The organism is Streptomyces sp. NPDC041135 (assembly GCF_055592085.1).
This window is the reverse complement of record NZ_JBVIYZ010000007.1, coordinates 284,626-340,676: the sequence shown is the minus strand read 5'-3', so window position 1 is coordinate 340,676 and position 56,051 is coordinate 284,626. Positions and strand designations below refer to the sequence as shown.

Here is a 56,051-nt window from a genome sequence, read left to right as displayed (position 1 = left end):
GCACGCTGCGCCTGCTGGGCCGCCCCGCACCGCACGCCTGACGACCCGGGGCAGCCCCGCCCGGCCGTACCACCGCCCGACGCGTCACCCGCACGCGCACGCACGCCCGCCGGACCGCCCGGCACACCGCCGCACGCACCGGCCGCGCCACCGGCCGCGCCACCGACCGACCCACCGTTCCACCGCTCCACCGCTCCACCGACCGACCCACCGACCGACGATCAACCGACCGGAAGGACCCTTGAGTTGACCTCAGCACCGCTCGCCGCCGTCACGGGAGCCGAGGGCTTCATCGGCTCGCACCTCACCGAGGCGCTCGTCGCCCGCGGGCACCGGGTGAGAGCCATGGCCCAGTACAACTCCTTCTCCTCCTACGGCTGGCTGGAGACCCTGCACCCCGACGTCCTGGAGCACGTGGAGATCGTCCTCGGCGACGTCCGCGACCCCGGCTCCGTCCGCGGCCTGCTCGAAGGCGCCGACTGCGCCTACCACCTGGCCGCCCTCATCGCCATCCCCTACTCCTACCGGGCGCCGCACAGCTACGTGGACACCAACGTCACCGGCACCCTCAACGTGCTGGAGGCCGTGCGCGCCCTGGGCACCCCGCGGCTGGTGCACACCTCCACCAGCGAGACCTACGGCACCGCGCGGACCGTGCCCATCACGGAGGAGCACCCGATCAACACCCAGTCCCCGTACGCCGCCTCGAAGGCGGGCGGGGACCGGCTGGCCGACAGCTACCACGCCAGCTTCGGCACACCGGTGGTGACGCTGCGGCCGTTCAACACCTTCGGGCCGCGCCAGTCGATGCGCGCGGTCATCCCTACCGTCATCGGCCAGGTCGCCGCCGGGGAGCGCACCATCACGCTCGGCGACCTGCGCCCCACGAGGGACTTCACCTTCGTCAAGGACACCGCGCAGGCGTTCCTCGCGGTGGGCGGAGCCCCCGCCGAGCAGGTGGTGGGCCGCACCTTCAACGCCGGGACCGGCGGCGAGATCTCGGTCGGTGACCTGGTCGCGCTGATCGGCAAGGTGATGGACACCCCGCTCGACGTGCGCGAGGACGCCGAGCGCATCCGGCCGGCCAACTCCGAGGTCATGCGGCTGGTCGCCGACGCCACCCGGCTGACCGCGGCCACCGGCTGGCAGCCCGGCCACTCCCTGGAGGAAGGCCTGCGGCACACCGTGGAGTTCTTCCGCGACCCGGCCAACCTGGCCCGCTACAAGACCGGCATCTACAACATCTGAACCCCTGCCCGGCACACCCCGCACATCCACCAAGGAGGAGCCCCCATGCACGCTGTGATCCTGGCGGGAGGCAAGGGCGTCCGGCTGCGGCCCTACACCACCGCCCTGCCCAAGCCCCTCGTCCCCATCGGCGACCAGCACGCCATCCTGGAGATCGTGCTGCGCCAGCTGTCGGCGGCCGGCTTCACCCACTGCACCATCGCCATAGGCCACCTCGGCGAGATCATCCGCGCCTACGTCGGGGACGGCTCCCAGTGGGGCCTGAGCGTCGACTACGCCACCGAGGACAGCCCCCTGGGCACCATCGGCCCGCTGCTGAACCTGCGGGACCGGCTGCCGGAGACCTTCCTGGTCATGAACGGCGACGTGCTCACCGACCTCGACTACGCCGACGTCCTGACCCGGCACCGTGCCTCGGACGCACCGCTGACCATCGCCACGTACGCCCGCAAGGTGCACATCGACTTCGGCGTGCTGACCACCGACGCCAGCCGCGTCGTCGGCTTCACCGAGAAGCCCAGCATGGACTACCGGGTGTCCATGGGCATCTACGGCCTGACCCGCTCGACCCTCGACGGCTACACCGCGGGCCTGCCGCTGGGCTTCGACGAACTGATCCTGGACCTGCTCGCGGCCCAGAATCCGCCGTACGCCTACGACTTCGAAGGATACTGGCTCGACATCGGCCGCCCGGACGATTACGACCGGGCCAACGCGGAGTTCACCACCCGCAAGTCGCTGCTTCTCAAGGGAGCCTGAGTTCCACATGCGCATCCTCGTCCTGGGCGGCACCGGGTACCTGGGCGGTCATGTCGTCGAGCGGCTGCGTGCCCTGCCGGGCGCGCGGCTGTTCGGCGGCGGCCGCTCGCCGGACGCCGAGTTCACCGTCGACCTCGCCGCCGACCGCCCCGAGCGGCTCGCCAAGACCCTGGCCTCCGCCGCGCCCGACGCCGTGGTCAACTGCGCGGGCGCGACCGGCGGTGACGCCGTCACCCTGGCCGAGGTCAACGCCCGCGGGCCGGCCGTGCTGTGCGCCGCGCTGCGCGAGGCGGCCCCCGCGGCGCGGCTGGTCCACCTCGGGTCGGCCGCCGAGTACGGGCCCGGCGTCCCGCACACCCGGGTGGCGGAGTCGGCGGCCACCCGGCCCGTCACCCCCTACGGCGCGACCAAGCTCGCGGGCACGGTCGCGGTGACCGCCTCCGCACTGGACGCGGTGGTGCTGCGGGTGGGCAACCCGGTGGGGCCGGGCGCGCCGGTCACCGGGCTGCCCGGCCGCATCGCGGCCTCGCTGCGCACGGCCGGCGCGGACGCGGAGGCGGTACTGCGGCTCGGCGACCTGTCCGCGTACCGGGACTTCGTCGACGTGCGGGACGTCGCCCGGGCGGTCGCGCTCGCGGTGACCGTCCCCGGTCCGCTGCCGCCCGTGCTCAACATCGGCGGCGGCGCGGCCGTGCCGGTGCGCGACGTGGTGCACGGGCTGGTCCGCCGGGCGGGCTTCCCCGGCCGGATCGAGGAGGACGCGGGCGGCTCGGCGCGCTCCGCCGAGGTCTCCTGGCAGTGCTCCGACATCACCGCGGCGGCCGCCGCCCTGGACTGGCGTCCCCGGCACACCCTCGACGACGCCCTGGCGGCGCTGTGGGCGGCGGCCGCGGGCGGTGACCCGCGGCCCGGGGGCGCCGCCCCGGCCGGGGCGGCGGGCGGCGGGCGGCCGCGGTGAGCCTTCTCGTGCCGCTCTACGTGCACCCGGCGGAGGATCCGGGTGCCTGGCACCGGCTGATCGGCGCCGCCGACCGCACCTACGGGGTCGTCCTCAACCCCGCCGACGGGCCGGGCACGCGACCCGACCCGGCGTTCGCGGCGGCGGCCGCCGCGCTGCGGGCCGCCGGGGCCCGGCTGCTCGGTTACGTCGACACCGACTACGGGGTGCGCGACCGGGACGCCGTCGCCGACGACCTGCGCCGCCACCAGGAGTGGTACGCGGCCGACGGCTGCTTCCTGGACCGCGTGACCTCGGCACCGGAGGGGCTGCCCGCCTGCCGGCGCCTGGTCAGGTCGGTGCGGCGGCTCGGTGCGGCGACCGTCGTCCTCAACCCCGGCGTCCACCCGGCGCCGGGCTACCTCCGCCTGGCCGACCTGACCGTCACCTTCGAGGGGCACTGGTCGACGTACGTCTCGTCGTTCAGCAGGCCCGCCTGGACGGCACGCCATCCACCCGAGCGGCTGTGCCACCTCGTCTACGGCGTGCCCGAGGCGTTGGTGCCGCTCGCCGTGCGCACCGCCCACGAGCGGGGCGCCGCGGTCTGCGGACCCGTGACCGGTGAACCCCCCAACCCCTGGGCCGAGCTGACCCCCGCACTCACGGAAACCCGGACATGACCCGCACGACACCTGCCCGGACGGCCCGGACGGCGGGCCCGGCCCGCACGGCGCTGACCCGCGCCGCCCTGCTGGCCGCTTCCCTGGCCGCGCTCACGGGGGCCGCGCTGACCGCCTGCTCAGCTCCCGGCCACGGCCCCGACGGGCGGCACCCCGCCGGCCCGCACACCGCCCGGGCGCGGTGGCAGCCGCGCCCGGGCCTGGCCTGGCAGTGGCAGCTGAACGGCCGGGCCGACCCGTCGGTCGACGTACCCGTCTACGACATCGACGGCTTCGAGAACTCGGCGGCCGACGTGGCCCGGCTGCACCGCGCCGGCCGCAAGGTCATCTGCTACGTCAACGTCGGCGCGTGGGAGGCCTTCCGGCCGGACCACACGGCGTTTCCGCGGGCGCTGCTGGGCAGGACCGACGGCTGGAAGGGCGAACGGTGGCTCGACATCCGCCGGCGCTCCGTCCTGCGGCCGATCATGGAGCGCCGCTTCGACATGTGCCGGGACAAGGGCTTCGACGCGGTCGAGCCCGATCTGCTGGAGGGCTACGGCAACGCCACCGGGTTCCCGCTGACCGCCCGCGACCAGCTCGCCTACAACCGCATGATCGCGGACATCGCGCACGAGCGCGGTCTGTCGGTGGGCCTGAAGAACGACCTCCCGCAGATCCCGGAGCTGGTGCGCGACTTCGACTTCGCCGTCAACGAGGAGTGCGCCGAGTACGACGAGTGCGGCCGGCTCACTCCCTTCATCGAGGCCGGCAAGGCGGTCTTCCACGTGGAGTACGCCGAGCCCGCCGCGTCGTTCTGCCCCGAGTCCCGGCGGCTGCGGCTGTCGTCGATGGTGAAGAAGCCGGAACTCGGGGTGTGGCGCAGGCCCTGCTGACCGGACGGCGCGCGGGGGGCGGGGTCAGCGCAGGCGGCGGATCTCCCCGCGCACCCGGTAGAAGCCGCCGGCCGCCGGATGCACGGCGTCGACCACGTACCGGGCCCCCGCCTGCCGTATCTCGCGCGGGAACTGCACGTGCCAGCCGGGCTCGAAGCCGTCCGACACGACGTGGACCCGCAGCCGGCCGGCCTGCTGCACGCACTCCACGAGGACCCCGCCGGCCGGCGGCGCGTCCACGGTCGCCAGTGCCGCGAACGAGGTCGCGGGATCGTAGGTGGGCAGCGCGGCCGCGGACTTCACGTCGACGGCCACGGGCACCGAGCCCTGCCGGGCGGCCGTGATCGCCGCCTCCGAGGTGTCCACGCAGACCAGCGAGCCGTCGGTGGTCACCAGGTACAGCCGCTCGTCGAAGTACTGCATGGACAGCGCCGAGCCGTTGCCCGTGCGCAGCTTCCACAGCCGGGTGCCGGAGGCGTCGAAGCAGTAGACGGAGGAGGAGTTGTCCCCGGCGAAGACGTAACGGCCGTCCGGCGCGGCGGCGCACGAGTACACCACCGCGTCGCACGCGTAGGTGGCCTCGACCCGCCCGGAGGCCTTCGACAGGCGCTGCACCGCGTGGCCGGCCGTCCCGGCGTACACCGACGCCGCCTCCTGCCAGCCGAACAGCACCGCGCCGCGGGTGTCGGCGTGCCACAACTCGCCGGTGCCGTCGGGGGCGTAGGCCGTCACCCCGCCGCGGTGCCCGTGGTAGACGGCCCGCTCGTCGGCCCGCACCATCCAGCCCGCGGTACCGGACGAGCGCCTGGACCACTGGTGTTCGTCCTCGTGGTCGATCACGGTGAGGCCGCCCGAGGCGTCCGAGACGTTCAGTACGCCCTCGTGGATGTCCAGCCAGAAGATGTCGACGTCGGCGGCGATCTCGTAGGCGGCGAAGGGGAGCTTGGACGACAGGTCGTACACCCTGCCGTCGTCGCACCCGGCGTAGATCCAGAAGTCGTCGGCGACCAGGCACTTGACGCCCTCGGGCAGCCGGTAGCGGGCGAGGACCTCGCCGCCGTGGTCCAGGGTGTAGACGTCACCGGCCTGGTTGCCGGCCCAGACCCGGTCCTCGTCGACGTGGATGCCGAAGGCCGCCGAGCCGGTGCGCAGGCGCCACAGCACGGGAGCGGTGACCCGTGCCGTGGAGGGTGCGGAGCCGACCTGACGCCGGATCACGGGGCGCGGTGCGCGGCCGCCGGGCACGGCCGCCGCGTAGCCCTTGCGGACCTTCTGCTCGACCTTCCTCGCCGCGGCCGCCCGCGCCTTGGCGGGGGTGGGGAACGCCGAGGTCTGCACCTGGCCGGGCGCGCCGATGCGGCCGTAGCGCACGGTGACGGCGAGCCCGTCGACCGTCACCTCGTAGAACTTGTGCGCTCCGCCGCTGTTCTCGGACAGCTCCAGATACGTCGTCTCCGCCACGACCGTCCCTCCCCGTACGACTGTGCGGGCAACAGCCGCGCGGCGGCCTGCCCTTTCGTTGACCGCAATGTAGGACACGCCACTGACAGCGGCCCCGGGCGAAGGACGGCGGCCGAACGGCCTATGGCATGCCCTAGTCAAATCTGTCACCCTGCCAGCAGCCGCCGTCCCGCCCCCGGTGGGACGCGGCCGCGAACGGCGGTCACCGGCGACCGCACCGTGAACACGCTCACCCGCACCACGCCCACACCCGCGGCCGCCCACCGGCGCACCCCAGCCGGCCGGACGGTCACCGAGCCGGCCGGCAACCCCGGCCGCCGCAGAAGGAGTGTCGTGTGAGACCCACCCCCCACCAGGCCCTGGCCGCCTCCGCCGTGGCCGTGGCGGCGATCGCCGCCCTGTGCCTCCCGGCCGCCACCGCGGCCGCCACGCCGCCCGCCGAGCCCCTGGCCGCCGCCTGCACCCCGACGCAGGTGGTCGCCAACGGCGGCTTCGAGAGCGGGACGTCGCCCTGGAGCCAGTCCCAGACCGGCATCGTCACCAGCCGTACGGGCCAGAGCGCCCACGCCGGCACCAGCTACGCCTGGCTCGACGGCGTCGGCGGCACGCACACCGACACGCTCTCCCAGAGCGTCACCGTCCCGACCGGGTGCACCACCGCCACGCTCACGTTCTGGCTGCACATCGACACCGCCGAGACCACCTCGTCCACGGTCTACGACAAGCTGACGGCCAAGCTCGGCGGCACCACGCTGGCGACGTACTCCAACCTCGACAAGAACACCGGCTACGTGCGCAAGTCGGTCGACGTCTCCGCGTTCGCCGGCCAGACCGTCAGCCTGTCCTTCACCGGCACCGAGGACTCCAGCCTCCAGACCAGCTTCGTCCTCGACGACGTCGCCCTCGACACCTCCGGCACCACCACCCCGCCCGCCGACTCCACGCGCACCCCGGCCGCGCCCTCCTACACCGTCAGCCTCAGCAGCAACACCAGCGGCACCAACTGGACCGGTCACGAGAGCGTGAGCTTCACCAACGCCTCCGCGACCGCGCTCAGCGAGGTGTACCTGCGGCTGTGGGACAACTACCACGGCACCTGCTCCGCCATGCCGATCACCGTCGGCAACGTCACGGGCGGCACCGCGGGCGCCCTCTCCGTCGACTGCACCGCCCTGAAGGTCACCCTGCCGGCGCCGCTGGCGCAGGGGCAGAGCGCGACCGTCGGCTTCGACCTCGGCATCACCGTCCCCAGCGGCGCCGACCGCTTCGGCTACGACGGGGCCTTCAGTTTCATCGGCAACGCCCTGCCGGTGCTCGCCGTCCGGGACGCCTCCGGCTGGCACCTGGACCCGTACACCAACAACGGCGAGTCGTTCTACTCGCTGGCCGCCGACTTCAAGGTGACCCTCGACCACCCCAGCACCCTGCTGGTGCCCGCGACCGGCACCTCCACCGACACCCCCGGCACCGGCGGACGCACCGTCACCACCGCCACCGCCACCAAGGTGCGCGACTTCGCCTGGGCCGCCGGACCGTTCAGCAAGATCTCCGGCACCTCGGCCGGCGGCGTCCCGGTGAACGTCTACTCCGTGTCGGGCATCAGCTCCACCAGTGCCCAGTCGATGCTCAGCACCGCCAGGTCGGCCGTCGACGCGCACGCCGCCCGCTTCGGCGCCTACCCCTACGGCGAGCTGGACGCCGTGATCGACAACAACTACTGGTTCGGCGGCATGGAGTACCCCGGCTTCGTCCTGGACCTGGTCAGCACCACCGCGCTCACCCATGAGATCGCCCACCAGTGGTGGTACGGCATCGTCGGCGACGACGAGTACAACAGCCCCTGGCTGGACGAGGCGTTCACCGACTACTCCACCGACCTGGCGCAGAACAAGACCGGCACCGGCTGCTGGAGCAGCGTTTCCTGGGCCTCCTCCACAGAGAAGATCACCAACTCGATGGCCTACTGGGACGCCCACTCCTCGCGCTACTCCACCGTCGTCTACGGCTACGGCAAGTGCGCCCTGCACGACCTGCGGCGGCTGATCGGTGACACCGCCATGGCGACACTGCTGAAGGACTACGCCACGGCGCACTGGTACGGCGTCTCGACCACGGCGGAGTTCAAGGCCGCCGCACAGGCCGCCACCGGCACCGACCTCACGTCGTTCTGGACCCAGCACCGCATCGACGGCTGACCGGCAGCGATCGCGCCGCGGCCCACGCCCCCGGGCGCCGGCCGCGGCGCACCCGTCCCCTCATCCGTCCCGGCCGCGGTCCGCCACCCGCATGGACCACGTGGGTCACCGGGACGGGGCTCATTGAGCGCATCCCGGAGTGCGGCGGGGCGCGGGGACGGTTCAGATGGGTCTCGTGCAAAGATCGATAACTTTCCTCCGCGGCCGCCCGCGCTGTGCCGTCACCGGCGCCCTCACCGGCCTTGTCCTGTTCCTCTCCGCCTCGACGGCCGTCCCCGCGGCCGCCGAGGACACGCCCGCGCGCGGCAGTGCCTACATGGGCCTGGGCGTGCTCACCCATGAGGGCGCCGAGGAGATCCCGCCCGGCGAGTCCCCGGACCCGCGAGCGGGCCAGCTCGAAGGCGTGGACGTCTCCAGCTACCAACGCGACGTCGCCTGGCCGACCCTGTGGAGCAGCGGCGTCAAGTGGGCCTACACCAAGGCGACCGAAGGGACGTACTACCGCAACCCCTACTTCACCCAGCAGTACAACGGCGCCTACGACACCGGCATGGTCCGCGGCGCCTACCACTTCGCCACCCCCGACACGACCGGCGGCGCCACCCAGGCCGACTACTTCGTCGACCACGGCGGCGGCTGGTCCAAGGACGGCAAGACCCTGCCCGGCGCCCTGGACATCGAGTGGAACCCGTACGGCGACGACTGCTACGGCAAGTCCAAGAGCGGCATGGTCACCTGGGTCCGCGACTTCCTGAACCGGTACAAGGCCCGGACCGGCCGGGCCGCCGTCATCTACACCTCGACCAGCTGGTGGAGCCAGTGCACCGGCGGCTACACCGGCTTCGGTGCCAGCAACCCGCTGTGGGTCGCCCGGTACGCCTCGGCCGTCGGGGCGCTGCCGGCGGGCTGGTCGTCGTACGCCATGTGGCAGTACACCTCGACCGGTCCGACGGTCGGGGACCACGACAAGTTCAACGGTTCGCTGGACGCGCTGCGGGCCCTGGCCACCGGCTGACCCGGGTTCCACGGCGAGGCCGCCCGGCCTGGACGCCGCACGCCGCCGGTACCGACGCCGGCGGCGTGCGGCGTCGGCGTGCCGGTCATCCGCGGAAGGCGCCGGCGTGGTCCCGGGCCCAGGCGGCGAACGTGCGTGGCGGACGGCCGGTGAGCTCGCGCACGGTCCCGGTGAGGGCGGCCGGGGTGCCGTCGGCCGCCCGCCACCAGTCGAGGAGGGCGTCCGCGTAGGCGGGCGGCACGTACGGTGAGGCCTCCTGCCGCCACTCCCGCGGGCTGACGTGCCGCCAGGCGGCGGGCCTCCCGGTGACGCGGCCGAGGATGCCGAGCTGTTCGGCGAACGTGAGCGACTCGGGGCCGGTCAGCGTGTAGGCCCGGCCGGCGAGCGCGGGGTCGGTGAGGACGGCCAGGGCGGCCCCGGCGACGTCGTCCTCATGGATCGGGTCGCCGTGGGCGTGCGGAAAGGGCAGGCCGACCGGCCGGCCGGAGCGCAGGTTCCCGCTCCAGGCCAGCGCGTTGTTCGCGAACGCGCCGGGGCGCAGCGCCGTGGTGCGCAGGGGAGCGGCGCCGAGGGCCCGCTCCACGTCGAGGTGTGTCCTGGCCAGCGGGTTGCCGTCGGGGTCGGGGGTGAGGACGGCCGCGGACGACAGCACGACCACGTGCTCGACGCCCGCCCTGACGCATTCCCCGGCGAACTCCTCGGCGCGGGACGGCTCGGCGTAGAGGAAGACGGAGGTGACGCCCTCGAGCGCGGCCGGGAACGTGGACGGGTCGGTGAGGTCGCAGTGGACGGTGTCCGGGCCGTCGGGCCGGCTGGACGCGGCACGGCAGCCGATGCCGCGGGCGTCGAGGAGCCGGCGCAGCGCGCGGGCGACCGCACCGCGGCTTCCGGTGACGAGAACGGTCATGGGGGCACTTCCCTGAAGGAGAGGCGGAGCGGCGGTGCGCGGACGCGCACGGCGGCGGCACGGAGGTTCGTGCGCTCCACCCATCATAGCCTGTGTTGCGCATCTTCTGTGTCACGCAAATAAAATGCGGTGATCCGGTCCGCCCTCCTCCGGGCGGCTCCCGGCAACTTGCGGAAAGTTTCTGCAACTTGTTGCCAGTGGGACGGCCGGCTGTTTGACTCGGCTGCCGACGACGGTCCCGAGAGGAAACCCATGACCACGAGCACCGATGTCCTCGTCCTCGGCGGCGCGGGCGTGGACACGATCGTCCACGTCCCCGAACTGCCGGTCCCGTTCGTCGACAGCCATATGATCCGGCCGGGGATCGAGGCCCGGGCCGGACAGAGCGGCGACTTCGTCGCGGTCGGCCTGAGCGCCCTGGGGCTGCGCACCCACCACCTCGACATGCTCGGCGACGACCACGAGGGCGACCTGGTCCGCCGCCTGCACCGCGACCGCGGCATCCCCCTCACCGCGATCCCGCAGCCCGCGGGCACCAAGCGTGCGGTCAACCTGGTCGGCCCCGACGGCCGGCGGCTCTCCCTCTACGACGACACCCGCTCCCGGCAGTCCGACCGGTTCCCCGAGGCCACCGTCCGTGAACTGGCCGCCGCCGCCCGCCACGCGCACGTCGTCATCACCCACCCGTGCGCCCACGCCCTGCCCCTGCTGCGCGAGGCGGGGCTCACCCTCTCGACCAACCTGCACGACTGGGACGGCGTCAACCCGTACCACGAGCCGTTCGCCCTGGCGGCGGACCTGGTCTTCGTCTCCACCACCGCCCTGACCGACCCCGAGCGCACCATGCGGGACATCGCCGCACGCGGCCGGGCCCGGATCGTGGTCGCCACCGCCGGTGCCGAAGGGGCGTACCTGCTGGCCGGCGGTGAGCTGGCGCACGTGCCGGCCGTCACGCCGCCCGCTCCCGTGGTCGACTCCAACGGCGCCGGCGACGCCTTCGCCTCCGGCTTCCTGCTCGGCTGGCTCGGCGGCGAGGAGCCGCGGCGCTGCGCGCTGTACGGCGCGATCGCCGGGGCCCACGCCTGTACCGTCCCCTCGACCCGCACCGACGCCGTCACCCGCGACGGGCTGCTGGCCCGCGCCGCGGAACTCGACGCCGGCTTCGAGCTGTCGATGGCCGCCGCGGACCCGGCATGACGGGGACGGGCGTGATGGAGACGGGCACTGACGGAGCCGGGCGGGCGGGGCGGGTGCGGCGGGTCACGTGCCGGCGGGGACCAGTTGGTGGGCCAGCCGGTGGGCCTCGGTGAGCAGCGCGCCGTAGGTGGCGACCTCGTCGGGGTCGTCCGGCCGCGACCGGGTGAGGTGGCCGCGCAGCGCGTCCAGCGTCCCGTGCAGCTCGTCGACGGCCTCCCGCAGTTCCTCGTCGCCGCGGTGCCCGAACCGGCTGTGGTTGTACAGGCGCACGGCATGCGCGGTCTGCCGCAGGAACCGCGCGTAGCGGCGGGCCAGTTCCGGCTGCGGCCGGACCGCCGAGCGGCTCTCCGACGAGGCCTCCAGGACGGTCCGGGTCACCCCGGCCGTGTGCACGGCGGCGTACTCCAGCGTCAGCACCGCGTCGTCGTACTCCTTGCCCGGCGGCGGCATGCGCCCGGCGCGCCCGCGCAGGTTGACCCGCAGGCTCTCGTGGCTCCTGCCGACGGCGGTGCGGGCCTGCTCGACCAGCCCCCGCAGGCGCAGCGCGCGGCGGTGCCAGACGTCGGCCTCCCCGGCGTCCCACCGGTCCGCGGCCAGTCCGTCGGCCACCGCGCACAGGATGTCGTGCGTCTCGAGGGTGGCCTCCCGCAGCGTGGCCCGGGTGTCGTCGAGGTACACCGGGGGCCGGATCAGCGCGTTGACCGCGATGCCGACCAGGGCGCCGAAGAGCGACTCGGTGATCCGGGCGGTGGAGGTGGCGACACCGATGGTGCTGTTGGTCAGCACGAACAGGGCGCCGGTGGCCGCGTAGATGCCCTGGCTGCCCAGCCGCCGCCAGTGACCCAGCAGCACCACGGTCGGCAGGACGAGCGCCATGGCCGTCATCCGGTCGTGCAGGAGCAGCGCCACCGCCGTGGCCACCACCGTGCCGGTCGTGACCGCCGCCAGCTGCCGCAGCCCGTCGGTGATCGACCGGTAGACGGTCGACTCGACCAGGACGACCGCCACCCAGGGCGCGACGAACGCCATGGGTGCCTCCAGCCACCAGCCCGCCACCGCCCAGGCCAGCCAAGCGGCCAGCGCCGCCTTCAGTGCCTGCACGGCCACGTCCCGCTCACGGCCCGGCCCGGCGCACGCACGCCGCACCGCCTGCCACGCCTCCCGCAGCGCCCGTTCCGCCCGCCGTACCGGATGTCCCACCGACCGCAATGTCCCTCGCCTTCCACGCATGGCCAAACGCCCCGGGTGCCACGGCCGGGCACATCCATGCGGCCGTCCCGCCCGGGGTGGCGAGCGCCACGCCGCCCGCCGCGGCCGTCCGGCCCGCCACCGGGAAGCGGTGTGGCGCGGAGTGCGTAGTCGGGCGCACGCGGGTTACCCGGCGCACATGGCGAGACTGCATCTTCCCGGGACCAACGACCACCGCGACGCCGACGGGGCGCCGGAGCACCGGCCACCCAGCCCCGAAGAGGCCGGGCCGGGCCCGGACGTCGAACGGCGCGCGCCGGACACCCCGACGAAGCTGCCCAGAGGGGCGTGGGGCGCCGTGATGAAGGGCGCCCTGAAGGAGTTCAAGGACGACGAACTGTCCGACCGGGCCGCCGCGCTGACCTACTACGGCGTGCTGTCGCTGTTCCCGGCCCTGCTCGTACTCGTCTCCATGCTCGGCATCACCGGCAAGTCGGCCACCGACGAGGTCCTCTCCAACCTCCAGAAGCTCACCCCGGGCGCGGCCCGCGACATCATCACCCGGGCCGTCGAGCAGTTGCAGGGCAACTCCGGTACCGGCTCGGTCATGGCGGTCGTCGGTGTCGTGCTCGCCATCTGGTCGGCGTCCGGGTACGTCGGCGCCTTCATCCGCACCGCCAACGCGGTGTACGACATGCCCGAGGGCCGCCCGGTGTGGAAGGTCCTGCCGGTGCGCGTCGGGCTGACGGTCGTGCTGATGCTGCTCGCCGTGGCCAGCGCGCTGATCGTGGTGTTCACCGGCGGTATCGCCCGGCAGGCGGGCAACGCCCTCGGCATCGGCGACAGCGCCCTGACGGTGTGGTCGATCGCCAAGTGGCCGCTGCTGGTCGTGCTGGTCACGGTCATGATCGCGATGCTGTTCTGGGCCAGCCCGAACGCCAAGGTGAAGGGCTTCAAGTGGATCACCCCGGGCAGCTTCATCGCCCTGGTGATCTGGATGATCGCCTCCGCGGGGTTCGCCTTCTACGTCGCCGGATTCGCCTCGTACAACAAGACCTACGGCACCATGGCCGGCGTCATCGTCTTCCTGGTGTGGCTGTGGATCAGCAACCTCGCCATCCTGCTGGGCCTGGAGTTCGACGCGGAGACCATGCGCCAGCGCGCGATCGCCGGCGGCCTGCCGCCGACCGCCGAGCCGTACACGCAGCCGCGTGACACCCGCACCTGGACCGAGGACGACGTACGCCGGCTGAACGAGGCCAACGAGGCGCAGATCGCCAACGGGCCGCAGTCTCCCGAGAAGTCCGAGGATGCGGCCGGCCCGGCGGACGGGACCCACGAGACCCGCGAGACGCACGGCACCCCCTGAGCCCCGCCCCCTCATGAACCGCCCCGCCTGACCGGCCCCGCCACCTTCGAGGGCCGGGCCGGTCCCGTGGCGCGCCGTCAGGTGGCCCGGGTGCCGCCGCCGCGGCGGATACGGCCCAGGAGGTCGCGGTGGTAGGCGGCGAGCCCGCCCTGCGGGACGGGAGCGGGGCTGCCCGAGAGGGTGTACCACTCGTCGTCGTGCTGGACGTGGACCCTGGCGGACTGCCGGTCGGACTGGAGGGTGGTGGCGATGACGAGGTCTCCGGTGACGACACCGACTTCGTCGGTCATCGCTCCGCCCGGGCCTGCGGTGACCCGGTCGACGTACTGATCGGGGCTGGGAGGATGGCTCATGCGTCGCAAGTCTCCAGCATCGGCAGCGGCATGTCCGTCTCCGCCGCGGTGATGTCGCGGCGTGTCCCGCGCCGTCCTCGCCGGGGCGCCGCGGCCTACAGCGTCCGCGCGACCAGCAGGGCGACGTCGTCGTGGTCGTCGGGGTGGCGCAGGCCGTACAGCAGCAGGTCGCAGGTCTCCTCCAGGGGCCGTTGCGGCTCGTCGAGGAACCCCAGCAGGATGTTCAGACGGTCGTCGATGGGATGCTGCCGGGTCTCGACGAGGCCGTCGGTGTAGAGGACCAGCAGATCGCCGGGACCCAGTTCGGCCGTGGTGGTCTCGAAGCGGACGCCGCCGACGCCGAGCGGCGCTCCGGGCGGCAGGTCCAGCAGCGTCGGCGCCCGGCCGGGGTGCGACAGCGCGGGCGGCATGTGTCCGGCGTTGGCAATGCGGCACAGCCTGGTGTGCGGGTCGTACACCGCGTACAGGCAGGTCACGATGTAGTGCTCCAGATCGCAGGTGATCTTGTCGAGGTGCTGGAGCACCGCCTCGGGTTCGAGATCGAGGTCGGCGTAGGCGCAGGTGGCGGTGCGCAGCCGCCCCATGGTGGCGGCGGCGTCGATGCCGTTGCCCATGACGTCGCCGACCACCAGGGCCGTCTTGTCATCGGCCAGCGGGATGACGTCGTACCAGTCGCCGCCGACCTCGCTGGTGGCCTGGGCGGGCTGGTAGCGGGAGGCCAGTTCCAGGCCGGTGTGGTGCGGCGGGTGGTCGGGCAGCAGGCTGCGCTGGAGGGTGAGCGCGGTGTTGCGCACGCTCTGGAACCAGCGGGCGTTGTCGATGGCCACGGCGGCCCGGCCGGCGATCTCGCCGGCCAGCACGACGTCGTCCTCGTCGAACGGCACCGGGTTGCGGGTGCGTTTGAGGTCGAGGGCGCCGAGCACCTCGCCGTGCGCGATCAGCGGCACGGCGAGGTAGGAGTGCACGCCGGCCTGGGCCAGCAGCGCGCCGCCCTCGGCGTCCCGCGCGATGCGGGGCAGATCGCGTTCGCCGACGTGCGGCACCAGGACGGGTCTGCCGGTGTGCACGCACAGGGTGACCAGCCGGTCGGCCTCGTATGAGGCGAGGTCGCCGGGCGGGTCGGCGGCCCCCAGCGCCGGTGTGGGGTGGGAGGCCTTGAGGGCCAGGGCGCGGAAGAGTTCGGGCCCGTTGTCCGGTCTGCGGGAGCGGCGGCAGGCGAGGGCGGAGTCCAGGATGTCCACGGCGACCACGTCGGCGAGGACCGGGGCGGCGATCTCGGCCAGCTCGTGGGCGGTGTGCTCCACCTCCAGCGTGGTGCCGACCCTGGCGGACGCCTCGGCGATGAGCGCCAGACGCCGCCGCGCCCGGTCGGCCTCCCCGGCCGCCCGGTGCCGTTCGGTGACGTCGACGACCGAGGCGGCCGCGCCCAGCACCCGCCCCCCGGGGTCCTCCAGCCGGTAGAAGGACAGCGACCAGGCGTGCTCGTGGTCGGGATCGCCCGGGGGCCGGCCCACCTGGTACTGGTCCAGCAGCGGAGTCCCGGTGGTGAGCACCTGGCGCAGCGCGGACTCGATGGTGTCCAGGTCCGGCAGGGGCAGGGTCTCGCGCAGATGCCGCCCGATGTGCTCCTCGGCGGGGATGCCGTCGATGCGCTCCAGCGCCGGGTTGGCCAGCAGGTAGTTCAGATCGGGGTCCAGCAGCGCCAGGCCGATGGGGGACTGGTTGATCAGCCGCTCGCACAGGGCCAGGTCGGTCTCCACCCGTTGCAGCAGGGTGTGGTCGGCGGCGATGCCCAGCGCGTACACGTCCCCGAGGTCGTCCAGCAGCCGCATGGCGCGGAACTCCGTCAGGCGGCTGCTGCCGTCCTTGTGCCGGATCGGGAAGGCGCCCGCCCAGCCCTGCCCGGTCCGCAGCACCTCGGCGAACAGGCCCTCGACCGACTGCAGTTGCTGGGGGTGGACGAGTATCCGCGCCGCGTACTGGCCGAGGGCCTCCTCGGCGCTCCAGCCGAACAGCTCCTCCGCCTGCGGGGTCCAGAAGACGATCCGCCCGCGGACGTCCAGGGCCACCGCGGCCACGCTCAGCACGTCGAGCAGGCCCGTCGGCCGGGGCCTCCCGGGCCCTTGCTCGTCCGGGCCGGGCCGGAAGGAATCCACTGCCATCCGACAACCACCTCCACCCGCCGGCCGGTCGGGCCCCGGCGGCCCGCGGAACGCTGTGGAGCAGCGCGCGCGTGCCCGGTGCCCGACTTCCCGGCCCTTCCATGCTGCCCCCGCTCGGGCGTCAGCCCCAACCGGACGGCCACCGGACGGCACGATGCCCGCCCCGGCGGGGGCGCCGTGCGGAACCCGCGGACAAGCAGGACGATGGACCCAGTGAGGGATGGGAGCGATGGATTCTGCGCGAAACGGATTCGACGCCCCGCTGTCCGCTGCGGCGCCCGCGGGGGCACACGAGCCGTTGGACGCGTCGAGCGACGCGGCGGCGATCGTCACGGTGGGCGGCACGGTCCTCGGCTGGACCCGTGGCGCCGAGGCCCTGCTCGGCCACCCGGCGGCGGACGTGGTCGGCCGCTCCGTCGCCCGGCTGCCGTCGGTGCCCCACGACGCGGTGCGGGCCGCCGGCATCGTGGAGCGGTGCCGCGCCGGCATGGGCTGGAGCGGGCTCGTCCCGGTACGGCACCGGGACGGCCGCCTCCTCGAGGTCGACCTGCGGGTGTCCGCGTCCTTCGGTGTCGGCGCGCAGGAGTGCCTCCTGCTGTCGACCCGGGTGCGCCGGCCGCAGTGGACGGTGGGCCAGTCCGTCCTGGACGGCTTCCTGACCCGCTCACCCGTCGGCATGGCCGTGGTCGACACCGATCTGCGGTGCCTGTGGCTGAACGACACCCTCGAGCACTTCGCCGGCGTCCCCCGGGAACAGCGCCTCGGACGCCGGCTGAGCGAGGTGCTGCCGGGGATGCAGGCGGAGGCCCTCGAGGGATTGATGCGCAAGGTGCTGGCCACGGGGGAACCGGTCACCGACTACGAGTACGTGGGCTGGAGCTGGGCCGACCCGCACCGCAGGCACGCCTACTCCACCTCGTTCTTCCCCCTGCTCGGCCCGGCCGGCACCGGCGAAGGCGTCACCGGGGTCTGCTACATGGTCCTGGACGTCACCGAGCGGTGGACCGCCCGCCGGCTGCTGTGCCTGGTCAACGAGGCCGGCAGCAAGATCGGCAGGACCCTGGACGTGATCCGCACCGCCCAGGAACTCGCCGACTTCGCGGTGCCGCGCTTCGCGGACCTCGTCATCGTCGACCTGCTGGAATCCGTGCTCAGCCGCGAGGGCAACGGCGCCTGGCTGACCGACGCCGGACCGGTTCCCGCGGACGTGTCGATGCGCCGCGCGGGGATGACGTCCGTGCGCGAGGGCTGCCCCGAGGCCGTGGCCCGGATCGGCGACCGCGTCGACTTCCTCACCCCGCCGCACGGCGCCGACCTGCTCGACACCGGCGACCCGGTCCTCATCCCCGTCCTCGACTCCGCCGACGACCTGTGGCTCACCGAGCAGACCGCGCGAGCGGACCGCATCCGGCGGTTCGGGCTGCACTCCCTCATCGCGGTGCCGATGCGGGCGCGCAGCACCGCGCTGGGCCTCACCACCTTCGTCCGCTCCCTCAACCAGGCCCCCTTCCGCGACGACGACGTGCTGCTCGCCGAGGAACTGGTGGCGCGGGCCGCGGTGTGCGTCGACAACGCCCGCCGCTACACCCGGGAGCACACGGCGGCGGTCACCCTCCAGCGCAGCCTGCTGCCGCAGGCGCTGTCGGGCGGCACGGCGCTGGACGTGGCCTCGTACTACCTGCCGGCCGACGCCACGGACGGCGTCGGCGGCGACTGGTTCGACGTCATCCCGCTGTCCGGCGCCCGGGTGGGGCTGGTCGTCGGGGACGTCGTCGGGCACGGCATCACCGCGGCGGCGAGCATGGGCCGGCTGCGCACCGCGGTGCAGACGCTCGCCGACATGGAGATGCCCCCCGACGAGCTGCTCGCCCACCTCGACGACCTGGTGCTCAGACTGGGCGAGGAGGAGGACGACGCCGGCGGGACCGGCCGCGGCGCGGCCACCTTCGTCGGTGCCACCTGCCTGTACGCCGTCTACGACCCGGTCAGCCGGTGCTGCAGCATGGCCCGGGCGGGCCACCCGCCACCGGTGATCGTCCCGCCCGGTGAGGACGCCTACTTCCCGGAGATCCCCTCAGGCCCGCCGCTGGGGCTCGGCGGCATGGCCTTCGAGGCCACCCGGTTCGAACTCGCCGAGCACAGCCTGCTCGGCCTCTACACCAACGGCCTGATCAGCGGGGCCGACCAGGACATGGAACGCGGCATGTCCCGGCTCGCCGGGGCGCTCGGCGGGAGCGAGCCCGACCTGGACCGGCTGTGCGCCTCCGCCGCGCGGCACCTCGGACCCGCGCCGCAGCCCGACGACATCGCCCTGCTGCTGACCCGCACCCGCGCCCTGGGCGCCGACCAGGTCGTCTCCTGGGACGTACCCGACGACCCGGCCGCCGTGGGCGACCTGCGGACCCGGGTCACCCGCCAGACCGAGGCCTGGGGTCTCGGCGAGCTGTCCATGACCACGGAACTCATCGTCAGTGAACTGGTCACCAACGCCATCCGCTACGCCGAGCCGCCGCTGCGGCTACGGCTGCTCCGCGACTCCCGGCTGACCTGCGAGGTCGCCGACGCCAGCAGCACCGCGCCCCGGCTGCGGCACGCCCGCAGCACCGACGAGGGCGGCCGCGGGCTCTTCCTGGTGGCCCAGCTCGCCCATCGCTGGGGCGCCCGCTACACCGGGGACGGGAAGATCATCTGGGCCGAGCAGGAGATCCCCTGACGCGTACCGCGCGGGTGCCGGGGGCGGAGGTCAGCGCGGGGCGGTCACCGCCCGCTCCAGGGCGTCCCGGGCGGCTTCGAGCGCCGCGGCGCGGTCCCCGGCGACCAGGCCGACACGGGTGCGCCGGTCCAGCAGGTCGGACTCGTCCAGGGCGCCCTCGTGCAGCGCGGCCCACAGCAGTTCGGCGCGGGTGACCGGATGGCCGGGCAGCAGCGGCCGGGCCAGCTCCGGGTCCCGCTCCGCCAGGGCGTGGACGGCGACGGCCTCGGTGCCGTGGCGCTGCACCAGGCGGCGCGGCGCGGGCAGGGCGCGCAGGCGGTCCGGTGCGGCGGCGCCGACCAGCGGCAGGGAGGCGGTGGGGGAGGGGCCCGCCGGCAGTCCCCGGGCCACGACGGCCGCGTCCACGGCGTCCTGGGCCATCCGCCGGTAGGTGGTGAGCTTGCCGCCGACCACCGTCGTCACCCCGTCGGGCGAGGTCAGGACCGCGTGCCGGCGCGAGATGTCGGCGGTGCGGGTTCCCGCCGCGCCGCCGCCGGCCGCGTCGGAGGTGTCCAGCAGCGGGCGCAGTCCCGCGAAGGCGCCCACCACCTCGTCGCGGCGCACCGGGGCGTCCAGGACGGAGCCGAGCACGTCGAGCAGGAAGCCGATGTCCGTCTCCGGAACCTCCGGCACGTCCGGGACGGGTCCCTCGACCGGCTCGTCGGTGAGACCGACGTACACCCGGCCGTCGCCCTGCGGCAGCACCAGGACGAAGCGGTTGGTCTCGCCGGGGACCGGGATGTGCAGCCCGGCCGGCAGGGCGCCCAGCCGCTCCGAGCGCAGCACCAGGTGGGTGCCGCGGGAGGGGCGTATCCGGATGCCGTCGACCAGGCCGCCCGCCCACACGCCGGCCGCGTTCACGACCGCACGGGCCCGGATCTCGCCCTCCTCGCCGGTGAGTTCGTCGCGGACCCGGGCGCCGCTCCCGGTCAGCTCCAGCACCCGGACCCGGGTCAGCACCCGGGCGCCGCGCGCGGCGGCGGTCCTGGCCAGCGCGGTGACCAGACGGGCGTCGTCGCTCACCCGGCCGTCCCAGGACAGCAGTCCGCCGCGCAGCCCCGCCGCCCGCACCCCGGGTGCCAGGTGCCGGGCCTCGGTCGCCGACAGCCGGTGCGGCGCGGGCAGCACCTGGCGCGGGGTGCGGGCGGCCAGCCGCAGCATGTCACCGGCCCGGAACCCGGCCCACGCCAGCGAGGCCTGGCCGCGGGAGACCAGCGGGGTCAGCGGCAGCACGAACGGCTGCGCGCTCACCAGGTGCGGGGCCGTCCGGGTCATCAGCACCCCGCGTTCGACCGCGCTCTCGTGCGCCACGTCGAACTGGCCCGAGGCCAGGTAGCGCAGCCCGCCGTGGATGAGCTTGGAACTCCAGCGGGAGGTGCCGAACGCCAGGTCGTGGGCGTCGACCGCGACGACGTCCAGGCCGCGCGCGGCGGCGTCGAGCGCGGCCCCGGCCCCCGTGGCGCCGAGCCCGACGACCAGGACGTCGGCCACCGCGCCGCCCGCGGCCTCGGCGAGTTCCCGGCCGCGCCGGCCCGCCGTGAGGGACGAGCCGGGTAGGGCGGTGCTGTGGCTCATGGCGTGAGGGTCCTCTCCAGAAGGGTGCGCAGCTCGCCGAGGAAGGCGGGGGCGCCGAGGTCGGGGTCGTCCTCGTCGGTCATCGTGCGCAGCGACAGCGTGAAGGACTGCACGATCAGCAGCAGCGCCCGGGCCTGCCGCTCGGTGTGGGCGGTGCGCACCGAGCCGTCCGCGTGGCCCTCGCGCAGCGCGTCGGCGAGCAGGGCCAGCAGGGCGTCCTGGCTCGCCCCGCGCCGGTCGAGCACGTAGGGCAGCAGCAGTTCGGGATCGACGTCGACGATCTTGCGGAACAGGGGGTGGGCGCGGAACGCCGCCACGCCCGTCACCAGCCCCTGCACGATCCGCTCGCGGGTGGTGGTGCCGGGCGCGGGCTCCGGGATGGCGTGCGTGGCCACCCCGATCCACTCCCGGGTCATCAGGTCGCCCACCAGCGTCCGCAGGTCGGGCCAGCGCCGGTACAGGGTCATCCGGGAGACGCCGGCGCGGCGGGCCACGTCGGCGAGCGTGGTGCGGCGGACGCCGACGGCCAGTACGCAGTCGCGCACCGCGTCGAGCACGTGGTCACTGTCCGAGGCGTTGTGACGAATAGGCGTCATGTGTCACAGTGTAACGCCCCGGGTGCCGAGGCGGGCGCCGCCGTCGGACGGCGGGCGCCGCGGCCGCGCGGACCGAGCACACCGACCTGTGAGGACGACCGTTCAATGGACATGCTGTGGAACGGCTGGGGCGACCCGGCCAAGGCGGCGCCGCTGCCCGACACGGTGACCGGACTGCTGCGCGACCTGCTCGGCGTCCGGCCCCGCACCGCACCGGCGCTCGCCCTCGACGGCATCCGCCCGCCCGCGGTCACCACCGGCCCTGCCGCCCTGGAGGCGCTCGCCCGGGCCGTCGGCGGCGGCGAGCACGTCCGCACCGACGCCGAGAGCCGGGTGCGCCACACCCGCGGCAAGTCCACCCCCGACCTGCTGCGGCTGCGCGCCGGCGACGTCACGGACGTCCCGCAGGCGGTGGTGCTGCCCGCCTCTCACGAGGAGGTCCTCGCCGTGCTGGAGGCCTGCGCCCGGCACGGCCTGGCCGTCGTCCCGTTCGGCGGCGGCACCTCCGTCGTCGGCGGACTCGCCCCGAAGCGGAGCGCTTTCGTCGCCCTCGACCTGCGCCGCATGAACCGCCTGCTCGACCTGGACCCCGTCTCCCGCACCGCCGTGCTCCAGCCTGGCCTGCGCGCCCCCGAGGCCGAGGCCCTGCTCGCCGAACACGGCTTCACCCTCGGCCACTTCCCGCAGTCCTACGAGTGGGCCACCATCGGGGGCTTCGCCGCCGCCCGCTCCAGCGGACAGGCCTCCGCCGGGTACGGCCGCTTCGACGAGATGGTCCTCGGCCTGACCCTCGCCACCCCCGCGGGCACCGTCGAGACGGGCCGCGCCCCCCGCTCCGCCGCCGGACCCGACCTGCGCCAGCTCGTCCTCGGCTCGGAGGGCGCCTTCGGCGTCATCACCTCCGTCACCGTACGGCTGCGCCCGCTGCCGCAGACGCGTGTCTACGAGGGCTGGCGCTTCGCCTCCTTCGAGGCGGGCACCGCCGCCCTGCGCCGGCTGGCCCAGGACGGACCGCGGCCGACCGTGCTGCGCCTGTCCGACGAGACCGAGACCCTCGTCGGCCTCGCCCAGCCCGACGCCATCGGCGCGGGAGCCGCTCCCGGCGACGCCGGGTGCCTGGCGATCACCGGCTACGAGGGCACGGCCGAGGACACCGCGCTGCGCCGCGAGCAGGCGGCGGCCGTCCTGCGGTCCTGCGGCGGAACCCCGGACGGCACCGCACCCGGCGAGCGCTGGGCGCACGGCCGCTACGCGGCGCCGTACCTGCGCGACTCCCTGCTGGACGCCGGGGCCTTCGCCGAGACGCTGGAGACCGCGGCGTTCTGGTCGCGGATCCCGGAGCTGTACACCGCCGTCCGCACCGCGCTCACCGACACCCTCACCCGGGCCGGCACCCCGCCGCTGGTGATGTGCCACATCTCCCACGTGTACGAGAACGGCGCCTCCCTGTACTTCACCGTCGTCAGCGCCCAGGGCGAGGACCCCGTCGCGCACTGGACGCCGGCCAAGCACGCCGCGAACGACGCCGTGCTCGCCGCGGGCGGCACCATAAGCCACCATCACGGGGTCGGCACCGACCACCGGCACTGGTACGTCAGGGAGACGGGGCCGTTGGGTATCGACGTTCTGCGCGCCGTCAAGCGGCGCCTGGACCCCGACGGACTGCTCAACCCCGGCGTCCTGCTGCCCGCCGACTGACCCGCCCTGCCCCGCCCCGTACCCTCGCCGCCGTCACCAGCACCAGCACCGTCACCGCCCGGAGGCACACCGATGCGACAGTTCACCGCAGTCGTCAACCCGACCGCGGGCGGCTCCACCGGCGCGGCCACGCTGCTCCAGGTGGCCCGGCTGCTCCGCGAGGCGGGCGCGGACCTGCGGACGGAGTACAGCCACAGCCTCGCCCACGCCCAGGACCTGGCACGGCGGGCCGGTGAGCAGGGCCGGGTGGTGCTGGCCGTGGGCGGCGACGGGATCGTGGGCGGCATCGGCGGGGCGCTCAGCGGCAGCGGCACCGTCCTTGGACTGGTGCCCGCCGGACGGGGCAACGACTTCGCCCGGGCCCTCGGGCTGCCCGCCGATCCCGCCGCGCTCGCGGACATCCTGCTGCACGCCGAACCCCGCGCGGTCGACACCATCGAGGTGGAGTCGGCCGTCCACCGGGGCACCGTGGTCCTGGGCAGCGTCTACGCCGGGGTCGACGCGCTGGCCAACCGGCACGCCAACAACGCCCGGCTGCTGCGCGGCGCCGCCTCCTACTACGCGGGCGGCCTGCGCGCCGTGACCGGCTGGCGGCCGGCCGACTACCGCGTCACCGTCGACGGCGTGGAACACCCGCACCGCGGATACACCGTCGTCGCCGCCAACTCCCCGTACTACGGCTCCGGGCGGCTCATCGCGCCCGGGGCGCTGGTCGACGACGGGCTGCTGGACGTCGTGCTGATCCGGGAGGCGCCGCGCCGGCTGTTCTTCACCCTGATGAACGAGCTGAGCACGGGAGCCCATGTGCACCGCCCGGAGGTGCGCGTCCTGCGCGGCCGGGAACTGCGCATCGAGGCGTCACGGCCCGTCCCCTACGGCGCCGACGGCGAGGTCGAGGCCACCTTGCCGGTGACCGTCCGGGTGCGCCCCGCCGACCTGCCGGTGCTGTGCCGCCCGGCGGCCGGCGCCCCGCACCTCACCGGCGGCGGCTCCGGCTGAGCGCGGCCGGGACAGGACGTGGCTCAGCCTCCCCAGACGGACCAGGGCGCCGTCCCCTGGGTGGCCGCCAGCAGGGCCAGCACGACCAGGTCGGCGATGCCCAGCCCCAGGCCCAGCAGCGCGCGGGTCCGGCGCGGGGTGTCACGGCGCAGCGCGACGACGGCCAGCACGATCGCGATCGGGCCGAGGACGAGGTTGAGCACCAGCAGTCCGACGAGCCCGAGCACGAAGGAGGCCACGGCCATGCCTTCGGTGTCCCGCCGTCCCGTGCGGGCGGAAGGAGGAGCGGTGAGTCGCATCGGCTAGGCCCTCCTCGTCCGGTCGCTCGTGCGAGGGCCGCGGCGGCGGCGTTCCCGCACGGCGAAGACCAGCAGCCACACGGCGATGACCGCACCGAGCACCAGGGTGAGGGGCCAGGGAAGATAGGCGGCCGCTCCCACGACGATGCCGAGCAGGAGCAGGGCGACGACCAGGAAGAGCACGGTCACCTCCCGCGTCGGGTGTCGGCGGTCACGGGCAGCGGCTTCGTGCGCGGTTTCTCCAGCGGCCTGTCCGGCCGCATCCTCAACGCGTTCATGACATCGCGGGTTACCCGCGATCGCCCGCCTCACTCGGCGGCTTCCGGCCTGCCTCGCGCGGAGCGGGCGCGGACGCGCCCGGCGCGGCGGACGCGACGGCACCCATGCGGCCCGCGCCAGCGGGCATCCTGACGCACATGAACGCACAGGTCCAGGTCACCGGCCGCCGCGCGGCCGTCCGGGCGTCCACCGCCGCCTGGTGGCCCGCGCTGCGCCGTACGCCGGGGGCCCTGTGGCGCGACGACGTGACCGACTACGTCGCCGCCCTCACCTACTACGCCATCCTGACCGTGCTGCCCGCGCTGCTCGTCGCCGTCATCGCCTTCGGACTGGTCAGCCCGGTCACCGCCGAGGACTTCGTCACGCAGGTCACCGCGTACGCGCCGGCCGGGTCGGCCGCGCAGCTGCACGACGCCATGGCCCGCATGCTGCGCGTGGACTCGGCGGCCGGCTGGACCCTGCTCGTCGTCGGGGGCGCCAGCGCGCTGTGGTCCGCCTCCAGCTATCTGGCCGTCTTCCGGCGCGCGGTCCACCGTATGCACCGCGTCGCGGACCAGCGCTCGCCCTGGCGCCGGGCGCCCCGGATCGTGCTCACCGCCCTCGTGCTGCTGGGGCTGCTCATGGTCAGCGCCCTGGTACTGCTGCTGACCGGGCCGGTCGCCGAGCGCGCGGGCCATGCCCTCGGCCTGGACGTGCCCGTCGCCTGGGCCTGGAGCCTGCTGCGCTGGCCGGTGCTGCTGGCGCTGGCGGCGCTGCTCGTGGTCGTCGTCTTCCACACCGGTCCCGCCTCCGCCCGGCGGCGTGCCTACAGCCTGCCCGGCGGTGTCCTGTCGTCCGCGCTGTGGCTGACGGTCTCGGCCGGCTTCGGCCTGTACGCGGCCACCCTCGGCGACTACAGCCGGCTGTACGGCTCCCTCGCCGGAGTCGTCGTCTTCCTCATCTGGCTGTGGCTGGCCAACCTCGCCCTCCTCACCGGAGCGCAGTTCGCTGCCGAACTGGCCCTGCGGACGGCGCGCGACCCGCGGACCGGTGAGCTGCGCGAGAAGCCCGGCGAGGTGCGGGACGAAATGACCGGTGGGGTGTGCGACGAGGTGCCCGGCGCGGTGGCCGACGGAAGCCGCTGACACCGGGGCGCCCTCTTTTCCGGGAACACGCGTCGCCTGTTGCCCGACGCCTATGTCAGGTAACCTGACATATGCCGGGGGAGCCCGGCCGATCCCGACCGGAATCGGAGATTCCGTATGACCATCGAGTACGCCACCCGCCACCGCGCCCGCTCCTTCATCCCGCCTCAGCCGGGCAAGCCCTACTTCGTGGAGAAAGGCATGGGGGACCGGGCGCACCTGTTCGGCGACCTCGTCACGATCTACGCGGGCGGCGAGCAGACGGAGAACACCTTCAACTTCTTCACCGTGGAGGGCCCGAAGGGGGACATCATCCCGGCCCACTCGCACGCCGACACCCACGAGGTCTTCTACGTCACCCAGGGCGCCGTGCGGCTGTTCGTCGAGGACCTGGAGGGCCAGCAGCAGGAGAAGCTGCTCGTCCCCGGTGACTTCGGCTTCGTCCCCAAGAACTGCCCGCACGCGTACCGCATGGAGCGCCACCACACGCAGATCGTCGGCGTCGCCGCCGGACCCGGCGGGACCTTCGAGCGGTTCTTCGAGAACCTGGGCGCACCGGCCGAGGGACTCGGGCTCCCCGCCCGGCCCCACGTGCCCGCCCCGGACAAGTTCGCCACCGTCCCCGAGGAGTTCGACGTCCGCTTCCTGCCCGGCCACCAGTGGCGCACCGGGAGCTGACCACCGTGGCCCACGTCGAGGCGCTGCTGGCCGGCCTGCTGGTCGGCGCCCTGTACGCGGCGCTGCGGGTGCGGTCGCCCGCGCCACCGCCGGTCGCCCTGTTCGGCCTGCTGGGCATGGTGCTCGGCCAGCTGCTGCCGGCGGCGCTGTGAGCGCCCCGGAAACCCCGCGCCCGTCCGGCGCCGCCGGCTTCCCGCGCGCCGCCGGCTTCCTGCGTGCCGCCGGTGTCTCCTTTGCCGCCGGGCTCGTGATGGGTGCCGTGTACTGGCTGCTCGGCGTGACCTCGCCCGCCCCGCCCCTGCTGGGCCTGACCGGCCTGGCCGGGATCGTCGCGGGCGAACGCGCCGTGTCCGCCCTGCGCTCCCGCACGCGTCGGACCGCCCCGGACTCCGCAGCCCCCGCCCCCGCCCCTGACTCCGACCCCGACCCGTCGTCCAGCACCGCCCCCGCGCCCGCCCCGCCCGACGAGGAACCCTCCCCATGACCGCAGCCTCACCGACGACCGCGCCCGCTGACCGCGGCCCCGGACTCGTCGACGTCCACGCCCACTTCGTCACCGACTCCTACGTCCGCCGGGCCCGCGCCGCCGGCCACGAGCACCCCGACGGCGTGCCCGCCTGGCCGTCCTGGTCGGCCGGTGCGCACCTGGACCTGATGGACCGCAGCGGCATCGACACGGCCGTGCTGTCGGTGTCCTCGCCGGGCGTGCACTTCGGGGACCCGGCGGCCGCCCGCGCCCTGGCCCGGGAGGTCAACGAGGACGGCGCCGCCGTCGTGCGGGACCACCCCGGCCGCTTCGGGCTGTTCGCCTCACTGCCGCTGCCCGACGTCGACGCCACGCTCGCCGAGATCGGCCACGCCTTCGACGTGCTCGGCGCCGACGGCGTCGTCCTGGAGACCCACACGCACGGCGTCTACCTCGGCGACGCCCGCCTGGAGCCGGTGTTCGCCGAGCTGAACCGCCGCCGGGCCGTGGTCTTCCTCCACCCCACGTCACCGGTGTGCTGGGAGCGGTCCGCGCTGGGCCGGCCCCGGCCGATGGTGGAGTTCGTCTTCGACACCGCCCGCACCGTCACCGACCTGCTCCTCGCGGGCACGCTCGAACGCCACCCGAACCTGAAGGTCGTCGTACCGCACTGCGGCGGCGCCCTGCCGGTCCTCGCCGACCGCATCAACGGGTTCATGCGCCTGTTCATGCAGGGGCAGGGGCAGGGGCAGGGGGACGGGCAGGCGCCGGACGCCGTCGCCCAGCTGAGCCGGCTGTACTACGACCTGGCGGGCCCCGCCTTCCCCCGCCAGCTGCCCGCCCTGCTCGGCCTGGCCGCCCCGGACCGGCTGCTGTACGGCAGCGACTACTGCTGGACGCCCGCGACCGCCGCCCAGGCGCACGCCGCGTCCTTCGACGCCGCCCCGGCCCCGCTCGACGGCACCACCTGGCGGTCCCTCACCACCGCCAACGCCCACACGCTGCTCCCTCGCCTCGCCCGCTGAGACCGCCCACCGAGACACCGCCCGCCACGACACCGCCCCCGGAGACCCCATGCCCGCCCCGCAGTTCCCGCCGCACCTGCCGGCGCCGCCGGACCCGGCACGCCTGCCCCTGCCCCCCTCCGCCCGTCCCGCCCCGGGAGTACGGCTGCTGCGCGGCGCCGTCTACGCCGTGCCCGAGGGCAGCCGCCCGCTGGAGCTGGACCTGTGGCTGCCCGAGGACGCCTGCGGACCCGTGCCCGTGGTCCTCTTCGTGCACGGCGGGGCCTGGCGCACCGGGCTCCGCGACGACCTGGGTCCACGGTTCCGGGACTGGCTGCCCGGCCCGTTCGCCCGGCTGGCAGGCACCGGTGTGGCCGTGGCCTGCCCCGACTACCGGCTCAGCGGCGAAGCCGCCCACCCGGCCCAGACGGCGGACCTGGGCGCCGCCCTGGCCTGGCTGCACGGACGGGCCGGCGAACTCGGGCTGGACACCGGGCGGGTCGTCCTGTGGGGCGAGTCCGCCGGCGGCCATCTGGCGGCCCTCACCGCGCTCGCGCCGGGCGCGTCCGCAGCGCCGCCCACCGGGGTCACCGTGCGCGGCTGCGCCACCTGGTACGCGCCCACCGACCTCACCCGCCTGGCCGATGACCTGCCCCCCGGCCGCTTCGACCCCGCCGATCCGGGCACCTTCGAGGCGCTGCTGATCGGCGCCGCCGTCGCCGACGCCCCGGAACGGGCCCGCGACGCCAGCCCGGCCGCCCGGGTGACGCCGGGTGCCCCGCCCTTCCTCGTCCTGCACGGCACCCGGGACGAGATCGTTCCCTGCGCCCAGGGCGAACGGCTGGCCGCGGCGCTGCGCGACGCGGGCGTCCCCGTCGACCACGTGCCGGTGACCGGCGGTGACCACCTCTGGGTGGGCCTCACGGAAGCGGAGGTGGAACGCTGCTTCGACCGGACGGCGGCGTTCATCGCACGCTGCTGCGCCTGAGCGGCCCGGCGCGTGTACGTGGCGGTCCGGCCCCGTCCGGCCGGTCCGGCCGCGGCTGTGGCGGGCACCCGGAGGATAATCCGGCGGGTAGCCGATCTTCCGAGGAGCCATGAGTCATCGCGCCGCCAATCTGCCCCAGCTGCTCTCCGAGGCCCGACGCTGGTTCGAGGACGCCCTGTTCGCCAGCATGGAGGCGGCGGGCGAGCAGCCGGTGACCACCGCCCAGGCGTCGGTCTTCGCCCTGCTGGACGCCGAGGGCACGACCGTCTCGGAGCTGGCCCGCCGGATCGGCGTCGCCCGGCAGACCGCCCACCAGGCGGTGCACGGCCTGATCGGCATGGAGCTGCTGGAGCAGGTTCCCGACCCGGCGTCCGCGCGCCGGCGGCTGATCCGGATGACCGCCGAGGGGCAGCGGGTGCACGAGCGCGCCCAGGCCACGATCAAGGTGATCGAGGCGGCCCTGGTGGACCGGATCGGGCCCGGTCCGGTCCGCTGCCTGCGGGAGGCGCTCACGGCCGACTGGGGGCAGCCGCCCCTGGTCGCGGCCCCCTGATCACCCGGTACGGTTCCGGCCGGCCGCGCCTCGCCGGCCGCGCCTCACCGCTCGTGCTGCGGGGACGGCGCGACCGGGCTGGGCTCGCCGCCGGTCCCGGCCGGCCGCTCGTTGATGTGCTGCACGGCCCGGCTCAGCGCCACGACGCCCAGCACGATCAGCAGGGCGCCGCTCGCCTCCGGCACCAGCCACCGGCCCGAGCGGACCCGTTCGCCGAACAGGAAGATGCCGAGGGCGAGGCTGACCACTGCGTCGCCGATGGTCAGCGCGGGCTGTGAGGCGACCAGCGGGCCCGCCTGGAGGGAGTTCTCCAGCAGCAGCACCGCGAGCACGCCGGCCAGCGCGAAGCCGTACGTCTGCCAGGACCGCAGGAACGCGGCGAATCCGTGGTCGGCGAAGGTGTCGCTGGCGGACTTCAGCAGGGCGGCGGTCAGGGCGTTGCCCACCGCCGAGGCGGCCGCGAGCAGCGCGGCCCGCCGTACCGCCGGACGTCCCCGGCCGGCGAGGGCGACGGCCACGGCCATCACGCCGAGGCACAGAGCGACGGCCGGGATCCACCGTGCGAGCGGGGCCTGGCTGCCGGCGCCGTGCGGAGCGGCCGCGACGAGCAGGACGGCCAGGCCCGCCACCACCCCGCCGACCCCCCACCAGCCCCCGGGGGACAGCCTGCGGTGCATCAGCGGCGCCGCGATGAGCAGGGCGAAGGGGAGTTCGAGGATGAACAGGGGCTGGACCAGGGCGAGCGGGCCGTTGACGAGCGCCAGGCTCTGGAACACCGCGGCGCCGGCCACTCCGGCGATTCCCATCAGCCAGAACGGCCGGCGCACCAGTTCCGCCAGCAGCCGTATCCCGCCCCGGCTGCTGGCGGAGGCCGCCTTGCGCTGGAACGCGGTGCCCACGGCGTTGCTCGCCGCTCCCGCGACGGCGAACGCCGCGGCCAGTTCGATCACGACCGTCTCCCGCCTGCGGAACACCTCCCGTAGGAGTGCCGATCGTCTTCAGCCTACGAAAGCCTCCGCCGCGGCGCCGTCCGGACGAGGGACCGCCCGACGCCCGCCCGCCCGGACGGTCCGGGCGGGCAGGGGCGTCACAGCTCGCGCCAGCGGGCGCTGCACCAGGAGAAGACGCCGAACGCCGCGAGGCCCAGCGCGATCAGGGCGAGCACCCAGGGACCGGCGGGCAGGTCGCGGAACGAGCGCAGGGTGTCGTCCATGCCCTTGGCCTTGCCGGGCTCGTGCTGGACGGCCGCGACCAGGGCGAAGACCCCGGCGACGGCGAAGACGACGCCGCGGGTCGCACCGCCCGTCACCCCGAGGAAGTCGGTGACCTGCTGGGCCCGGTGCGACATCGTCGAGGTCCGCAGGTGCTTGCGGAACTTCTTCATCACCGCCCGGCCCGCGATCCACAGCCCGGCGGCCACCACGGCCACTCCGGCCGCGCCGACGATCCACTGGCCGCCCGGCCACTTCAGGGCCATCGCCGTGACGTCGTCCGTGTGCCGGTCCGAGGAACCGCTGCCGCTGCCCTTGTCCCCGGCCGCGTAGGAGAGCACCGAGTAGGAGAGGAAGGCGTAGAAGACGGCCCGGCCCGCGGCCATCGCCCGCTTGGACGCCTTGGTCCCGTCCGGTCCGGCGACGCCGAACGCCGCCTCCGACAGCCGCCACAGTGCCATGCCGGCGAGTGCGATCCCGACGATCCACAGCATCGCCGAGCCGAAGGGCTTCTCGGCCAGTTCACCGAGGGCACCGCCGCGGTCGGCCTGCTTCCCGCCGCCGTTCCCGCCGAAGGCGATCTGCAGGGCGATGATGCCCACGAGTACGTAGATGAGTCCGCGAGCGGCGAAGCCGGCCCGGGCCGCCGCGGTCATCGCTGTGCTGTCGGCCGCGCGGCGGGCCCGGCCGCGTCCGCGAAGCGCCACTGAGTGTGCGTCCATACCTTCGCCGATGCCCCGGCGCCCGGCTCCGACACCTACGAGAAGCGCGCCGGGGCGGTGGGGAGGGGTCAGTGCTCGTGCCGTGCGGCGGACCCGGCACCCGCACCCGGGCCGTCACCGTCGCCTGCCGCGGAACCGGACTCCGCCCGCGACCCGGACTCCGGGTCGGCGGCGGCCCAGGTGGGCCGGAAGCAGGCGTGCACCATCTTGCCGTCGGGGCAGGGGCGCGCCTGCCAGTCGTCGGCCAGCGCGTCGACGAGGAGCATGCCGCGGCCGCCCACCCGCTCGGCGTCGACCGGCCGGGGTGCGGGCAGCCGGGGGGAGGTGTCGTGCACGGTCACGTGCAGACATGTGCTGTCCCAGGTCAGGACGATGTCGGCGGCGCTGTGGGCGTGCACGTGGGCGTTGGTGACCAGCTCCGAGATGGTCAGCAGCACCGCGTCCACGGTGTCCGGGGCCGACTCGGTCCACCCCAGCGAACGCAGGTGCTCCCGGGCCCAGTCGCGCGCCGCCTTGACGCTGCAGTCCAGGGGGAGCGAACGCGCCCAGCCCACTGCCCGCAGTGATGATTCGCTCACGGTCTGCCTTCCTGCTGTGGCCTGTGAGCGCAGGTACCCGCCCATCGGGCGTTGACTCGGCGCGCGCCGCCCCGAGTACGCGTTCGGGCACGACCACGCACGGCGTACGCGGGCGGGGTCCGGCGGCGAGTAGCCGCCGGACCCCGGTCCGCCACGGATGCGGGCGGCTCGGTCGTGCCGCCGCCCGCCCCGGACGGAGTGCTTCAGACCGTGCCGCTCGCCGAGATCGTCACCTTCGCCTTGGGCGCGCCGCTCTGGCTGCCCAGGGTCTCGATCTTGTCGACGATGTCCTGGCCCTCGACGACCTCGCCGAAGACCACGTGCTTGCCGTCCAGCCAGCCGGTGACGACCGTGGTGATGAAGAACTGCGAACCGTTGGTGTTCCGGCCGGCGTTCGCCATGCTCAGCAGGTAGGGCCGGTCGTGCTTCAGGTCGAAGTTCTCGTCCTTGAACTTCTCGCCGTAGATGCTCTTGCCGCCGGTGCCGTCGCCGCGGGTGAAGTCGCCGCCCTGGAGCATGAACTGGGGGATGACCCGGTGGAACGAGGAACCGGCGTACCCGAAGCCGTGCTGGCCGGTGGCGAGCTCGCGGAAGTTCTTGGCGGTCTCCGGAACCACGTCGTCGAAGAGCTTGAAGACGATACGGCCGGCCGGCTCGTCGTTGATGGTGATGTCGAAGTAGACGTTGTCGCTCATGGCGGCCAACCTACCGGTGAGCGGTCCTCCGGCGATCGCAAGGTCCCGCTTCCGGGACGCCGGTGTCGCCTCCCGGGTCTCCGCGGCGCCACGCCGGGTCGCCGCGGCGGGCCTGCCGGAGCGGCGGTGAACAGCCAGGACGTCCCGGGAAGTTGAGGGCGCGGGCGCATGATCGGCGAGCTGCCGGCCGGCTGCGGTGAAGCGGCGGATCTCGGGCAACCGTACGCAAGTGATCTTCGTCGCACGCATCCGAGAGGACCGCTCCCCATGACCGTGCCCGTCCGCCGCCCGCGTCCCGTGCACCGCCGCGACGGGCGCTTCGACCTGCGCGTCACCGCCCTGTTCTTCCTCTTCCTCGCGATAGCCCTGTGCACCGCGGGCTTCCTCGCCCGCACCCTCGCGGACGCCGCCGAGCGCCGCCCGCTGTGGACCCTGTCCATCGCCTTCCTTGCCACCGCCGCCGCGCTGACGTCCCGCTCCCGGTGGCGCCGCTTCTCCGCCGCGCGCTACGCACGCCGGACCGCGCGGGCGCTCGAGGCGGCGGCCGAGGCGGCCGCCGACCTCACGGCCCCCGCTCCCGCCGGAGCCGTCGCACCTGCCGGAGCCGTCCTGGCGCCTGACGCCGGCGCGGTCACGGCGAGCGTCGCGCCGGTGGGCGCGGCGGCCTTCGGCACCGGCCCGGCGTCGGCCGTCACCGCCCCCGTCCCGGCCGACGCGGCCGAAGCCACTCTCGTCGTCGTGGAGGAGGTCGACTACAGCGAGCTGGACCCGGACGGGTTCGAGCAGGCCGTGGCCGACCTGTGCGCGCGCGACGGCTGCCTGGAGACCGAGGTCGTGGGCGGCGCGGGCGACCTGGGCGCCGACGTACGGGCCGTCACTCCCGACGGGCGGCGCCTGATCATCCAGTGCAAGCGGTACGCCGACGCCAACAAGGTCGGCTCCCAGGACATGCAGCGCTTCGGCGGGACCTGCTTCACCGTCCACGAGGCCGACGTCGCCGTGCTCGTCACCACCAGCGACTTCACTGCTCCCGCCCTGGAGTACGCCGAGCAGTGCGGGATCGTCTGCCTCAACGGCGAGGACCTGACCGCGTGGTGCGACGGCACGGGGCCCCGGCCCTGGGACCTGTGAGCGCCGGCGCCCCACGGTCCGTACGTCCCCACCGTCCCCCGTCATCCATCCGTCAGCCGGCGTGCCCGGTCCGCGGCCGCCTCGGCCCGGCGCCGGGCGTCCCGCGCGGCGCGATCGGCCTCCCGGGGGAACTGGCAGAGCGCAGGAAGCGGGCCGAGGCGGAACAGCGGCAGGCGCGGACCGCCGGCAGGCCGCTCGGCAGCGGGCGCACCTCCCGCTCCGCCTCGGTCAGCCGGTCGGCGGCCTCGTCGGCCGCGCGCCCGGCGGCCGCCGCCTCGTCCTGCGGGCCCGCAGCAGGCGCGCGGCCTCCTCGGCGTCCTTCCGGGCGGCGGCCGGCCGCCGCCGGCGGTCCTTCTCGGCCGCTGCCTCCGCCTCTGCCTCTGCCTCCGTGTCCCGGTCCCCGTGCCCGGCGCAGGGGGCTCCGGCCGGCCGGCGGGTTCCGTCACACGGGGTGGCCCTGAGCCGCCAGCCAGCGGTGCACGGCTTCCTTGTCCCCGGGCGTGATGCGGGCCGGGCCGTCGACGCCGGGGCCCTCGTCCTCGACGCCGGGGCCCTTGTCCTCGTTGAACCCCGTGTCCGTGACCCGGGCGGTGACCCAGTAGGCGAGGTTCTGCGCGGCGTTCGCCGACAGGGCCCCCGCCTGCCAGCCCTCCCGGGCCTCGCGGGCGGCGGCCGCGTCATGGCGTTCGGTCTCCGCCAGCCAGACCGGTACGAGCCGCTCGACGACGGGACGGTCGTCGTCCCCGGACCGCTGTGAGTGCTGTGACTGTGTGTCCATGTCGATCGGGTTTCCCGCAATCGGCGAGGTGATACCGGTACCGAACGGGACAAACCGTGCGCAAAGCGGTCGGCCGGGCCGGGGGCCGGATGCGAGGTCTGTGTGAAGGGCGGCCGAAGGGGGGATACGGCATGCCCTTGCGGGAACGCGGACTGGAGCTTCCGGACGGGTCCGTTCGGACGCCCGCCGTCGTCCGTCAGGGGAGACCACATGCCGGTAAGCCGATGCTCCTCGGAGCCCGGCCCGCTTCTGGGGGGTGCGCCGCTGGCCGACCGCTACCGCCTGGACTCGCTCCTGGGCCGGGGCGGTGCCGCCGATGTCTACGCGGCCTTCGACCTCCGGCTGAGCCGGCCGGTGGCGGTCAAGGTGTTCCGCGCCGACGGTGACGTGCAGACCGAGGAGCGCTTCACCGAGGAGGCCGTCCTGCTGGCCCGCCTCGGTCACCCCGGCCTCGTCACCGTGTACGACTCCGGCCGGGAGCACGGCAGGCCCTTCCTGGTCATGCAGCTCATCGACGGACCGACACTTCGCGGACGCATAGCCGCGGCGCCCCTGCCGGCGGCCGAGGTCTCCCTGATCGGCGCGGCCCTCGCGGAGGCGCTCGCGTACGTGCACGCCGCCGGGGTGGTGCACCGCGACGTCAAACCGTCCAACATCATCCTGGACGCGGCCGGCGCCCCGCACCTCACCGACTTCGGTATCTCGCTGCTCCTCGACGGCAGCGACCGCACGGCCACCGAGGCGCTGGTCGGTACCGCCGCCTATCTCGCCCCCGAGCAGGTCGAGGGCCGCGAGGTCGGTCCCGCGGCGGACGTGTACGCCCTCGGACTGACCCTGCTGGAGTGCCTCAAGGGCGAGCTGGAGTACCCCGGGACCCCGCTTGAGGCGGCGATCTCGCGGCTGCACCGAGCCCCGGAGATCCCCGCCTCGGCCGGTGACGCACTGGCCGGCCTGCTGCGGGCCATGACGGCCCTGGACGAGAGGCGGCGCCCCGACGCGGCGATCTGCGCCGACGCGCTGGCCGCCCTGGGACCGGCGGACCACCGGCCCAGGCACCGCGTCCCCTTCCAGAGGAGCCCCCACGCCCCGCTGCCGGTGGGGCCCGCCGTCCTCCCCCCGGACGGCGGCGGCACGTACGGAGCGGCGGCGGTCCGGAGCGGCGAGTGGGACCGGAGGGACAAGCGCATCTCGGCCGTGCCCGCGCAGGCAGCGTTCCTGGAGGACCCGGCCGTCACGCACCGGGTCGGCGGGGCCCTGTCGGGCCGCGGGGTGCGGCATCTGGCCACCGCCGGTGCCGCGCTGGTCACCCTGCTCGGCGCCACGCTCGCGGGGTCGATCGTCGGCCTGCCCGGGCAGCGCGGCGACACGGCCTCGGGCGCGCACGGACACACCCCGGCCGCCTCGGCCCCCGACTCCGCCGGCAAGCCCGCGCGAGCGGACGACGGCGCGGTGTCCTCCGAGCCGATCGCCCTGCGCTCGGCTTCGGCGTCCGGGCGGACGCCGTCCCCGTCCGCCCGGCCGTCCGACGGGGCACGCCCCCTGCGCGCGGCCCCCGCCGCGGGCCACCCGGGCACGGCGCAGAAGGCGACCAAGGAGGAGAAGGCGCCCAAGGCCGGTCCGGCGCACAAGGCCGAGAAGCCGGAGAAGGCGGAGAAGCCGGAGAAGGCGGCCGCGACGGTGAAGAAGGCCGAGAAGGCGAGCCCGCCCCGGCACGGGAAGAAACACTGACCGGCCGTCCGCCCCGGACGCCGCGAACGCCGGCGTCCCGTCGGCAGCCGGCGCGCTGCCGGTGTCTTTGATCTGCCGGCACGTGGGAACCCGGTCGCCTGTCCCGTCCGTCCGAGACAGAGGAGGCCGATGTGACGGAGCGGCAGAACGCTCAGCAGGACCCGACCACTCAGCACCCCACCCCCGACTTCGCCTCGCAGGACCAGCCGCACCCGGGCTGGACCGGACCGATGGACCCGCCGCCGGACCACGGCGAGGACTCCTACCGCGGCTCCGGCCGCCTGGAGGGCCGCAAGACCGTCATCACGGGCGGTGACTCCGGCATCGGCCGCGCGGTGGCGCTGGCCTTCGCCCGGGAGGGCGCCGACGTCCTGTTCACCTACCTCGCCGAGGAGGAGGACGACGCGCGCGAGACCGCACGCCTGGTGGAGGACGCGGGCCGCAAGGCGGTCGCAGTCTCCTGCGACATCCGGGAGGAGGACAACTGCCGGTCGCTGATCGAGCGGGCCGTGGCGGAGTTCGGGCGCATCGACGTCCTGGTGAACAACGCGGCGTACCAGATGTCCCAGCCGGACGGCATCGAGGCGATCACCACCGAGCAGTTCGACCGCGTCCTGCGCACCAACCTCTACGGCATGTTCTGGCTGTCGAAGTTCGCGCTGCCGCACATCGAGAGCGGCGGCAGCATCATCAACACGACGTCGGTCCAGGCGTACAAGCCCAGCCCGCACCTGCTCGACTACGCCACCACCAAGGGCGGCATCGTCACCTTCACCCAGGGGCTGGCCCAGATGCTCGCCGAGCGCGGCATCCGCGTCAACGCGGTCGCGCCGGGCCCGGTGTGGACGCCCCTGATCCCGGCGACGATGCCCGACACCTCGGAGTTCGGCAAGCAGGCCCCGCTGGGCCGGCCCGCCCAGCCCGCGGAGCTGGCCCCGGCCTACGTCTACCTGGCCTCCCAGCAGGCCAGCTACATCACCGGGGAGATCCTCAACGCCACCGGCGGCACCCCGCTGCCCTGACCCGGGCCGGGCCGAGGGGGCGCGAGACGTGGCCGAGGCCACATATGACGAAGGTCCCAGCCCCCTCAGCCGCGCCGCCGCCACCGGCTACCGTTTCGCCGAGCCCCTGTTCTGTTCTCACCAGCGACTCGGACGGCCCGGTAGTGCCCACAGACCTGTCCCCCCTGATAGCAGCGACGACCCGCTGGCTGACCGGCGCGTACCCGCCCTGCGGCGGCGCGCTGGCCGCGGCCCTGTGCGAGGCCCAGGCCCGGCAGGCCGTGACGGTGGCGGCCTGGCTGCGCTACCCGACGGCGATGGACGCCGGCCTGGTGGCCATGGCGGGCCCCGGCGGCTCGGGCCGGCTGGACTGGATCAGCGGCGCGGACACCGGCCCCGGCGAGGACCCCGGCGAGACCGGCGGCGCCGCGGACCTTGCCTGGCGGACCTGGGTGGACGAGGTCGTGGCGAGCTGGGCGGCAGCCCTGCTCACCGACCCGGAGCTGGCCGCGCTCGCCGTCACCGCGCTGCTCGGCAGCGAGCACGCCGGCGGCGTCCCGGTCGAGTTCCGGCGCCTGGTCGCCCCCGAGGAACTGGACCGCGACGCCGCCGCGCTCCTGCGGCACCCCGACCTCCTGGCATCCGTGGCGGACCTGCACCACCCCCAGCTCCTGGACCGGCTCGACCCCGGACGCGCCCTCATCGCCTGACACCCCCGCCGTCCGACGTTCCGGGCACAGCGGAAGGGCCCGGCGCTCACCGGCGCCGGGCCCTTCCGGTCAGGTGCGTCACCTCTCGCCGACGCCGGACGCCGGACGCCGGGCGGTGTCTCAGTCGTCCAGCTTGCCGCGGCCCGTGAGCGCGTCGCGCATCCGGTCCACCAGGCCCGCGCCGGGCGCCATCAGCTTGTTGGCCGGCGGCTTGTCCGGGGCCGCCGGGTGCGGGCGGGTCGGGGCCGTCTTCTTCGCCTGGCGCACCTTGTCGCCCAGCTCGTCGAGCACCTCAGGGGTACACGCCGCGCGCAGCCGGGGGAAGAGGTTCTGCTCCTCGTCGGCGACATGGGCGCGGATCTCGCTCATCAGAGCGCCGGCCAGCCGGTCGAACTCGGGGTCGTCGGCGTCGCAGCCCTCCAGATCCTTCATGATCCGCTCGGCCTTCGCGTGGTCCTCGAGTTCCTTGTCGGCGAGGGCGTCGCCGCCGTCGACGTGCTCCCGCACCGCCGGGTACAGGTAGGCCTCCTCGGCCACCGAGTGGCGGACGAGTTCCATCGTGACCTGCTCGGCGTACACCTTGCGGTTCTTCTCACCGGCGGGGAGCATCTCGATCTTGGCGAACAGCTCCTCCACCTCCCGGTGATCGGTCATCAGCTCGTCGATGACGTTTCCACCATGTCCCATGTCCCGTACCTCCAGCTCTGACGGCGGCGGACGGTCCCGCCGGAACATGGGTCCCCGACGGCCACCGATCCACACGAGCCGAGTGGGTGACCGGGCCGTACTCCGCGACGGCCTACTCCGCGACGGCCTGCTGGGTCGACGTCCACGCGTACTGGAGCCAGTCGGCCAGGGTGACGGCCGTCAGCCCCCCGCACACCAGGCGGGTGGCCCGGGGTGCGGCCACGTAGCCGCACATCAGGGCACCCGCGACCCAGGCGGAGGCGCAGAAGGGGCAGCAGAGCAGTTCGCCCACGGCGCGCCGCACCCCCTGGCCCTGGGGCTCGTCCATGACCTCGCTGGCCTCGCCCGCGCCCGCCCGCCGGGTGAACGGCGCCCTGAGAAACGAGGTGACCTTCTCCCTGGTCAGCAGCCTGGAGCCCTTGTAGGCTGCGGTGCCCAGCAGGGCCACGTCCCAGGCCGGCAGCTGGTCGGGCAGCCGCACCCCGCGGTGGCGGGCGACGGCCGCGAAGCCGGTGACGCCCGCGGTGAAGACGGTGGCGAGCGTCGCATAGCCGTAGAGGGGGGCTCCGCCCTGGTTGTCGTTGTCCTCTGCGTCAGTGGTCATCGGGTCTCCCGGTACGTACCTGTTCGGCCGGCGCATCGGTCCTGCCGCCGAGTCTGCGGCCGGGTGCCCCTGGCGACGGGAGGCACACGTGCCCCTGTGCGCGGGCCGCACCCGTGCGGAAGGCCGGAGCCCTCAGTCGACCGGCCAGGTGTGGACCGGGGCGTTGAGGTGCATGTAGTCGATGTACAGCTCGGTCATCCGGCGCAGCGCCTCGTGCCGGCCGGTGTGCGTGTGCCTGTCGATGTGGTGGAACATCTCCTTCTGCCAGACCGCGCCGTTGCGGCCGGTGACGCAGCGCTGCTCGATGATGCCCAGCAGCGGCTCCCGCCAGGACGCGTCCATGCCGGACAGCTCAAGACCGCGGTGCGCCAGCGGCAGCAGGCGCCGCAGCACCAGCTCGGCCACCGGCACCTCCCCGGTGCCCGGCCAGTACAGCTGCGCCTCCATGCCGTGCCGGGCGGCCGTGTGCAGGTTCTCCTCGGCGGCCGCGAAGGACATCCGCGACCACACCGGCCGGTCCTCCTCCACCAGGGCGCGGGTCAGCCCGTAGTAGAAGGCGCCGTTGGCGAGGGTGTCGGCCACGGTGGGGCCGGCGGGCAGCACCCGGTTCTCCACCCGGACGTGCGGCTTGTCGTGGGCGACGGCGTAGACGGGGCGGTTCCAGCGGTAGATGGTGCCGTTGTGCAGGGTGAGTTCGGTCAGCTCGGGGACGTCCCCGCGGTCCAGGGTGTCCACGGGGTCCTGCTCGTCGCACAGCGGCAGCAGCGCGGGGAAGTAGCGCAGGTTCTCCTCGAAGAGGTCGAAGACACTGGTGATCCAGCGTTCGCCGAACCACACCCGGGGCCGTACGCCCTGGATCTTGATCTCCTGCGGGCGGGTGTCCGTGGCCTGCTCGAACAGCGGGATGCGGGTCTCGTGCCAGAGTTCCTTGCCGAACAGGAACGGCGAGTTCGCCGAGAGCGCCACCTGCACCCCGGCCACGGCCTGCGCGGCGTTCCAGTAGGCGGCGAAGCTCTCCGGGGACACCTGGAGGTGGAACTGGGTGCTGGTGCAGGCGGCCTCCGGGCTGATGGTGTCGGCGTAGGTGCGCAGTCTGTCGACGCCGTCCACGTCGATGTGCAGGTCCTCGCCCCGGGCCGCGAAGATCTGGTCGTTGAGCAGCCGGTAGCGCGGGTTCGCCGACAGCGACTGCTCGCCGACGGTCTCCTGCCGCAGCGTGGGCAGGATGCCGATCATGACCAGGCGGGTGCCGACGGAGCCGGCGCGCGCCTCCGCGTGGTTGAGCGCGGAGCGGATCTCCAACTCCCAGGCGTCCGGCCCGCCCGCCGTCAGCCGCCGTGGGGGCACGTTGATCTCCAGGTTGAACCGGCCCAGTTCCGTGGACCAGGCCGGGTCCGCGATCGCCTCCAGCACCTCGGTGTTGCGCATCGCCGGCTCGGCCGCGTCGTCGACCAGGTTCAGCTCGATCTCCAGTCCGACCTGTGGCCGCTCGCTGTCGAAACGGGCCTCCCGCAGCATCTGCGCGAGTGCGTCGAGGCAGCTCTGCATCTTGATCCGGTACCGGCGGCGGTCCTCGCGGGTGAACACCAGCGCCGGGACGTCACGCCCCATCGGCCCTCCTGGACTGCGCTCCTCGGACACTGCTGCGGTGCGCCCCCCTTCCAGCGTCGCACCATTCCCACCGCCCTTCGCGGCGGCGTCGGCGCCGCCGGCCCCGGCCGCCGGGGGCGAACGGCCCCGGATGGGTACCCGTGGCCCCGACCGTCCGAGAAGCGGCCCGGGTCCGGACTCCGGCGAGAAGGCCGCGGTGAGTACGAGGATCGAGTACGAGGAGGCTGCGGTGACGACGAGCGACATCCCCCAGGCCGGCGCGACCGGTACCCGGCAGGCCGGCGCGCTGCGACTGGACCTGCTCGGCATCTACCTCAACGACCACCTCGCCGGAGCGACCGCGGGCGCCCGCCGCGCGCACTACGTGGCCGAGGCGACCCGGGGCACCCCGGTCGGCCGGGCGCTCGCCCCGCTCGCCGACGAGATCACCCGGGACCGGCGCACCCTGCTGGAGATCATGGACCGGCTCGGGGTACCGGTGCGCCGGTACAAGGTCTGGGCGGCCGGCACGGCGGAGCTGGCGGGGCGGCTGAAGCCCAACGGCCGCGTCGTCCGCCGCTCACCGCTGACCACGGTCGTCGAGCTGGAGTTCCTCCGGATCGGCGTCCAGGGGAAGACGGCCTGCTGGCGGACCCTGCGCGGCCTCGCGGACGCCGGCCAACGCCTCGACGCGGCCGAGCTGGACGACCTCCTCCGCCGCGCGGAGCGCCAGCTCGACACCCTGGAGGAACTCCGCGTCCGCGAGACGCGCGAGGTGTTCACGGACGTGCCATGAGCGAGCCGCCCGGGCCCGGAGCCCTCCCCGCCGACGAGCGGGCCGGCCAACGCCGGCTGCTGGCCGCCGAGCGCGCCGACACGCTCGCCCGCATCGCCGCGCTCAGCCGTGAGTACGACGGGATCGTGGAGGCCAACGCACTGGTCGCGGTCGACGACGAGCACGACCCGGAAGGGTCGAGCACCGCCTTCGAGCGGGCCCACGTCGCCTCCCTCCTGGCCCGGGCACGCGAGCAGCTGACCGAGCTGGACCGGGCACTGGAGCGGCTGGAGAGCGGCACCTACGGCCGCTGCGCCGAGTGCGGTGAACTGATCCCGGCGGAGCGTCTGGCCGTACGCCCGGCGGCGACCACCTGTGTGCGCTGCGCCGCGACGCGCCGCCGCTGACTCCGCGCCGCACGGCCCGCGCGGACGGATCTACCGGACATACCGGTCGCCCTGGGGGCGAGGGCAATGCTAGAACTGGGGAATGATCGGACGTACCCGCCGGTCCCGGACCGGAGCGGCGCCGCCGCCCGGCGACCGGCGGTCGCGTGATCCGTCCCGCCGTCCGGGGCGCCGGGGCACACCCGGACGCCGCCTCCCGGCTCTGAGCCTGCGCACGCTCGCCGCGCAGGTCTTCCTGCTCCAGGTCGTCATCGTCCTGGTGCTCGTCCTCGCGGCGACCGCCGCCCTGGTGCTCCAGGGCCGCAACGCCGGTGAGCAGGCCGCGAGCGACCGCTCACTGGCCACCGCCGAGGCCTTCGCCCACGCCCCCGGCACGGTGCTCGCCCTGAAGTCGGATCACCCGACGGCGATTCTCCAGCCGGCTGCGGAGGAGGCGGGGCAGGCGGCCGGCGTCGACTTCCTCAGCGTGCTGGACGACAAGGGCGTCCGCGTCACCGACCCGGTGCCGAAACTGGTCGGCACCAAGGCGGAGGGCGTGGGCCGGGCCCTCGGGGGCGAGGCGTTCACCGAGACCTTCCACGGCGCGCCGTCGGACGCGGTGCGCGCGGTCGTCCCCGTGCTGGACCGCAGCCGCCGCGTGGTCGGCGTCGTCACCGCCGGCATCCAGGTCGAGACCGTGGGACACATGCTGAACCGGCAGCTGCCCGTCCTCCTCGGCTCGGCGGCGGTCGCCCTCGCGCTCGCCACCGCCGGCACCGCGCTGGTCAGCCGGCGCCTGCGCCGCCAGACCCGCGGGCTCGGCCCGGCCGAGATGACCCGGATGTACGAACACCACGACGCCGTCCTGCACGCGGTCCGCGAGGGCGTGCTGATCGTCGGCGACGACGGACGGCTGCTGCTCGCCAACGACGAGGCACGCCGGCTGCTCGGCCTGCCCGACGACGCCGACCAGCGGCCCGTCACCGACCTCGGCCTGGCCCCGGACCTCGGCAGACTGCTGGCCTCGGGGGAGGCCGTCTCCGACGAGGTGTTCCCCGCCGGGGACCGGCTGCTCGCCGTCAGCACCCGGCTCACCGCCCCCTACGGCGGCCCGCCGGGCCTGGTGGCCAGCTTCCGCGACACCACGGAACTCGCGGCCGTCTCGGGCCGGGCCGAGACCGCCCGCGGCCGCCTGACCCTGCTGTACGAGGCCGGCGTGCGCATCGGCACCACCCTGGACGTGCGGCGCACGGCGGCGGAACTCGCCGAGGTCGCCGTCCCGCGGATGGCGGACGTCGTCACCGTCGAGCTGCCCGAGGCCGTCCTGCGCGGTGAGGAGCCCACCGGCGCCGTCCGGCGGATGCGGCGCGTCGCGCTGCACGGGGTGCGGCCGGGCAATCCGCTCCAGCCCGCGGGCGACCTGATCCATTTCGTCGTGGCCGACACGCCCATGGCGGCCGCCCTGCGACGCGGCAAGGCCGTCCTCGTCCCCGACCTGCGCACCGCCCAGGACTGGCGGGCCCAGGACCCCGAAGGGGCCCGGCAGGTCCTGGAGTACGGCATCCACTCGCTCATCACGGTCCCGCTGCGCGCACGGGGTGTCGTCCTCGGCATGGTCAACTTCTGGCGCTGCTCCGGCGAGCCCCGCTACGAGGAGGAGGACGTCGCGGTCGCCGAGGAACTGGTGGCCCGCGCGGCCGTCGCGATCGACAACGCCCGCCGCTACACCCGTGAGCACGAGACGGCCGTGGCGCTCCAGCGCAGCCTGCTGCCGCGGGACCTGCCGGAGCAGGACGCGCTGGACGTGGCCTGGCGCTACCTGCCAGCCCAGTCCGGTGTGGGAGGCGACTGGTTCGACGTCATCCCGCTCTCCGGTTTCCGGGTGGCCCTGGTCGTCGGCGACGTCGTCGGCCACGGCCTGCACGCGGCGGTGACCATGGGCCGGCTGCGCACGGCGGTGCTCAACTTCTCCTCGCTCGACCTGCCGCCCGACGAACTGCTCGGCCACCTCGACGAGCTGGTGAGCCACCTGGACACCCAGACGGCGAGCGGCGACGGCGACCGGGCGCAGGTCACCGGCGCCACCTGCCTGTACGCCATCTACGACCCGGTCAGCGGGCGGTGCGCGCTGTCCCGGGCGGGCCATGTCGCCCCGGCCGTGGTCGACCCGAGCGGCCGGGTGACCTTCACGGACCCGCCGCTGTCCCCGCCGCTGGGCGTGGGCGGCCACCCGTTCGAGACGACCGAGGTGGAGCTGGCGGAGGGCAGCCGGCTGGTCCTGTTCACCGACGGACTGGTCGAGGACCGCACCCGGGACATCGACGAGGGGCTGGAGATGCTCCGCGCCGCCGTCGCGCACGCGGACCAGACGCCGGAGGAGACGTGCCGGGCCCTGGTGGAGGCGATGCTGCCCGAGCACCCCGGTGACGACGTGGCGCTGCTGGTCGCCCGCACCCGGCTGCTGGACAGCTCCCGGGTGGCGACCTGGGACGTGCCGTTCGACGTCACGGCGGTCCCGCGGGTGCGCGGCGAGGTCGCCCGCCGGCTGGGCGAGTGGGGGCTGGAGGAGTCGTCGTTCGGCACGGAACTGATCCTCAGCGAACTGCTCACCAACGCCATCCGCTACGGCGCGCCGCCGGTGGGCGTCCGCATCCTGCTGGGCCGCACCCTGGTGTGCGAGGTGTCGGACGGCAGCAACACCTCGCCCCGGCTGCGGCGGGCGGCCAGCACCGACGAGGGCGGCCGCGGCCTGTTCCTGGTCTCCCAGTTCGCCGAGCGCTGGGGCACCCGCTACATCGCGGACGGCAAGGTGATATGGGCCGAACAGTCCCTGGGCGGCCCCCCGCGGCTGGACCCGACCCTGCTGCTGGACGAGATGGCCTGGTGACCGGCGGCGCCCCGGGGCCCGTGGCCAGGCCACCGGGGCGCCGCCGGACCGGCCGCCGGCTACTTCCCGGCGTCCGGCACGCCCGGCACGTCCCAGCGGGCGAGGTCGCGCAGCCAGGCGTCCGCCGTGCTGTCGGACGGCGCGCGCCAGTCGCCGCGGGGCGAGAGGGAACCGCCCGCCGAGACCTTCGGCCCGTTCGGCATGGCCGAGCGCTTGAACTGGGCGAAGCCGAAGAAGCGGCGGCAGAACGCCTCCAGCCAGTGCCAGATCTCCGGCAGGTCGTACGCCGCCCGCTTGGCCTCGGGGAACATCGGGGGCCACCCGCCCGCGTCCCGGTCGCGCCAGGCGTGCCAGGCCAGGAAGCCGATCTTCGAGGGCCGGAAGCCGTAGCGCAGCACGTGGAACAGGGTGAAGTCGTGCAGCGCGTACGGGCCGATCTTCGACTCGGTGGACTGCATCTCCTCGCCCGGCACCAGCTCGGGGCTGATCTCCGTGTCGAGGATCGCGGTCAGCGTCTCGTTGGTCTCCGCGTCGTCGAACTGGCCGCTGCTGATCACCCAGCGGATCAGGTGCTGCATCAGCGTCTTCGGGACGCCGGAGTTGACGTTGTAGTGGCTCATCTGGTCGCCGACGCCGTAGGTGCACCAGCCGAGCGCCAGCTCGGAGAGGTCGCCGGTGCCGAGCACGATGCCGCCGCGCTGGTTGGCCAGCCGGAACAGGTAGTCGGTGCGCAGTCCGGCCTGCACGTTCTCGAAGGTGATGTCGTACACCGGCTCCCCGGCGGAGAACGGGTGATCCATCTCCTTGAGCATGAGCCGGGCGGTCGGCGTGATGTCCAGTTCGGCGGCGGTGACGCCGAGCGCGTTCATCAGCTTGTGCGCGTTGTTCTTGGTGTGCCCGCTGGTCGCGAAGCCGGGCAGGGTGAAGGCGAGGATGTCGCTGCGCGGGCGGCCCGCGCGGTCCATCGCCCGGGCCGCGACGATCAGCGCGTGCGTGGAGTCCAGACCGCCCGACACCCCGATGACGACCTTCGGGTCACCGATCGCGGCCAGCCGCTGCTGAAGTCCGGCGACCTGGATGTTGTACGCCTCGTAGCAGTCCTGGGCGAGGCGGTCGGCGTCGGCGGGCACGAACGGGAACCGCTCGACCCGGCGGCGCAGCCCGAGGTCGCCGGTGGGCGGCTCCAGCCGGAACGGCACCTGCCGGAAGTCCCGGGTGCGCGCGGCGTGCGCCCGGCGGTTGTCGTCGAACGTGCCCATCCGCATCCGCTCCTGCCGCAGCAGGTCGAGGTCGACGTCGGCCACCGCGTACTGGTCGTCCGCGCAGAAGCGCTCGGTCTCGGCGAGCAGCACCCCGTTCTCGTAGATCATGGTCTGCCCGTCCCAGGACAGGTCCGTGGTGGACTCCCCGAGACCGGCCGCCGAGTACACGTACGCGGCCAGGCAGCGCGAGGACGCCGAGCGGCACAGCAGCCGCCGGTCCTCGGCCCGGCCGACCGTGATCGGGCTGCCCGAGAGGTTGACCAGCACGGTCGCCCCCGCCAGCGCCGCCTCCGCGCTCGGCGGCACCGGCACCCACATGTCCTCGCAGATCTCCACGTGCACGACCAGCCCCGGCACGTCCTCCGCCGTGAACAGCAGGTCCGGGCCGAACGGCACCTGCTCACCGCCGAGGCGGATCGTCCCGCCGCGCTCGTCGTCACCGGGGGCGAGCTGCCGGCGCTCGTAGAACTCGCGGTAGTTCGGCAGGTAGGACTTGGGCGCGACGCCGAGGACGCGCCCGCGGTGCACCACCACCGCGCAGTTGTAGATGCGGTTGCGGTGGCGCAGCGGGGCCCCGACCACGAGCACCGGCAGCAGGTCCGCCGATCCGGCCACCACCGTGCGCAGCGCCGCCTCGACCTCGTCGAGCACCGTGTCCTGCAGCAGCAGGTCCTCGATCGAGTAGCCGGTCAGACAGAGCTCCGGGAAGACCGCGACGGCGACGCCCTCCTGCGCGCACCGGCGCCCCTGCCGCAGGACCGCCTCGGCGTTGGCGGGCGGGTCGGCGATGGCGGCATGGCCGGTACAGGCCGCGAACCGCGCGAAGCCGTGCTGATAGATCGACTCGAAGTTCACCATGCGAAGTGCCCTTTCCCGGCAGCTCGGTGTGCGTGCGACATGTCGGTGGGCCACGGGGGCGGCTCGGCCCGCCGGTGCCGGGAGCGGCAGGCCGAGCCGTTCACGCTGGTACCCGGCGCGGGCAGGAACATCGGGCCGGGCGTGCGGAAGGTTGCGCTCCGCACGACCGACGGGTCACCGTGCCGGCGCGAAGCGCCTGAACAGCCCGAACGACGCGATCGTACGCTCCGGCGCACCGGTGCGGCGCACCGACCCGGCCCTGCGGATCACCGGCCCCCGGCGGCCGGACGGGTCGCGGACAGGCGGGTGTGAGCGGACGCGATGCGGGCACACGCGGTGTGCGGATGAGTGGGGTGAAAGGGCGGCGCGGAGACCAGGGGCCCGCGCCGCCCTCCCGCGTGCTCGACCCCCCGCGCGCCGAGCGCTACCGCCGCGCGGGCTGCCGGCCGGCGGCCAGGGCCGCGCGCATCCGGTGCAGCCTGCGCTGCTGGAGGTTGCCGTACGGGATCAGCCAGCCGAGGAAGACCACGGTGACCAGAGCGAAGCCCAGCGTCTGGCGGAGTCCGGAGGTCAGGGCGGTCAGCACCGTGACTCCGGAGAACAGCGCCGCGAGGAACACGATGGCCGCCGGGCGGTGCCGGGAGCGGCGCAGCCGCTGCTCCACCAGGTCACGCATGGCCCGGCGCTCGGCCGGGTCGGTGGGCACGTCGCCGTCGCGCAACTTGCGGTCCAGGCTCACGAGTCCGCCCGTGGAGCCGCCGGCCGCACGCTTCTCCCTGCGCCGGTTGGCCATGGCCACGGCGATCGCGCCCGTGGACATCACCGCGGTGCGCAGCAGGACGGAGGCGGGGGAGCGCTCGGGGAACAGCAGGACGATCAGTCCGCCGGCGACGAGCACCGACAGCAGGACCTGGAACCAGGAGTGCCTGCCCAGGAAGTCGTTGACGCGGTCCACGACCGGTTCCCCCTCAGCCTCGGCCGCCGCGACGGCCGAGGGCCGCCCGCACCGACGTCGTGCCCGCGCGCGGCCGGGGAGGGGCCGGCGGGGTGATCCGTAACGGGGTCTCGCACAGTGCCACGAGCTGTCTCCTCTCCTGAGGGTCCGGATGTTCCGCCTACCCCGCGTATCAGTGGGCATACGGACAAACACCGTGCGTGAACCGGAATGAGGTGCTCCGGCTGTCCATCCGGCGAACGATGCATTCCGGGCCACAGGGTGCGTATCGGGGATACGATTCCGAAAGGGACGCGTCCGTGGCCGCCGGACGGAGGTGGAAGCGATGGGCGAGCTCCCGGACGGCTCGGGCGTGTACGCGCGCGGTGCGCTGGACCTGGTGGGGACGCGGATCGCGGACTACGAGATCCGCAGCGAGATCGGCCGCGGCGGCATGGCGGTCGTGTACTGCGCCCGGGACCTGCGTCTGGAGCGCACGGTCGCCCTGAAGCTGCTGGCTCCGGAGATGGCCCGCAACGACACGTTCCGCCGGCGGTTCACGCACGAGTCGCGGGTGGCCGCCGCGATCGACCACCCGCACATCGTGCCGATCTTCGAGGCGGGCGAGACGGACGGTGTGCTGTACATCGCGATGCGGTACGTCTCCGGACTCGACCTGCGGGCCCTGCTGGACCGGGACGGCGTGCTGACGGTGCAGACCGCGCTGCGCATCACCGGGCAGGTGGCGTCGGCGCTCGACGCGGCGCACGAGCACGACCTGGTGCACCGCGACGTCAAACCGGGCAACGTCCTGGTCGCGCGCGGCACCGACAGCGACCACCCCGAACACGTCTACCTCACGGACTTCGGGCTGACGAAGAAGTCGCTGTCGCTCACCGGGTTCACGAGCGTGGGGGAGTTCGTGGGCACCCTGGACTACGTGGCGCCGGAGCAGATCTCCGGCCGCCCGGTGGACGGCCGGTGCGACGAGTACAGCCTCGCCTGCCTCGTCCACGAACTGCTCACCGGCAGCCCGCCGTTCCGCCGCGAGGAGGACGTCGCGCTGCTGTGGGCGCACCAGTACGACCAGCCGCCGCCCCTGAGCGAGGCCCGGCCCGGACTGCCCCCGCGACTCGACGCCGTCCTCGCCAGGGCGCTGGCCAAGGCGCCCGAGGACCGCTACGACTCCTGCCTGGAGTTCGCGGCCGCACTCCGCGCCGCCGCGAGCACCGCCCGCCCGGCCGGCCCGGCCGCGCCGGGACGGCGCGCCGGCCCGCCCCGGCGTCCGCCGGCCTGGGCGCGGCCGGTCCTCGGCACCGCGCTCGACTAGGGCCTGTCGTTCGGATCAGGTCGGCTGAGAGGAACTGCGCCTTTCGCGCGACGCCGGCATGATCCGAACGACAGGCCCCAGGACAGCCGCTCGCGCATCCCCGTACGACTGCCCGCGCACGCGGCAGCCCGGGCCGCTCAGGGCGGGCGGTCCGGGCTGTGGTGTGGTGGCTGGGCGAGGCGGGACGGGCTTCCTTGCCCGTCCGCCTGACGCGCGAGTCCCACGGAGCCCTGTCACCAGGGCAGGGCTGACGCTCACCAATAATGGCGACGGCCGGCCACCGCGTGCCCCATGGACCCGAGGATCCAGAGGATCACGCCGACCACGGCAAGGATGATGCCGATGGTCCACAGGATCGATATGCCGGTGAGGAAGCCTATGACGAGCAGGATGATGCCGAGGACGATCATGAGATCCTCCCGCTAGAGGAGTGCTGCTACACCCTCCGTGTACCCGTTTCGACGACGTTCTCGCGCGCGGGGCAGTCACCGGTTCCCGCCCGCCGCGCCCGCACCGGCCCGGCGGTGCCGCACGGGACAGGTGAAATCGCCGGTGCCGCGCGGCGCGCCCGGCGGCGACAGTGGCCGGGCCGGCCGGCGGCGTCCGGGCGGTCCGACCCCACCGAGAGGACGACCCGTCGTGCAGCACCCGCAGCCCAGCACCCTGTCACCGGTCCGTGCCGTCACCCCCCGCCGCCGTACCGGCCGGCTGGCCGGAGCCGCCGCCGCCTTCGCGGCGGCCGTGGCCCTCACCACGCTCAGCGGACCGGGGGCCCACGCGGCCGGCAACCCCTACGAGCGGGGACCGGCCCCCACCCGGTCGAGCATCGAGGCGCTCCGCGGCCCGTACGCCGTCTCCCAGACCACGGTGTCACCGGCCTCCGTCACCGGGTTCGGCGGAGGCACCGTCTACTACCCGACGAGCACCGCCGACGGAACCTTCGGCGCCGTCGCCGTCGCGCCCGGCTACACCGCCACCCAGTCCTCCATCGCCTGGCTCGGCCCGCGCCTGGCCTCCCAGGGCTTCGTCGTCCTCACCATCGACACCCTCACCACGCTGGACCAGCCGGACTCCCGGGGCCGCCAGCTGCTCGCGGCGCTCGACTACCTGACCGGGAGCAGCCCGGTGCGCGGCCGCGTCGACAGCAGCCGCCTCGGTGTCATGGGGCACTCCATGGGCGGCGGCGGCACCCTGGAGGCCGCCAAGGCCCGGCCGTCGCTCCAGGCGGCGATCCCGCTGACCCCGTGGGACCTCGACAAGACCTGGCCCGAGATCACCACGCCCACCCTCGTCGTGGGGGCCGACGGTGACACGGTCGCGCCCGTCGCCAGCCACGCCGAGCCGTTCTACTCCACCCTGCCCGCCACGCTCGACCGCGCCTACCTGGAGCTGAACAACGCCACCCACTTCACGCCCAACTCGTCCAACACGACGATCGCGGAGTACAGCATCGCGTGGCTGAAGCGCTTCATCGACAACGACACCCGCTACGAGCAGTTCCTGTGCCCGCTGCCGCAGCCGAGTACGACCATCGACGAGTACCGCGGCAACTGCCCCCACACCTCCTGAGCCGGGAGGTTCCCCCGGGGCGTTGTGCCCGTGCCCGGCCGGCGGCCCGGCCGGCTGGGCAGCGGCACACTCTCTCGTCCCGCACGGGCGGTGAAAGCCCAGGTGACACGGGTGTCGCCGGCCCGGGCCGCGCGGACCGACGGCTTCCGCCTCGCGTCACCCGTCCTTAACGTGGCGGAAATGACCGGACAGACGACCGCGCGACCGGCCCCCCGGACCACCGGCCGGGACGCCGCATGGCAAGGGGTCCAGGGCCTGCTGGACCGGTTGGCGACGACGGGCGGCGCCGTACCGGGCGCCGCGCCCGGAGGCGTCCCGCCCGCCGGGTGCGTACCCGCCGGTGCCGTGCCCACCGGGACGGTGCTCCTCGTGACCGGCGAACCCGGTCTCGGCCGTACCACCCTGCTCGACCGGGCGGCCCGGTCCTTCGCCGCCGGACCCGTCCTGCACGTCCGGGCCGACCCGGCCCGCACCCGGGTGCCGTACGGCGGGGTGCGCGCCCTGGCACGCGCCGCCGCGGCGGGCCCCGGTCCCCGGGCCGCCGGGGCAGACGGCACGGGAGGCGGCCCGCAGGAGGTGCTCGACCTGCTGCGGGCCGCCTCCCGCGGGCTCCCGCTGCTGGTGTGCGTGGACGACGCGCACCTGTGGGACGCGCCCTCCCGCTCCGCGCTGTGCCGCGCCGTGCCCCGCCTGCACACGGCGGGCCGGATGGGACTGCTCCTCTCGGCCGCCACCGACCGGGCCCTGGCCCCCGAGTTCACCGGGCTGCCGGTGACCGGCCTGGACCCGCTGACCCCGGCGGAGACCGCCACGCTGATCGACGAGGTGACGGACCGGGCGGTGGAACCGGCCGTCCGGGAACGGCTGGTGGAGGCGGCGGCGGGCAACCCCGCCCTGGCGCTCGCGCTGGTCCGCCGGCTGTCACCGGCTCAGCTGCGGGGCGAACGCGACCTGCCCCGGCCGCTGGCCGGCCCCGAGGCACTGACCGGCGTCGCGGGCTCGGTGCTGACCGGTCTCTCCCCGTACGCCGGTGGCCTGGTGCTGACGGTCGCCGCCGCACTGCGCGCCGCGCAGGAGCCGGCCGTGGACGCCGCGGCCGTGCTGCGCGCGGCGCGGCGGCTGGCGGCCGGGGCGCCCGCGCCGGTCCGTGCACCGACACCGGCGGCGCTGGCGCTGAGCGACGGCCGGTTCGCCTTCCACAGCGCCCTGGTCCGCGAGGCGGCCTACGCCGCGGCCGGGCCGGAGCGGCGCCGCCTCGCGCACCGCGCGCTCGCCGAGGAACCGGCGGGCGAGGAGGCCGGCCGGCCCCTCCTGCCCCGCCTGCTGCACCGGTCGTGGTCCACCGATCACCCCGAACCCCCGCTGGCGGACCGGCTCGCGCGCGCCGCCGCCGACCCGGCGGTCCAGGCACCGGCGCGGCTGCGCTCGGCGGCGCTCGGCCGGGCCGCCGAGCTGACCCCGGGCGAGGCGGTGCGGGCCGAGCGGTACACGGCCGCGGCCGAACAGGCGCTGCTGGCCGGGGAACCGGCGCAGGCGCTGCGGCTGGCCGACGCCGCCCTCGGCTGCGCCGCGCCCGACGTCGTACGCGGCCGGGCGGAGCTGGTGCGGGGGACGACGGTGCTGCGCGACGGCGCCGTGGCCGACGCCCACGCGTCCCTGCTGTGCGCCGCGTCGCTGCTCGGCGCCGAGGCCCCCCGGCAGGCGGCGCTCGCCGCCCTCGCCGCCGCGGACGCGGCCTGGGCCGCCGGTGACCCGACCGGATGCCTCACCGCCCTCGGCCACACCGGCCGAGGGCCACACCGGGCCGCCGCGCCGGCGGAGGCGGACGCGGCGGAGCCGGGGGCAGCGACGGCGGCATGCGCAGAGGCCGGGCTGCTGGAGGACTACCGCCGGGGCATGGGCGCCGTACTGGAGGCCCGGTTCGACCGGGCGGCGCCGCCGCTGCGGCGGCTCATGGCGCGGGCGGGGGCCGGTGACCGCCCCGAGGGCCTGGTGCGCTCCGCGGCGGCCGCCCTGCTGCTGGGCGACGTCGGCGCCGCCTGCCGGGCCGGTGCGCAGGCGCTGGCCACGGCCCGGGTGCTCGGCTCCACCGCGCTCGCCACGCAGGCCCTGGAGTACCTGGCCTACGCGGAGCTGCGCGCCGGGCGCCACGCGCAGGCCCGCGCGCACGCCGAGGAGGGTCTGCGGGCCGCGCGCCGCGCCGGGCAGCGCAACACCGCGGCCCAGTACCACGCCGCGCTGGCCCTGGCCGCGTCCATCGAGGGCGAGCCGGGCCTGGTCGGCGACCATGTGGCGGCCGCGCTGGACACGGCCCGCCGGCACGGGCTGGTGCAGGCGGCGACGCTCGCCCACTGGGCGGCGGCCCGCGCCGATCTCGGCCGCGGCCGGCCCGTGGAGGCCGCCGACCGGCTCGCGCCCCTGGTCCGCCCGGGCCCCCGGCGCGGGCACTTCGCGGTGTGGATGCTCGCCGTACCGTGCTTCACGGAGGCCACGGTGCTCGCCGGCCGCACCGGGGAGTCCGGCGCGGCCGTGGCGGAGTTCGCGCGCTGGGCCGCGTGCGGCGCCGATCCGCAGGCCCCCGCCCAACTGGCGCGCTGCCGTGCCCTGCTGGCCCCGCCCGACCTGGCGGACGCGCTCTTCCTGCGGGCGCTGGCCCTGCACGAGGAGGCGGGCGGCGACTTCGAACGGGCGCGCACGGAGCTGCTGTACGGCAAGTGGCTGCGGCGCAGGCGCCGGCTGCGCGAGGCCCGGGACCACCTGGGGGCCGCCCTGGTGGGATTCGAGCGCTGCGGCGCGCTGGTGTGGGCCCAGCAGGCACGCGAGGAGTCACGGGCCAACGGCACGGCACCGGGGCCCCGGCGCGACGGAATGCTGTCCCGGCTGACCCCGCAGCAGCTGCGCATCGCGCGGTACGTCGCCGACGGGGCCACCAACCGTGAGGTGGCGCTGAGCCTGTCCGTGAGCACCCGTACGGTCGACTACCACCTGCGCAACGTCTTCTCCGCGCTGGGCGTCCGCTCCCGGGTGGAACTGGCGCGCATGGTCGAGCAGGCTGAAAAGACCGGTGCACGACCCTAGGGACCGACCGGACGGTATGCCATCCTTCCGGGCAAGAGGAGTGCGGCGGCCCCGCCCCGCGGTCACCTCGCCCGGACAGGACGGGCGGGAGACCGGTCACGGGCGTGCCGCCCCGGAGCCGACCTGGGGGAGCGCGACCATGCATCACGCCGTACGGCCACGGACCGTCCGCCCGCAACCGGCGGCGCTGCCGCGCACCCGGGGCCTGCGCACCCGGTCGCTCATCGACGCGGAGGCGCTGCGGGTCCTGCACCGGGCCGCCCGGGTGCTCCTCGACGACCTGCCCGAACTGACCGACCGGCTGGTGGCCGTGCTCCGGGACCAGGAACCGGCCTACCGGACCGCCCTGGAGAGCGACCCGGGCGGCATCTGGCGGGAGGTGCACCGCTCCCTGCGGCACAGCGTCAGCTCCCTGCTCGACCCCCGCGACGCCCGGGACGCCGCGCGCCGCTGCTCGTGGAAGATCGGCGCCGCGCGCGCCGAGCAGGGGCTGCCGCTGGACGCGCTGCTGCACGCCTTCCGGCTGGGTGGCTCCCTGGTGTGGCAGGCGCTCATCGAGGAGACCTCCCGGACCGCCCCCGAGGACGTCCGCCTCCTCGTCCACGTGGCCACCGACGTCTGGAACTTCGTCGACGAGCACTGCACCCTCGTCGCGGACGCCTACCGGCAGGTGGAACGGCAGCTCGCCTGGCGGCGCGAGAACCGGGTGCGGCTGCTGGCCGCCGCCCTGCTCGACGGCACCAGCCGCATCGCCGACCTGCCCGAGGCCGCCCAGGCGCTGGACCTGCCGGAACACGGCCGGTACGTCGTCGTCGCGGTCGCCGGCACCCACCTGCCCGGCGACCCCGGCGCCCGGGCCGCCGCCCTCGCCGCCGTACCGGCCCGGCGCGCCCACTGGCACACCAGCGGGGAGACCGACCACGCCATCGTCCTGGCCGAGGACGGGGACCCGCCGGTGTCCCCGGCCGCGGTGCCCGCACCGGCACCCGGGGTGCGCATCGGCATCGGTACGGCCGTCGACGGGCTCGCCGCGCTCGGGGACGCCCGCGGGTCGGCGGACACCGCGCTGAGCCTGTGCCCCCGCGACGGCGGCACCGTACGGCTGACCGAGCATCTCCCCGCGGCGCTGGTCGTCTCCAGCCCCGGCCTGGCCAGGGCGCTCGCCGACCGGGTGCTCGGCGCCCTCGCCGGGCTGGAGCCGGGCGACCGGGACGTACTGCTGGACACCCTGACCGCCTGGCTGGAGTGCGACGGCTCCGCGCGGGAGGCGGGGGCCCGCCTGTACTGCCACCGCAACACCGTCCTGAACCGGCTGCGCCGCTTCGAGCAGCTGACGGGCCGCTCCCTGGCCGGCCCCTCCGACATCGCCGAGATCAGCCTGGCCCTCACCGCCCGCCGCGTCCTGCCCGACTGACGCGCGCACCCGTCCCCGCGGCGGCTGTCCCCACCGGCACCGCCCGCTTCCCGCGGCGGCGGCCCCGGCGGCCCCGGCGCGCGGTGCCGGCCGCGCGGCCCCGCGGCGCCGCAGGCCGCCGGCGGCACGCCCGCCCCTGCCCGCCCGCCGCCCCCGTCCGGGCACGCGACCGGCGAGCCCCGCGGCCGCCGCCCGGCCCCATCCCTGCCGGGCCCGCCCCTGGGCACCCGCACAAGCGGTCCCGGCGGCCGTTGGGACGGTGCCGCGCACCCGCCGCCACACCTGTACCGGTCGCCCGGGCCCATGCTGTCGTGAGCTGCCCTTCCCCCCCGAGCCCGTGCCCCCCGCCACGGCGCCCGGCCCGGTCCTCTCCGAGGAGCAGCGATGCCCGAAGCACCACCGGACGACGAACCCGCCCTGTGCGTGGACCACCTCGACGTCACCTACGGCGGCGCGGTGTCCGCCCTGCGGTCGGTCTCCCTGACCGTCCCGCACGGCGGTGTCGTCGCCCTGCTCGGCGCCAACGGCGCGGGCAAGACGACCCTGCTGCGGGCGGTGTCGGGCACCCTGCCGCTGCACCGCGGCGTGGTCACGGCGGGCCGGGTCCGCTGCCGGCACACCACCCTCGACGGCCGCGACCCGGTCGCCGCCGTACGCGCCGGAGTCGTGCAGGTCCCCGAGGGCAGGCGGGTGTTCGCCGGCCTCACCGTCGAGGAGAACCTGCGGGCCGGCACGCTGGGCCTGCGCGGCCGCGCCACCGCCCGCA

At 74.8% G+C, this 56,051-nt stretch carries 52 protein-coding genes (2 of these 52 only partly in view); 32 read left to right on the top strand and 20 right to left on the bottom strand.

What is annotated here, in order from left to right; translation table 11 throughout:
• The 6 genes from ACZ6CZ_RS19475 to ACZ6CZ_RS19450 all read left to right on the top strand — a co-directional run.
• Positions 1-41 carry the 3' end of a hypothetical protein gene (locus ACZ6CZ_RS19475; protein ID WP_469022426.1) on the top strand. The gene continues 1,375 nt to the left of window position 1, outside the view, so the window shows 41 of its 1,416 coding nt (coding positions 1,376-1,416); its start codon lies off the left edge, out of view; it ends in the stop codon at positions 39-41.
• Positions 42-246: 205 nt separating this feature from the next.
• Positions 247-1,248: a GDP-mannose 4,6-dehydratase gene (locus ACZ6CZ_RS19470; protein ID WP_469022424.1), complete on the top strand. Its 1,002-nt coding sequence runs from the start codon at positions 247-249 to the stop codon at positions 1,246-1,248.
• 45 nt (positions 1,249-1,293) lie between these two features.
• Positions 1,294-2,007: a nucleotidyltransferase family protein gene (locus ACZ6CZ_RS19465; RefSeq protein ID WP_469022423.1), complete on the top strand. Its 714-nt coding sequence runs from the start codon at positions 1,294-1,296 to the stop codon at positions 2,005-2,007.
• Between the two features lie 7 nt (positions 2,008-2,014).
• Positions 2,015-2,965, top strand: a complete 951-nt coding sequence (locus ACZ6CZ_RS19460; protein WP_469022419.1) for an NAD-dependent epimerase/dehydratase family protein — start codon at positions 2,015-2,017, stop codon at positions 2,963-2,965.
• Complete coding sequence (locus ACZ6CZ_RS19455; protein ID WP_469022417.1) at positions 2,962-3,624, top strand: spherulation-specific family 4 protein; 663 nt, start codon at positions 2,962-2,964, stop codon at positions 3,622-3,624. The genes ACZ6CZ_RS19460 and ACZ6CZ_RS19455 overlap by 4 nt, the downstream gene beginning before the upstream one ends.
• On the top strand, positions 3,621-4,499 hold the full coding sequence (locus tag ACZ6CZ_RS19450) for an endo alpha-1,4 polygalactosaminidase (RefSeq protein WP_469022414.1): 879 nt from the start codon (positions 3,621-3,623) through the stop codon (positions 4,497-4,499). The genes ACZ6CZ_RS19455 and ACZ6CZ_RS19450 overlap by 4 nt, the downstream gene beginning before the upstream one ends.
• A gap of 24 nt (positions 4,500-4,523) precedes the next feature.
• Here ACZ6CZ_RS19450 and ACZ6CZ_RS19445 read toward each other — a convergent pair whose 3' ends face one another.
• Positions 4,524-5,960, bottom strand: a complete 1,437-nt coding sequence (locus tag ACZ6CZ_RS19445; RefSeq protein ID WP_469022411.1) for a WGR domain-containing protein — start codon at positions 5,958-5,960, stop codon at positions 4,524-4,526.
• Positions 5,961-6,295: 335 nt separating this feature from the next.
• Between ACZ6CZ_RS19445 and ACZ6CZ_RS19440 the strand changes: the two genes are divergently transcribed.
• Positions 6,296-8,155, top strand: a complete 1,860-nt coding sequence (locus tag ACZ6CZ_RS19440; RefSeq protein ID WP_469022406.1) for a M1 family aminopeptidase — start codon at positions 6,296-6,298, stop codon at positions 8,153-8,155.
• 166 nt (positions 8,156-8,321) lie between these two features.
• Positions 8,322-9,170 carry a lysozyme gene (locus ACZ6CZ_RS19435; RefSeq protein ID WP_469022404.1) on the top strand — a complete coding sequence of 283 codons (849 nt, stop codon included), beginning with the start codon at positions 8,322-8,324 and terminating at the stop codon, positions 9,168-9,170.
• An 85-nt stretch (positions 9,171-9,255) separates the two neighbouring features.
• Here ACZ6CZ_RS19435 and ACZ6CZ_RS19430 read toward each other — a convergent pair whose 3' ends face one another.
• Positions 9,256-10,077 carry an NAD(P)H-binding protein gene (locus tag ACZ6CZ_RS19430; RefSeq protein ID WP_469022401.1) on the bottom strand — a complete coding sequence of 274 codons (822 nt, stop codon included), beginning with the start codon at positions 10,075-10,077 and terminating at the stop codon, positions 9,256-9,258.
• A 252-nt stretch (positions 10,078-10,329) separates the two neighbouring features.
• On the opposite strand from ACZ6CZ_RS19430, the gene ACZ6CZ_RS19425 reads away from it, so the two are divergent.
• A complete protein-coding gene (locus ACZ6CZ_RS19425; RefSeq protein WP_469022399.1) occupies positions 10,330-11,274 on the top strand; it encodes an adenosine kinase in 945 nt (314 codons plus the stop codon).
• A 63-nt stretch (positions 11,275-11,337) separates the two neighbouring features.
• Here the strand turns inward: ACZ6CZ_RS19425 and ACZ6CZ_RS19420 are convergent, their stop codons facing one another.
• A complete protein-coding gene (locus ACZ6CZ_RS19420; RefSeq protein ID WP_469022393.1) occupies positions 11,338-12,474 on the bottom strand; it encodes an FUSC family protein in 1,137 nt (378 codons plus the stop codon).
• Between the two features lie 187 nt (positions 12,475-12,661).
• Between ACZ6CZ_RS19420 and ACZ6CZ_RS19415 the strand changes: the two genes are divergently transcribed.
• The gene (locus ACZ6CZ_RS19415; RefSeq protein WP_469022391.1) at positions 12,662-13,831 is read left to right on the top strand and encodes a YihY/virulence factor BrkB family protein; all 1,170 of its coding nucleotides are present in this window, start codon (positions 12,662-12,664) and stop codon (positions 13,829-13,831) included.
• Positions 13,832-13,908: 77 nt separating this feature from the next.
• Here the strand turns inward: ACZ6CZ_RS19415 and ACZ6CZ_RS19410 are convergent, their stop codons facing one another.
• The gene (locus tag ACZ6CZ_RS19410) at positions 13,909-14,184 is read right to left on the bottom strand and encodes a hypothetical protein (protein WP_469022388.1); all 276 of its coding nucleotides are present in this window, start codon (positions 14,182-14,184) and stop codon (positions 13,909-13,911) included.
• A 95-nt stretch (positions 14,185-14,279) separates the two neighbouring features.
• Positions 14,280-16,346, bottom strand: coding sequence for a SpoIIE family protein phosphatase (locus tag ACZ6CZ_RS19405; RefSeq protein WP_469022385.1), 2,067 nt, complete (start codon positions 16,344-16,346; stop codon positions 14,280-14,282).
• Positions 16,347-16,575: 229 nt separating this feature from the next.
• On the opposite strand from ACZ6CZ_RS19405, the gene ACZ6CZ_RS19400 reads away from it, so the two are divergent.
• On the top strand, positions 16,576-19,059 hold the full coding sequence (locus ACZ6CZ_RS19400; RefSeq protein ID WP_469022382.1) for a SpoIIE family protein phosphatase: 2,484 nt from the start codon (positions 16,576-16,578) through the stop codon (positions 19,057-19,059).
• Positions 19,060-19,089: 30 nt separating this feature from the next.
• Here ACZ6CZ_RS19400 and ACZ6CZ_RS19395 read toward each other — a convergent pair whose 3' ends face one another.
• Together ACZ6CZ_RS19395 and ACZ6CZ_RS19390 are read right to left on the bottom strand one after the other, a co-directional pair.
• The gene (locus tag ACZ6CZ_RS19395; RefSeq protein ID WP_469022380.1) at positions 19,090-20,673 is read right to left on the bottom strand and encodes a glycerol-3-phosphate dehydrogenase/oxidase; all 1,584 of its coding nucleotides are present in this window, start codon (positions 20,671-20,673) and stop codon (positions 19,090-19,092) included.
• Entirely contained in the window at positions 20,670-21,269 is a 600-nt protein-coding gene (locus ACZ6CZ_RS19390) for a TetR/AcrR family transcriptional regulator (protein WP_469022377.1), read from the bottom strand. The genes ACZ6CZ_RS19395 and ACZ6CZ_RS19390 overlap by 4 nt, the downstream gene beginning before the upstream one ends.
• 105 nt (positions 21,270-21,374) lie before the next feature.
• Here ACZ6CZ_RS19390 and ACZ6CZ_RS19385 point away from each other — a divergent pair, with 105 nt between their 5' ends.
• Both ACZ6CZ_RS19385 and ACZ6CZ_RS19380 read left to right on the top strand, forming a co-directional pair.
• The gene (locus ACZ6CZ_RS19385; protein WP_469022373.1) at positions 21,375-22,967 is read left to right on the top strand and encodes an FAD-binding oxidoreductase; all 1,593 of its coding nucleotides are present in this window, start codon (positions 21,375-21,377) and stop codon (positions 22,965-22,967) included.
• 72 nt (positions 22,968-23,039) lie between these two features.
• Complete coding sequence (locus tag ACZ6CZ_RS19380) at positions 23,040-23,966, top strand: YegS/Rv2252/BmrU family lipid kinase (RefSeq protein WP_469022370.1); 927 nt, start codon at positions 23,040-23,042, stop codon at positions 23,964-23,966.
• Between the two features lie 23 nt (positions 23,967-23,989).
• Here ACZ6CZ_RS19380 and ACZ6CZ_RS19375 read toward each other — a convergent pair whose 3' ends face one another.
• A complete protein-coding gene (locus ACZ6CZ_RS19375; protein WP_469022367.1) occupies positions 23,990-24,265 on the bottom strand; it encodes a DUF4190 domain-containing protein in 276 nt (91 codons plus the stop codon).
• A 3-nt stretch (positions 24,266-24,268) separates the two neighbouring features.
• Positions 24,269-24,448, bottom strand: a complete 180-nt coding sequence (locus tag ACZ6CZ_RS19370) for a hypothetical protein (RefSeq protein ID WP_469022364.1) — start codon at positions 24,446-24,448, stop codon at positions 24,269-24,271.
• 233 nt (positions 24,449-24,681) lie between these two features.
• On the opposite strand from ACZ6CZ_RS19370, the gene ACZ6CZ_RS19365 reads away from it, so the two are divergent.
• The 7 genes from ACZ6CZ_RS19365 (at position 24,682) to ACZ6CZ_RS19335 (ending at position 29,357) form a co-directional block, all read left to right on the top strand.
• Entirely contained in the window at positions 24,682-25,668 is a 987-nt protein-coding gene (locus tag ACZ6CZ_RS19365; RefSeq protein WP_469022361.1) for a YihY/virulence factor BrkB family protein, read from the top strand.
• 117 nt (positions 25,669-25,785) lie between these two features.
• A complete protein-coding gene (locus tag ACZ6CZ_RS19360) occupies positions 25,786-26,346 on the top strand; it encodes a quercetin 2,3-dioxygenase (protein ID WP_469022358.1) in 561 nt (186 codons plus the stop codon).
• Between the two features lie 5 nt (positions 26,347-26,351).
• Complete coding sequence (locus tag ACZ6CZ_RS19355; protein ID WP_469022355.1) at positions 26,352-26,498, top strand: DUF1427 family protein; 147 nt, start codon at positions 26,352-26,354, stop codon at positions 26,496-26,498.
• Positions 26,495-26,830 carry a DUF1427 family protein gene (locus tag ACZ6CZ_RS19350; protein ID WP_469022352.1) on the top strand — a complete coding sequence of 112 codons (336 nt, stop codon included), beginning with the start codon at positions 26,495-26,497 and terminating at the stop codon, positions 26,828-26,830. Before ACZ6CZ_RS19355 ends, ACZ6CZ_RS19350 begins: the two co-directional genes overlap by 4 nt.
• Positions 26,827-27,837, top strand: a complete 1,011-nt coding sequence (locus ACZ6CZ_RS19345) for an amidohydrolase family protein (protein WP_469022349.1) — start codon at positions 26,827-26,829, stop codon at positions 27,835-27,837. The genes ACZ6CZ_RS19350 and ACZ6CZ_RS19345 overlap by 4 nt, the downstream gene beginning before the upstream one ends.
• Before the next feature lie 49 nt (positions 27,838-27,886).
• Positions 27,887-28,804, top strand: a complete 918-nt coding sequence (locus ACZ6CZ_RS19340) for an alpha/beta fold hydrolase (protein ID WP_469022346.1) — start codon at positions 27,887-27,889, stop codon at positions 28,802-28,804.
• A gap of 109 nt (positions 28,805-28,913) precedes the next feature.
• Positions 28,914-29,357: a MarR family winged helix-turn-helix transcriptional regulator gene (locus ACZ6CZ_RS19335; RefSeq protein ID WP_469022343.1), complete on the top strand. Its 444-nt coding sequence runs from the start codon at positions 28,914-28,916 to the stop codon at positions 29,355-29,357.
• Positions 29,358-29,401: 44 nt separating this feature from the next.
• On the opposite strand, the gene ACZ6CZ_RS19330 is transcribed toward ACZ6CZ_RS19335, so the two are convergent.
• The 4 genes from ACZ6CZ_RS19330 to ACZ6CZ_RS19315 all read right to left on the bottom strand — a co-directional run bounded on the left by ACZ6CZ_RS19330 (position 29,402) and on the right by ACZ6CZ_RS19315 (position 32,563).
• Positions 29,402-30,307 (bottom strand): DMT family transporter, encoded by a 906-nt coding sequence (locus tag ACZ6CZ_RS19330; RefSeq protein ID WP_469022340.1) that lies wholly within the window; start codon positions 30,305-30,307, stop codon positions 29,402-29,404.
• A gap of 137 nt (positions 30,308-30,444) precedes the next feature.
• Positions 30,445-31,290, bottom strand: coding sequence for a DUF1206 domain-containing protein (locus ACZ6CZ_RS19325; protein WP_469022336.1), 846 nt, complete (start codon positions 31,288-31,290; stop codon positions 30,445-30,447).
• Positions 31,291-31,358: 68 nt separating this feature from the next.
• Positions 31,359-31,868, bottom strand: coding sequence for an ATP-binding protein (locus ACZ6CZ_RS19320; RefSeq protein ID WP_469022333.1), 510 nt, complete (start codon positions 31,866-31,868; stop codon positions 31,359-31,361).
• A gap of 203 nt (positions 31,869-32,071) precedes the next feature.
• Positions 32,072-32,563, bottom strand: a complete 492-nt coding sequence (locus tag ACZ6CZ_RS19315) for a peptidylprolyl isomerase (protein ID WP_469022330.1) — start codon at positions 32,561-32,563, stop codon at positions 32,072-32,074.
• 267 nt (positions 32,564-32,830) lie between these two features.
• Here ACZ6CZ_RS19315 and ACZ6CZ_RS19310 point away from each other — a divergent pair, with 267 nt between their 5' ends.
• Positions 32,831-33,694, top strand: coding sequence for a restriction endonuclease (locus tag ACZ6CZ_RS19310; protein WP_469022327.1), 864 nt, complete (start codon positions 32,831-32,833; stop codon positions 33,692-33,694).
• 442 nt (positions 33,695-34,136) lie between these two features.
• Here the strand turns inward: ACZ6CZ_RS19310 and ACZ6CZ_RS19305 are convergent, their stop codons facing one another.
• On the bottom strand, positions 34,137-34,472 hold the full coding sequence (locus tag ACZ6CZ_RS19305) for a hypothetical protein (RefSeq protein ID WP_469022324.1): 336 nt from the start codon (positions 34,470-34,472) through the stop codon (positions 34,137-34,139).
• A gap of 210 nt (positions 34,473-34,682) precedes the next feature.
• Between ACZ6CZ_RS19305 and ACZ6CZ_RS19300 the strand changes: the two genes are divergently transcribed.
• The 3 genes from ACZ6CZ_RS19300 to ACZ6CZ_RS19290 all read left to right on the top strand — a co-directional run bounded on the left by ACZ6CZ_RS19300 (position 34,683) and on the right by ACZ6CZ_RS19290 (position 37,911).
• A complete protein-coding gene (locus ACZ6CZ_RS19300; protein WP_469022322.1) occupies positions 34,683-36,200 on the top strand; it encodes a serine/threonine-protein kinase in 1,518 nt (505 codons plus the stop codon).
• Between the two features lie 131 nt (positions 36,201-36,331).
• Positions 36,332-37,222 (top strand): SDR family oxidoreductase, encoded by an 891-nt coding sequence (locus ACZ6CZ_RS19295; RefSeq protein ID WP_469022319.1) that lies wholly within the window; start codon positions 36,332-36,334, stop codon positions 37,220-37,222.
• Between the two features lie 143 nt (positions 37,223-37,365).
• Complete coding sequence (locus ACZ6CZ_RS19290; protein ID WP_469022316.1) at positions 37,366-37,911, top strand: hypothetical protein; 546 nt, start codon at positions 37,366-37,368, stop codon at positions 37,909-37,911.
• 120 nt (positions 37,912-38,031) lie between these two features.
• Here ACZ6CZ_RS19290 and ACZ6CZ_RS19285 read toward each other — a convergent pair whose 3' ends face one another.
• From ACZ6CZ_RS19285 to ACZ6CZ_RS19275, 3 genes are all read right to left on the bottom strand, one after another.
• The gene (locus tag ACZ6CZ_RS19285) at positions 38,032-38,598 is read right to left on the bottom strand and encodes a hemerythrin domain-containing protein (RefSeq protein ID WP_469022314.1); all 567 of its coding nucleotides are present in this window, start codon (positions 38,596-38,598) and stop codon (positions 38,032-38,034) included.
• 112 nt (positions 38,599-38,710) lie between these two features.
• Complete coding sequence (locus ACZ6CZ_RS19280) at positions 38,711-39,202, bottom strand: DUF1360 domain-containing protein (protein WP_469022311.1); 492 nt, start codon at positions 39,200-39,202, stop codon at positions 38,711-38,713.
• 132 nt (positions 39,203-39,334) lie between these two features.
• On the bottom strand, positions 39,335-40,813 hold the full coding sequence (locus ACZ6CZ_RS19275) for a glutamate-cysteine ligase family protein (RefSeq protein ID WP_469022309.1): 1,479 nt from the start codon (positions 40,811-40,813) through the stop codon (positions 39,335-39,337).
• Between the two features lie 196 nt (positions 40,814-41,009).
• Between ACZ6CZ_RS19275 and ACZ6CZ_RS19270 the strand changes: the two genes are divergently transcribed.
• From ACZ6CZ_RS19270 to ACZ6CZ_RS19260, 3 genes are all read left to right on the top strand, one after another.
• A complete protein-coding gene (locus tag ACZ6CZ_RS19270; RefSeq protein WP_469022307.1) occupies positions 41,010-41,588 on the top strand; it encodes a hypothetical protein in 579 nt (192 codons plus the stop codon).
• Positions 41,585-41,974 carry a TraR/DksA family transcriptional regulator gene (locus ACZ6CZ_RS19265; RefSeq protein ID WP_469022304.1) on the top strand — a complete coding sequence of 130 codons (390 nt, stop codon included), beginning with the start codon at positions 41,585-41,587 and terminating at the stop codon, positions 41,972-41,974. The genes ACZ6CZ_RS19270 and ACZ6CZ_RS19265 overlap by 4 nt, the downstream gene beginning before the upstream one ends.
• An 82-nt stretch (positions 41,975-42,056) precedes the next feature.
• Positions 42,057-44,840 carry a SpoIIE family protein phosphatase gene (locus ACZ6CZ_RS19260; protein ID WP_469022301.1) on the top strand — a complete coding sequence of 928 codons (2,784 nt, stop codon included), beginning with the start codon at positions 42,057-42,059 and terminating at the stop codon, positions 44,838-44,840.
• A gap of 59 nt (positions 44,841-44,899) precedes the next feature.
• Here ACZ6CZ_RS19260 and ACZ6CZ_RS19255 read toward each other — a convergent pair whose 3' ends face one another.
• The gene (locus ACZ6CZ_RS19255) at positions 44,900-46,960 is read right to left on the bottom strand and encodes an NAD(+) synthase (protein WP_469022299.1); all 2,061 of its coding nucleotides are present in this window, start codon (positions 46,958-46,960) and stop codon (positions 44,900-44,902) included.
• Between the two features lie 424 nt (positions 46,961-47,384).
• Complete coding sequence (locus ACZ6CZ_RS19250) at positions 47,385-47,915, bottom strand: hypothetical protein (RefSeq protein WP_469022296.1); 531 nt, start codon at positions 47,913-47,915, stop codon at positions 47,385-47,387.
• A gap of 325 nt (positions 47,916-48,240) precedes the next feature.
• Here ACZ6CZ_RS19250 and ACZ6CZ_RS19245 point away from each other — a divergent pair, with 325 nt between their 5' ends.
• The gene (locus ACZ6CZ_RS19245; protein ID WP_469022293.1) at positions 48,241-49,224 is read left to right on the top strand and encodes a serine/threonine-protein kinase; all 984 of its coding nucleotides are present in this window, start codon (positions 48,241-48,243) and stop codon (positions 49,222-49,224) included.
• Positions 49,225-49,478: 254 nt separating this feature from the next.
• Here ACZ6CZ_RS19245 and ACZ6CZ_RS19240 read toward each other — a convergent pair whose 3' ends face one another.
• On the bottom strand, positions 49,479-49,634 hold the full coding sequence (locus ACZ6CZ_RS19240) for a DUF6131 family protein (protein WP_469022290.1): 156 nt from the start codon (positions 49,632-49,634) through the stop codon (positions 49,479-49,481).
• Between the two features lie 253 nt (positions 49,635-49,887).
• Between ACZ6CZ_RS19240 and bdeA the strand changes: the two genes are divergently transcribed.
• From bdeA to ACZ6CZ_RS19220, 4 genes are all read left to right on the top strand, one after another.
• Positions 49,888-50,793, top strand: a complete 906-nt coding sequence (bdeA, locus tag ACZ6CZ_RS19235; protein WP_469022624.1) for a bis(hydroxyethyl) terephthalate hydrolase — start codon at positions 49,888-49,890, stop codon at positions 50,791-50,793.
• Between the two features lie 180 nt (positions 50,794-50,973).
• Entirely contained in the window at positions 50,974-53,871 is a 2,898-nt protein-coding gene (locus ACZ6CZ_RS19230) for a helix-turn-helix transcriptional regulator (RefSeq protein ID WP_469022287.1), read from the top strand.
• Between the two features lie 139 nt (positions 53,872-54,010).
• Positions 54,011-55,285 (top strand): RsbRD N-terminal domain-containing protein, encoded by a 1,275-nt coding sequence (locus ACZ6CZ_RS19225; RefSeq protein ID WP_469022284.1) that lies wholly within the window; start codon positions 54,011-54,013, stop codon positions 55,283-55,285.
• Positions 55,286-55,669: 384 nt separating this feature from the next.
• A protein-coding gene (locus tag ACZ6CZ_RS19220) for an ABC transporter ATP-binding protein (protein WP_469022282.1) crosses the window boundary here: on the top strand, positions 55,670-56,051 show its beginning. It continues 422 nt past the right edge of the window; only the first 382 of its 804 coding nucleotides appear in the window; its start codon is at positions 55,670-55,672; its stop codon lies beyond the right edge, outside the window.

Coding starts and splice junctions, on each gene's coding strand:
- ACZ6CZ_RS19460 (WP_469022419.1), top strand. CDS start 2,015: ATGCGCATCCTCGTCCTGGGCGGCACCGGGTACCTGGGCGGTCATGTC.
- ACZ6CZ_RS19255 (WP_469022299.1), bottom strand. CDS start 46,960: ATGGTGAACTTCGAGTCGATCTATCAGCACGGCTTCGCGCGGTTCGCG.
- ACZ6CZ_RS19345 (WP_469022349.1), top strand. CDS start 26,827: ATGACCGCAGCCTCACCGACGACCGCGCCCGCTGACCGCGGCCCCGGA.
- ACZ6CZ_RS19395 (WP_469022380.1), bottom strand. CDS start 20,673: ATGAGCCACAGCACCGCCCTACCCGGCTCGTCCCTCACGGCGGGCCGG.
- ACZ6CZ_RS19340 (WP_469022346.1), top strand. CDS start 27,887: ATGCCCGCCCCGCAGTTCCCGCCGCACCTGCCGGCGCCGCCGGACCCG.
- ACZ6CZ_RS19400 (WP_469022382.1), top strand. CDS start 16,576: ATGGATTCTGCGCGAAACGGATTCGACGCCCCGCTGTCCGCTGCGGCG.
- ACZ6CZ_RS19450 (WP_469022414.1), top strand. CDS start 3,621: ATGACCCGCACGACACCTGCCCGGACGGCCCGGACGGCGGGCCCGGCC.
- ACZ6CZ_RS19365 (WP_469022361.1), top strand. CDS start 24,682: ATGAACGCACAGGTCCAGGTCACCGGCCGCCGCGCGGCCGTCCGGGCG.
- ACZ6CZ_RS19385 (WP_469022373.1), top strand. CDS start 21,375: ATGGACATGCTGTGGAACGGCTGGGGCGACCCGGCCAAGGCGGCGCCG.
- ACZ6CZ_RS19430 (WP_469022401.1), bottom strand. CDS start 10,077: ATGACCGTTCTCGTCACCGGAAGCCGCGGTGCGGTCGCCCGCGCGCTG.
- ACZ6CZ_RS19315 (WP_469022330.1), bottom strand. CDS start 32,563: ATGAGCGACAACGTCTACTTCGACATCACCATCAACGACGAGCCGGCC.
- ACZ6CZ_RS19425 (WP_469022399.1), top strand. CDS start 10,330: ATGACCACGAGCACCGATGTCCTCGTCCTCGGCGGCGCGGGCGTGGAC.
- ACZ6CZ_RS19415 (WP_469022391.1), top strand. CDS start 12,662: ATGGCGAGACTGCATCTTCCCGGGACCAACGACCACCGCGACGCCGAC.
- ACZ6CZ_RS19305 (WP_469022324.1), bottom strand. CDS start 34,472: ATGGACACACAGTCACAGCACTCACAGCGGTCCGGGGACGACGACCGT.
- ACZ6CZ_RS19335 (WP_469022343.1), top strand. CDS start 28,914: ATGAGTCATCGCGCCGCCAATCTGCCCCAGCTGCTCTCCGAGGCCCGA.
- ACZ6CZ_RS19390 (WP_469022377.1), bottom strand. CDS start 21,269: ATGACGCCTATTCGTCACAACGCCTCGGACAGTGACCACGTGCTCGAC.
- ACZ6CZ_RS19435 (WP_469022404.1), top strand. CDS start 8,322: ATGGGTCTCGTGCAAAGATCGATAACTTTCCTCCGCGGCCGCCCGCGC.
- ACZ6CZ_RS19230 (WP_469022287.1), top strand. CDS start 50,974: ATGACCGGACAGACGACCGCGCGACCGGCCCCCCGGACCACCGGCCGG.
- ACZ6CZ_RS19245 (WP_469022293.1), top strand. CDS start 48,241: ATGGGCGAGCTCCCGGACGGCTCGGGCGTGTACGCGCGCGGTGCGCTG.
- ACZ6CZ_RS19360 (WP_469022358.1), top strand. CDS start 25,786: ATGACCATCGAGTACGCCACCCGCCACCGCGCCCGCTCCTTCATCCCG.
- ACZ6CZ_RS19375 (WP_469022367.1), bottom strand. CDS start 24,265: ATGCGACTCACCGCTCCTCCTTCCGCCCGCACGGGACGGCGGGACACC.
- ACZ6CZ_RS19410 (WP_469022388.1), bottom strand. CDS start 14,184: ATGAGCCATCCTCCCAGCCCCGATCAGTACGTCGACCGGGTCACCGCA.
- ACZ6CZ_RS19465 (WP_469022423.1), top strand. CDS start 1,294: ATGCACGCTGTGATCCTGGCGGGAGGCAAGGGCGTCCGGCTGCGGCCC.
- ACZ6CZ_RS19225 (WP_469022284.1), top strand. CDS start 54,011: ATGCATCACGCCGTACGGCCACGGACCGTCCGCCCGCAACCGGCGGCG.
- ACZ6CZ_RS19280 (WP_469022311.1), bottom strand. CDS start 39,202: ATGACCACTGACGCAGAGGACAACGACAACCAGGGCGGAGCCCCCCTC.
- ACZ6CZ_RS19285 (WP_469022314.1), bottom strand. CDS start 38,598: ATGGGACATGGTGGAAACGTCATCGACGAGCTGATGACCGATCACCGG.
- ACZ6CZ_RS19275 (WP_469022309.1), bottom strand. CDS start 40,813: ATGGGGCGTGACGTCCCGGCGCTGGTGTTCACCCGCGAGGACCGCCGC.
- ACZ6CZ_RS19260 (WP_469022301.1), top strand. CDS start 42,057: ATGATCGGACGTACCCGCCGGTCCCGGACCGGAGCGGCGCCGCCGCCC.
- ACZ6CZ_RS19265 (WP_469022304.1), top strand. CDS start 41,585: ATGAGCGAGCCGCCCGGGCCCGGAGCCCTCCCCGCCGACGAGCGGGCC.
- ACZ6CZ_RS19300 (WP_469022322.1), top strand. CDS start 34,683: ATGCCGGTAAGCCGATGCTCCTCGGAGCCCGGCCCGCTTCTGGGGGGT.
- ACZ6CZ_RS19310 (WP_469022327.1), top strand. CDS start 32,831: ATGACCGTGCCCGTCCGCCGCCCGCGTCCCGTGCACCGCCGCGACGGG.
- ACZ6CZ_RS19380 (WP_469022370.1), top strand. CDS start 23,040: ATGCGACAGTTCACCGCAGTCGTCAACCCGACCGCGGGCGGCTCCACC.
- ACZ6CZ_RS19325 (WP_469022336.1), bottom strand. CDS start 31,290: ATGGACGCACACTCAGTGGCGCTTCGCGGACGCGGCCGGGCCCGCCGC.
- ACZ6CZ_RS19240 (WP_469022290.1), bottom strand. CDS start 49,634: ATGATCGTCCTCGGCATCATCCTGCTCGTCATAGGCTTCCTCACCGGC.
- ACZ6CZ_RS19405 (WP_469022385.1), bottom strand. CDS start 16,346: ATGGCAGTGGATTCCTTCCGGCCCGGCCCGGACGAGCAAGGGCCCGGG.